This is a genomic window from Arthrobacter antioxidans (genome assembly GCF_023100725.1).
In the GTDB taxonomy this organism is placed as follows: Bacteria; Actinomycetota; Actinomycetes; order Actinomycetales; family Micrococcaceae; genus Arthrobacter_D; species Arthrobacter_D antioxidans.
On record NZ_CP095501.1, the window covers coordinates 169,749 to 224,756 of the forward strand.

The 55,008-nt window shown below is 68.7% G+C and carries 59 protein-coding genes and 2 tRNA genes (2 of these 61 running past the window's edge); 32 read left to right on the forward strand and 29 right to left on the reverse strand.

All coding sequences use genetic code 11. From position 1 onward, the window contains the following. The 3 genes from MWM45_RS00820 to MWM45_RS00830 all read right to left on the reverse strand — a co-directional run. Positions 1–552: the 5' portion of an inorganic phosphate transporter gene (locus tag MWM45_RS00820; RefSeq protein WP_247827713.1), read on the reverse strand. Its footprint begins 459 nt before the window's first position; 552 of the gene's 1,011 nt are visible here — the first part of the coding sequence; the start codon lies at positions 550–552; its stop codon lies beyond the left edge, outside the window. Continuing rightward, a complete protein-coding gene (locus MWM45_RS00825) occupies positions 553–1,170 on the reverse strand; it encodes a DUF47 domain-containing protein (protein ID WP_247827714.1) in 618 nt (205 codons plus the stop codon). A 215-nt stretch (positions 1,171–1,385) separates the two neighbouring features. Then, positions 1,386–2,033: a hypothetical protein gene (locus MWM45_RS00830; protein WP_043442903.1), complete on the reverse strand. Its 648-nt coding sequence runs from the start codon at positions 2,031–2,033 to the stop codon at positions 1,386–1,388. Positions 2,034–2,174: 141 nt separating this feature from the next. Here MWM45_RS00830 and MWM45_RS00835 point away from each other — a divergent pair. The 6 genes from MWM45_RS00835 to MWM45_RS00860 all read left to right on the forward strand — a co-directional run bounded on the left by MWM45_RS00835 (position 2,175) and on the right by MWM45_RS00860 (position 6,582). Beyond that, positions 2,175–2,248: transfer RNA gene (locus MWM45_RS00835), tRNA-Lys, on the forward strand. A 229-nt stretch (positions 2,249–2,477) separates the two neighbouring features. Next, positions 2,478–3,098 carry a hypothetical protein gene (locus tag MWM45_RS00840; protein WP_247827715.1) on the forward strand — a complete coding sequence of 207 codons (621 nt, stop codon included), beginning with the start codon at positions 2,478–2,480 and terminating at the stop codon, positions 3,096–3,098. 121 nt (positions 3,099–3,219) lie between these two features. Further along, positions 3,220–4,494: an endonuclease/exonuclease/phosphatase family protein gene (locus MWM45_RS00845; protein ID WP_418909712.1), complete on the forward strand. Its 1,275-nt coding sequence runs from the start codon at positions 3,220–3,222 to the stop codon at positions 4,492–4,494. A 249-nt stretch (positions 4,495–4,743) separates the two neighbouring features. Beyond that, on the forward strand, positions 4,744–4,977 hold the full coding sequence (locus MWM45_RS00850) for a hypothetical protein (RefSeq protein WP_247827716.1): 234 nt from the start codon (positions 4,744–4,746) through the stop codon (positions 4,975–4,977). Positions 4,978–5,125: 148 nt separating this feature from the next. Beyond that, a complete protein-coding gene (locus MWM45_RS00855; RefSeq protein ID WP_247827717.1) occupies positions 5,126–5,863 on the forward strand; it encodes a helix-turn-helix domain-containing protein in 738 nt (245 codons plus the stop codon). A 5-nt stretch (positions 5,864–5,868) separates the two neighbouring features. Beyond that, positions 5,869–6,582: a hypothetical protein gene (locus MWM45_RS00860; protein ID WP_247827718.1), complete on the forward strand. Its 714-nt coding sequence runs from the start codon at positions 5,869–5,871 to the stop codon at positions 6,580–6,582. 269 nt (positions 6,583–6,851) lie between these two features. On the opposite strand, the gene MWM45_RS00865 is transcribed toward MWM45_RS00860, so the two are convergent. From MWM45_RS00865 to MWM45_RS00885, 5 genes are all read right to left on the reverse strand, one after another. Next, positions 6,852–7,130 (reverse strand): HPr family phosphocarrier protein, encoded by a 279-nt coding sequence (locus MWM45_RS00865; RefSeq protein ID WP_043442914.1) that lies wholly within the window; start codon positions 7,128–7,130, stop codon positions 6,852–6,854. Between the two features lie 52 nt (positions 7,131–7,182). Next, positions 7,183–9,276 carry a PTS fructose transporter subunit IIABC gene (locus MWM45_RS00870; protein ID WP_247827719.1) on the reverse strand — a complete coding sequence of 698 codons (2,094 nt, stop codon included), beginning with the start codon at positions 9,274–9,276 and terminating at the stop codon, positions 7,183–7,185. After that, entirely contained in the window at positions 9,276–10,295 is a 1,020-nt protein-coding gene (locus MWM45_RS00875; RefSeq protein ID WP_247827720.1) for a 1-phosphofructokinase family hexose kinase, read from the reverse strand. The genes MWM45_RS00870 and MWM45_RS00875 overlap by 1 nt, the downstream gene beginning before the upstream one ends. After that, positions 10,292–11,059, reverse strand: a complete 768-nt coding sequence (locus tag MWM45_RS00880) for a DeoR/GlpR family DNA-binding transcription regulator (protein WP_247829290.1) — start codon at positions 11,057–11,059, stop codon at positions 10,292–10,294. The genes MWM45_RS00875 and MWM45_RS00880 overlap by 4 nt, the downstream gene beginning before the upstream one ends. A 193-nt stretch (positions 11,060–11,252) precedes the next feature. Continuing rightward, a complete protein-coding gene (locus MWM45_RS00885; protein ID WP_247827721.1) occupies positions 11,253–11,510 on the reverse strand; it encodes a DUF6458 family protein in 258 nt (85 codons plus the stop codon). Between the two features lie 339 nt (positions 11,511–11,849). Here MWM45_RS00885 and MWM45_RS00890 point away from each other — a divergent pair, with 339 nt between their 5' ends. Both MWM45_RS00890 and MWM45_RS00895 read left to right on the forward strand, forming a co-directional pair. After that, positions 11,850–12,119, forward strand: a complete 270-nt coding sequence (locus MWM45_RS00890) for a GlsB/YeaQ/YmgE family stress response membrane protein (RefSeq protein WP_043442922.1) — start codon at positions 11,850–11,852, stop codon at positions 12,117–12,119. Positions 12,120–12,338: 219 nt separating this feature from the next. After that, positions 12,339–13,094, forward strand: a complete 756-nt coding sequence (locus tag MWM45_RS00895; RefSeq protein WP_247827722.1) for a hypothetical protein — start codon at positions 12,339–12,341, stop codon at positions 13,092–13,094. On the opposite strand, the gene MWM45_RS00900 is transcribed toward MWM45_RS00895, so the two are convergent. After that, a complete protein-coding gene (locus tag MWM45_RS00900; protein WP_247827723.1) occupies positions 13,091–14,338 on the reverse strand; it encodes a DUF445 domain-containing protein in 1,248 nt (415 codons plus the stop codon). The two genes, MWM45_RS00895 and MWM45_RS00900, sit on opposite strands and share 4 nt — an antisense overlap. 130 nt (positions 14,339–14,468) lie before the next feature. Between MWM45_RS00900 and MWM45_RS00905 the strand changes: the two genes are divergently transcribed. Together MWM45_RS00905 and MWM45_RS00910 are read left to right on the forward strand one after the other, a co-directional pair. Further along, positions 14,469–15,335, forward strand: a complete 867-nt coding sequence (locus tag MWM45_RS00905) for a glycerophosphodiester phosphodiesterase (RefSeq protein ID WP_247827724.1) — start codon at positions 14,469–14,471, stop codon at positions 15,333–15,335. 19 nt (positions 15,336–15,354) lie between these two features. After that, a complete protein-coding gene (locus MWM45_RS00910; protein ID WP_269076567.1) occupies positions 15,355–17,187 on the forward strand; it encodes a glycoside hydrolase family 15 protein in 1,833 nt (610 codons plus the stop codon). A gap of 69 nt (positions 17,188–17,256) precedes the next feature. On the opposite strand, the gene MWM45_RS00915 is transcribed toward MWM45_RS00910, so the two are convergent. Beyond that, complete coding sequence (locus MWM45_RS00915; RefSeq protein WP_247827726.1) at positions 17,257–18,447, reverse strand: zinc-dependent alcohol dehydrogenase; 1,191 nt, start codon at positions 18,445–18,447, stop codon at positions 17,257–17,259. 98 nt (positions 18,448–18,545) lie between these two features. On the opposite strand from MWM45_RS00915, the gene MWM45_RS00920 reads away from it, so the two are divergent. Both MWM45_RS00920 and MWM45_RS00925 read left to right on the forward strand, forming a co-directional pair. Continuing rightward, a complete protein-coding gene (locus MWM45_RS00920; protein WP_247827727.1) occupies positions 18,546–19,283 on the forward strand; it encodes an AzlC family ABC transporter permease in 738 nt (245 codons plus the stop codon). After that, complete coding sequence (locus tag MWM45_RS00925; protein ID WP_247827728.1) at positions 19,280–19,591, forward strand: AzlD domain-containing protein; 312 nt, start codon at positions 19,280–19,282, stop codon at positions 19,589–19,591. The genes MWM45_RS00920 and MWM45_RS00925 overlap by 4 nt, the downstream gene beginning before the upstream one ends. 27 nt (positions 19,592–19,618) lie before the next feature. Here MWM45_RS00925 and MWM45_RS00930 read toward each other — a convergent pair whose 3' ends face one another. The 3 genes from MWM45_RS00930 to pta are packed head-to-tail and all read right to left on the reverse strand — an operon-like array spanning position 19,619 to position 23,230. Next, complete coding sequence (locus tag MWM45_RS00930) at positions 19,619–19,957, reverse strand: YnfA family protein (RefSeq protein WP_247827729.1); 339 nt, start codon at positions 19,955–19,957, stop codon at positions 19,619–19,621. A 26-nt stretch (positions 19,958–19,983) separates the two neighbouring features. Next, positions 19,984–21,099 carry an acetate/propionate family kinase gene (locus MWM45_RS00935; protein ID WP_247827730.1) on the reverse strand — a complete coding sequence of 372 codons (1,116 nt, stop codon included), beginning with the start codon at positions 21,097–21,099 and terminating at the stop codon, positions 19,984–19,986. A 49-nt stretch (positions 21,100–21,148) separates the two neighbouring features. Next, positions 21,149–23,230, reverse strand: a complete 2,082-nt coding sequence (gene pta, locus MWM45_RS00940; RefSeq protein ID WP_247827731.1) for a phosphate acetyltransferase — start codon at positions 23,228–23,230, stop codon at positions 21,149–21,151. Positions 23,231–23,346: 116 nt separating this feature from the next. On the opposite strand from pta, the gene MWM45_RS00945 reads away from it, so the two are divergent. Then, positions 23,347–23,694, forward strand: a complete 348-nt coding sequence (locus tag MWM45_RS00945; RefSeq protein WP_247827732.1) for an ArsR/SmtB family transcription factor — start codon at positions 23,347–23,349, stop codon at positions 23,692–23,694. Between the two features lie 12 nt (positions 23,695–23,706). Then, entirely contained in the window at positions 23,707–24,204 is a 498-nt protein-coding gene (locus MWM45_RS00950; RefSeq protein ID WP_247827733.1) for an SRPBCC family protein, read from the forward strand. 84 nt (positions 24,205–24,288) lie between these two features. Here MWM45_RS00950 and MWM45_RS00955 read toward each other — a convergent pair whose 3' ends face one another. Continuing rightward, positions 24,289–25,434: a fatty acid desaturase family protein gene (locus tag MWM45_RS00955; RefSeq protein ID WP_247827734.1), complete on the reverse strand. Its 1,146-nt coding sequence runs from the start codon at positions 25,432–25,434 to the stop codon at positions 24,289–24,291. A gap of 19 nt (positions 25,435–25,453) precedes the next feature. Beyond that, the gene (locus tag MWM45_RS00960; RefSeq protein ID WP_247827735.1) at positions 25,454–26,566 is read right to left on the reverse strand and encodes a ferredoxin reductase; all 1,113 of its coding nucleotides are present in this window, start codon (positions 26,564–26,566) and stop codon (positions 25,454–25,456) included. 97 nt (positions 26,567–26,663) lie between these two features. Here MWM45_RS00960 and MWM45_RS00965 point away from each other — a divergent pair, with 97 nt between their 5' ends. After that, entirely contained in the window at positions 26,664–27,869 is a 1,206-nt protein-coding gene (locus MWM45_RS00965) for a PucR family transcriptional regulator (protein ID WP_247827736.1), read from the forward strand. On the opposite strand, the gene MWM45_RS00970 is transcribed toward MWM45_RS00965, so the two are convergent. Beyond that, positions 27,866–28,729 (reverse strand): DNA-3-methyladenine glycosylase family protein, encoded by an 864-nt coding sequence (locus tag MWM45_RS00970; RefSeq protein ID WP_247827737.1) that lies wholly within the window; start codon positions 28,727–28,729, stop codon positions 27,866–27,868. The two genes, MWM45_RS00965 and MWM45_RS00970, sit on opposite strands and share 4 nt — an antisense overlap. A gap of 146 nt (positions 28,730–28,875) precedes the next feature. Between MWM45_RS00970 and MWM45_RS00975 the strand changes: the two genes are divergently transcribed. From MWM45_RS00975 to MWM45_RS00990, 4 genes are all read left to right on the forward strand, one after another. Beyond that, the gene (locus MWM45_RS00975) at positions 28,876–29,475 is read left to right on the forward strand and encodes an SOUL family heme-binding protein (RefSeq protein ID WP_247827738.1); all 600 of its coding nucleotides are present in this window, start codon (positions 28,876–28,878) and stop codon (positions 29,473–29,475) included. 99 nt (positions 29,476–29,574) lie between these two features. Continuing rightward, a complete protein-coding gene (locus MWM45_RS00980) occupies positions 29,575–29,880 on the forward strand; it encodes a DUF4193 domain-containing protein (protein ID WP_043442948.1) in 306 nt (101 codons plus the stop codon). A 110-nt stretch (positions 29,881–29,990) separates the two neighbouring features. After that, on the forward strand, positions 29,991–30,632 hold the full coding sequence (locus MWM45_RS00985) for an alpha/beta hydrolase (protein ID WP_247827739.1): 642 nt from the start codon (positions 29,991–29,993) through the stop codon (positions 30,630–30,632). Between the two features lie 67 nt (positions 30,633–30,699). Then, positions 30,700–31,626 (forward strand): AEC family transporter, encoded by a 927-nt coding sequence (locus MWM45_RS00990; protein WP_247827740.1) that lies wholly within the window; start codon positions 30,700–30,702, stop codon positions 31,624–31,626. On the opposite strand, the gene MWM45_RS00995 is transcribed toward MWM45_RS00990, so the two are convergent. Next, the gene (locus MWM45_RS00995) at positions 31,616–32,635 is read right to left on the reverse strand and encodes a GlxA family transcriptional regulator (protein ID WP_247827741.1); all 1,020 of its coding nucleotides are present in this window, start codon (positions 32,633–32,635) and stop codon (positions 31,616–31,618) included. The genes MWM45_RS00990 and MWM45_RS00995 overlap by 11 nt on opposite strands. Before the next feature lie 81 nt (positions 32,636–32,716). Here MWM45_RS00995 and MWM45_RS01000 point away from each other — a divergent pair, with 81 nt between their 5' ends. Next, entirely contained in the window at positions 32,717–32,884 is a 168-nt protein-coding gene (locus MWM45_RS01000) for a hypothetical protein (protein WP_247827742.1), read from the forward strand. Positions 32,885–32,920: 36 nt separating this feature from the next. Here MWM45_RS01000 and MWM45_RS01005 read toward each other — a convergent pair whose 3' ends face one another. After that, positions 32,921–34,108, reverse strand: a complete 1,188-nt coding sequence (locus MWM45_RS01005) for a low temperature requirement protein A (RefSeq protein WP_247827743.1) — start codon at positions 34,106–34,108, stop codon at positions 32,921–32,923. A 135-nt stretch (positions 34,109–34,243) separates the two neighbouring features. On the opposite strand from MWM45_RS01005, the gene MWM45_RS01010 reads away from it, so the two are divergent. Continuing rightward, the gene (locus MWM45_RS01010; RefSeq protein ID WP_247827744.1) at positions 34,244–35,119 is read left to right on the forward strand and encodes a YsnF/AvaK domain-containing protein; all 876 of its coding nucleotides are present in this window, start codon (positions 34,244–34,246) and stop codon (positions 35,117–35,119) included. Positions 35,120–35,200: 81 nt separating this feature from the next. On the opposite strand, the gene MWM45_RS01015 is transcribed toward MWM45_RS01010, so the two are convergent. The 6 genes from MWM45_RS01015 to MWM45_RS01040 all read right to left on the reverse strand — a co-directional run bounded on the left by MWM45_RS01015 (position 35,201) and on the right by MWM45_RS01040 (position 41,028). Further along, entirely contained in the window at positions 35,201–35,599 is a 399-nt protein-coding gene (locus tag MWM45_RS01015; RefSeq protein WP_247827745.1) for a VOC family protein, read from the reverse strand. A 73-nt stretch (positions 35,600–35,672) separates the two neighbouring features. Continuing rightward, complete coding sequence (locus MWM45_RS01020; protein ID WP_247827746.1) at positions 35,673–37,766, reverse strand: iron ABC transporter permease; 2,094 nt, start codon at positions 37,764–37,766, stop codon at positions 35,673–35,675. A 5-nt stretch (positions 37,767–37,771) separates the two neighbouring features. Beyond that, positions 37,772–38,764, reverse strand: a complete 993-nt coding sequence (locus tag MWM45_RS01025) for an ABC transporter substrate-binding protein (protein ID WP_247827747.1) — start codon at positions 38,762–38,764, stop codon at positions 37,772–37,774. 48 nt (positions 38,765–38,812) lie between these two features. After that, positions 38,813–39,646 carry an ABC transporter ATP-binding protein gene (locus MWM45_RS01030; protein WP_418909713.1) on the reverse strand — a complete coding sequence of 278 codons (834 nt, stop codon included), beginning with the start codon at positions 39,644–39,646 and terminating at the stop codon, positions 38,813–38,815. Positions 39,647–39,856: 210 nt separating this feature from the next. Further along, positions 39,857–40,093 carry a hypothetical protein gene (locus MWM45_RS01035; RefSeq protein ID WP_247827748.1) on the reverse strand — a complete coding sequence of 79 codons (237 nt, stop codon included), beginning with the start codon at positions 40,091–40,093 and terminating at the stop codon, positions 39,857–39,859. A gap of 95 nt (positions 40,094–40,188) precedes the next feature. Further along, entirely contained in the window at positions 40,189–41,028 is an 840-nt protein-coding gene (locus MWM45_RS01040) for a sigma-70 family RNA polymerase sigma factor (RefSeq protein WP_247827749.1), read from the reverse strand. An 80-nt stretch (positions 41,029–41,108) separates the two neighbouring features. Here MWM45_RS01040 and MWM45_RS01045 point away from each other — a divergent pair, with 80 nt between their 5' ends. The 4 genes from MWM45_RS01045 to MWM45_RS01060 all read left to right on the forward strand — a co-directional run bounded on the left by MWM45_RS01045 (position 41,109) and on the right by MWM45_RS01060 (position 42,573). Beyond that, entirely contained in the window at positions 41,109–41,456 is a 348-nt protein-coding gene (locus MWM45_RS01045) for a cytoplasmic protein (RefSeq protein WP_247827750.1), read from the forward strand. 143 nt (positions 41,457–41,599) lie between these two features. Continuing rightward, positions 41,600–41,758 carry a hypothetical protein gene (locus MWM45_RS01050; protein WP_247827751.1) on the forward strand — a complete coding sequence of 53 codons (159 nt, stop codon included), beginning with the start codon at positions 41,600–41,602 and terminating at the stop codon, positions 41,756–41,758. Between the two features lie 174 nt (positions 41,759–41,932). Further along, a complete protein-coding gene (locus MWM45_RS01055) occupies positions 41,933–42,334 on the forward strand; it encodes a phage holin family protein (protein WP_247827752.1) in 402 nt (133 codons plus the stop codon). A gap of 35 nt (positions 42,335–42,369) precedes the next feature. Beyond that, positions 42,370–42,573 (forward strand): hypothetical protein, encoded by a 204-nt coding sequence (locus tag MWM45_RS01060; protein ID WP_247827753.1) that lies wholly within the window; start codon positions 42,370–42,372, stop codon positions 42,571–42,573. A 158-nt stretch (positions 42,574–42,731) separates the two neighbouring features. On the opposite strand, the gene MWM45_RS01065 is transcribed toward MWM45_RS01060, so the two are convergent. Beyond that, positions 42,732–43,508 (reverse strand): FadR/GntR family transcriptional regulator, encoded by a 777-nt coding sequence (locus MWM45_RS01065; RefSeq protein ID WP_247827754.1) that lies wholly within the window; start codon positions 43,506–43,508, stop codon positions 42,732–42,734. A 104-nt stretch (positions 43,509–43,612) separates the two neighbouring features. On the opposite strand from MWM45_RS01065, the gene MWM45_RS01070 reads away from it, so the two are divergent. The 6 genes from MWM45_RS01070 (at position 43,613) to MWM45_RS01095 (ending at position 51,824) form a co-directional block, all read left to right on the forward strand. Beyond that, positions 43,613–45,121 (forward strand): amidase, encoded by a 1,509-nt coding sequence (locus tag MWM45_RS01070; RefSeq protein ID WP_247827755.1) that lies wholly within the window; start codon positions 43,613–43,615, stop codon positions 45,119–45,121. 135 nt (positions 45,122–45,256) lie between these two features. Continuing rightward, a complete protein-coding gene (gene pxpA, locus MWM45_RS01075) occupies positions 45,257–45,988 on the forward strand; it encodes a 5-oxoprolinase subunit PxpA (protein ID WP_247827756.1) in 732 nt (243 codons plus the stop codon). A gap of 886 nt (positions 45,989–46,874) precedes the next feature. Further along, a complete protein-coding gene (locus MWM45_RS01080) occupies positions 46,875–47,573 on the forward strand; it encodes a hypothetical protein (protein WP_247827757.1) in 699 nt (232 codons plus the stop codon). Between the two features lie 88 nt (positions 47,574–47,661). Next, positions 47,662–48,216 (forward strand): hypothetical protein, encoded by a 555-nt coding sequence (locus tag MWM45_RS01085; protein WP_247827758.1) that lies wholly within the window; start codon positions 47,662–47,664, stop codon positions 48,214–48,216. Between the two features lie 275 nt (positions 48,217–48,491). Beyond that, a tRNA-Met gene (locus tag MWM45_RS01090) sits at positions 48,492–48,565 on the forward strand. 997 nt (positions 48,566–49,562) lie between these two features. Beyond that, the gene (locus MWM45_RS01095) at positions 49,563–51,824 is read left to right on the forward strand and encodes a rhamnogalacturonan lyase (protein WP_418909714.1); all 2,262 of its coding nucleotides are present in this window, start codon (positions 49,563–49,565) and stop codon (positions 51,822–51,824) included. 138 nt (positions 51,825–51,962) lie between these two features. Here the strand turns inward: MWM45_RS01095 and MWM45_RS01100 are convergent, their stop codons facing one another. The 4 genes from MWM45_RS01100 to MWM45_RS01115 all read right to left on the reverse strand — a co-directional run bounded on the left by MWM45_RS01100 (position 51,963) and on the right by MWM45_RS01115 (position 54,443). Further along, positions 51,963–52,298, reverse strand: a complete 336-nt coding sequence (locus MWM45_RS01100) for a GYD domain-containing protein (protein WP_247827760.1) — start codon at positions 52,296–52,298, stop codon at positions 51,963–51,965. A 112-nt stretch (positions 52,299–52,410) separates the two neighbouring features. Continuing rightward, the gene (locus MWM45_RS01105; RefSeq protein WP_247827761.1) at positions 52,411–53,178 is read right to left on the reverse strand and encodes an SCO1664 family protein; all 768 of its coding nucleotides are present in this window, start codon (positions 53,176–53,178) and stop codon (positions 52,411–52,413) included. Next, positions 53,178–53,726 carry a DUF3090 domain-containing protein gene (locus MWM45_RS01110; RefSeq protein WP_247827762.1) on the reverse strand — a complete coding sequence of 183 codons (549 nt, stop codon included), beginning with the start codon at positions 53,724–53,726 and terminating at the stop codon, positions 53,178–53,180. The genes MWM45_RS01105 and MWM45_RS01110 overlap by 1 nt, the downstream gene beginning before the upstream one ends. Positions 53,727–53,735: 9 nt before the next feature. Beyond that, entirely contained in the window at positions 53,736–54,443 is a 708-nt protein-coding gene (locus MWM45_RS01115) for a histidine phosphatase family protein (protein ID WP_247827763.1), read from the reverse strand. Positions 54,444–54,667: 224 nt separating this feature from the next. Between MWM45_RS01115 and MWM45_RS01120 the strand changes: the two genes are divergently transcribed. Continuing rightward, positions 54,668–55,008, forward strand: partial view of a TerC family protein gene (locus MWM45_RS01120; protein WP_247827764.1) — the start only. It continues 742 nt past the right edge of the window; only the first 341 of its 1,083 coding nucleotides appear in the window; the start codon lies at positions 54,668–54,670; its stop codon lies off the right edge, out of view.

Consider the following 55,008-nt stretch of genomic DNA (forward strand, 5'->3'; position numbering starts at 1 on the left):
CAGGACGGACTGCGCCATGCGGTTCCCGTTGTTCACCTTCGCCGGTGACCCGTGGCGCAGCAGCCACGTGGCGGGGAACACCGCCGCGTAGGCGAGGAGGTACGCGACGATCGGTGAGAGCACGAGGGGTATCGCGATCTGCAGCAGCAGTGTCTCGCCCGCACCGCTCATCGCGGGCCCGTTCGTCAGCTGCGACGCGGCTCCCGCGCCGAGGATGCCCCCGAGGAGCGCGTGGGTCGACGACGACGGCATGCCGCGATACCAGGTGATCACGCCCCAGAGGCAGGCCGCGAGCAGCGCCGCCATGAGGATTCCGAGCCCGGTCGGCCCGGAGGGGAGGCCGATGGCGGCTTCCGTGAAGAACAGCGCCAGCGCCGTGCCGAGCAGTGCTCCGACGAAGTTGAAGAGGGCTGCGAGCAGGACGGCGACCGTGGGCGTGAGCGCGCGGGTCCGCACGGCGGCAGCCACCGAGTTGGACACGTCGTGGAAGCCGTTGAGGAAGGCGAATGCGCCTGCAGCGATGACCACCGCGCCGAGGAGGAGCGGCTCCACCTACGATTCCTTGACGAGGATGCTGCCCACCTGGGTTGCCACCCGCCGGATGTCCCGGGTGACGTCGACGAGCTGGTTGGCGACGTCGCGGTGCCGCGCGTAGACGAGCGGCTTGTGGTCGGTGAGGAGCTCGGCGCACCAGCTGCGGTGCGTCCGTTCGGCGCGCCGGGCCAGCCGCAGGATCTCGATCCAGTACTCCTCGAGGTCGTCCATCGAGTTCAGGCGCTGCATGGCCACCGCGGTCAGCTCGGCCTGCCGGTTGATCACCTCGAGCTGGTCGGCGGCCCGGTGGCTGAGCTTGCTCAGCTTGTACAGGGCGATCAGCTCCCCGGCGCCGTCGAGCTTCTCGATGGCCTCGTTGAGCAGGCGGGACAGGGCATACAGGTCCTCGCGCGGCAGCGGGTTGATGAAGGAGGTCCGCATGGAGGTCAGGAGGGCGAAGTGGAGGTCCGTCGAGGCCGATTCGTGCTGGTGGAGCTCCTCGGACAGGCGGTCATACTCCTGGGTCGAGGCGCCGAGGATGGCGGACATGGTCCCCACGCCGAGCACGAGCTGCCGGGCCATGCGGGAGAGGAGTTCAAGCCCAGCGTTCTCCTGCGGGAAGAGGCGTAGTTTCACTAGGTCTTCCTCAAAGGGACACGGGCCGTCAGCAGGCCGACGACGGCCTCGCTGGATGCGGGAGGGCAGAGTAGTGGCGTCGAACCGGGAGCGCCTCTCGGCGGAAGGCCGCTCGAAGCGGCTGAGTGTTGAAGCCCGGGGGTTCCACGGTCCGACGCCGACTTAAGTCTTGCCCCCACCGGAGCCGCTGTCAACATCCCCTCCGGGAAGGGGGTTCAGTCGAGCTCCCCGCGCCGCCAGGACGCCGCGGCGTGCTCGAGATCCTCGGCCGTCTTGATGAGCTGGTGCGAATTGCGGGTGAGCTTCGTGGCGTGGGGGCCGTTGCCGACCTCGGCGTCGTCGGCGTGGTTCGCCTGTCCGAGCGCGACGACGCGGCAGAACGCGGCGAAGCGTTCGAGCGCGACGTCGAACTCCCCCTCGAACGCCCCGGACAGGATGGTGTCGGCCATGGCGGCCATCTCCACCGCACCCGGTGGTTCGGCGACGCCGGCCACGACCTTCGAGACCTGCGCGGCCTCCTTGCCCGAGGCGAAGTACGAGGCCATGCGCTCCGGGTTCTGCTGGGTGGCCGCGCGGAGCGCGTAGAGGCGCCACAGGGCGCCGGGCAGGGACCGCGGCGGACTTGCCGCCCACATCTCCGCGATCGCATCCAGGCCCTGCTGGTCGGCGAGTTCGACGAGCCGGCGCGTCACGTCCGGATCGTCGGAGTCGCGCCCGTGATGCACCAGGGCGTGGGCGGCCATGTGGGCTGCCTCCGAGACCCTCGACGGATCGATTCCCCCCGCGAAAACCTCGAAGTCCGCGGGGGCGAATGGCTTCGGCTTATGGGGCCGCGGGCTGTTGTTCCTGTATTCGCCGTCCATGGAACGAGGATACTCCTGAGCGATTTCAGGCAGGAAGGCGGGAGCCCCGGGGCAGTCCTCGGGGCGGGGACGATTGCGATAAAGTAAGCGGGTCGGCGCCCGACGACGGCATCCATGATGCGACGTCCGGGTGCGTCGCGCGGGCCCTTAGCTCAGTTGGCTAGAGCAACGGACTTTTAATCCGTGGGTCGTGGGTTCGAGCCCCACAGGGCCCACCCGCAGGTGGAGAGGACCCCGGCCCGGCCGGGGTCCTTCTTCATGTCCGGTCCGCGGAGCAACCATCCCTCTCCCCGTGATATCGGCACCCGAGGAGCGGCGCCCCCCGGGGGCATGAAGTCTCCACCCCTTCGGGGATTGACTCGGGGCGCCCGCTCGTTTGAACTGGTAGGAGTTGGTACCGGTGGGTGTGCCGAGAGCCTGCCGAGCCGCAGCGGAGAGGGATTCATGGACGCCGTCGCCCTGATGGGTAGCCTGGCCGCCTGTGCCGCCATGGTGGGTGCCGCCGCGCTGACCGCGTGGCGCGTCGATGCCGTCTCCCGGCGCGGCGGTGAGGCGGACGACCCCTTCTGGCTCGCTTTCGGCGGGGCGGTGGTCATCGCCGGGGCCGGCGTCGTCGCCGCAGCCCTCGGAGCCGCATGGCCGGCGTTCGTGGTGGGCGTCGCCTCCTCCACGGCAGCCGTCGCCTGGACCTGGCGCCGCCATGACCAGCGGCACCGCCGCGCCGAGGAATCGTCGCGGGAGGCAGCCAGGAAGGACCTGCAGCGCCGCCACGACGACGTGCTGCGGCGGTGGGCGGACTACGACGTCGATCCGGGCAAGGCCATCCACTACCCGGGCATGCACGACTCCGGGAACCCTGCCGTACGCCCCGTGGTGCGGGCCGTCCGCGCGGCAGGGTCGGCCCGCGACGCCGTCATGTCCTCGCCTGGCGACGAGGCCGGGGAGGCGAGGTATGCGACGGCGGTAGCCCGGCTGGAGCATGCGTTCGCTGCGGCCGAGCGGGACCTCGGCGCCCTCGAGCCGCGACGCCCGGGACGGCATCGGGCCATCCCGGGCCGACCCTGAATCGTTACCTCCGGGCCTGCCCCCGGACGCTTTCCGCGGCTAGGCTCAAGTTACCCGAGCGAACAGTTTGGGGGAGGGCGAGACCGAGGGGCCACGTCACCCTGCCGACCCGAGGAGGAAAGTGGTGCGACTCCTGGCGCGCTGCGTCACCGGCCTGCTGGCCGTCTCGCTCCTCGTGGCGCCCGCACCCCTCGCCGTCGCGAATCCGGCGGACGATACGCGCACCGTCCTCTCCGGTAGCGGCCGGGGCACCGGGCAGGAGATCCGCTTCGCCACGTACAACGCGAGCCTGAACCGGTCCTCGGCCGGCGAGCTGGTACGGGACCTGGGGACACCCGGCAACGCGCAGGCGAGGGCCATCGCCGAGGTCCTCCAGATCAACCGTCCGGACGTGGTGCTCCTCAACGAGTTCGACTACGTCCCGGGGAACCGGGCCGCCGACCTGTTCGACCAGAACTACCTGTCGGTCGGCCAGAACGGCAAGGCCCCGCTCGACTACCCCTACGTGTACACCGCGCCGTCGAACACCGGCGCTCCCAGCGGGTACGACCTCGACAACGACGGCTCGGTGGGCGGCGCGGACGACGCCCTGGGCTTCGGTGCGTTCGAGGGCCAGTACGGCATGGTCATCTACTCCAGGTACCCGATCCTCACGGAGTCGGTGCGGACCTTCAAGGACTTCCTGTGGAAGGACATGCCCGGTGCGCTGCTTCCCGACAACCCGGCCACGAAAGCCCCGAGGGACTGGTACTCCGCGAGCGAGCTCGCCGTGCTCCCGCTGTCCAGCAAGTCCCACTGGGACGTGCCGGTGAGCGTGGGCGGGAAGACCGTCCACGTCCTGGCGAGCCACCCCACCCCTCCCGTCTTCGACGGTGCGGAGGACCGCAACGGCCGGCGCAACAGCGACGAGATCCGCTTCTGGTCCGACTACATCACCGGCGGGACCGACGCCTCCTACATCTACGACGACGCCGGGACGACCGGGGGCCTCCAGCGCGGTGAACGCTTCGTCGTGATGGGGGACCAGAACAGCGACCCGCTCGACGGCGACTCGCAGGCCGGGTCGATCGACCAGTTGCTCGGCAACGAACTGGTCCGGGATCCGCTGCCGTCGTCGAACGGTGCCATCGAAGCGTCGGCGTTCCAGGGCGGCGCCAATGCCGGCCATGGAAGTGATCCCCGCTTCGACACCGCGGACTTCGAGGATCTCGACGCCGGCAACATCCGGGCCGACTACGTCCTCCCGTCCCGCACACTGCGGGTCGCGGCTGCAGGGGTGTTCTGGCCGCGGGCGGGCATGCCCGGGTCGGAACTGACCGGGATCTTCCCCTTCCCCACGAGTGACCACCGCCTGGTCTTCGTCGACGTCACGCTGCACGGCATCCGCCGGCGCTAGCCAACCGACCGGTGGACGCCTCTTGTCCCGCCGCTTCGGCCGGGTGTACGGTCGTGGACATGAGGACACTTCTTTTCCAGTAGGTGAGCAGGCTTCGGCCGAGCTCCACGCCACTTGTCGATGACACCCTCCAAGGGCGCCCACTGAATCTGTCCGGTCCTCCCAGCACGCGCGCCGCAGGTCTTCCTGCGTCCCGCCCACTGACTGCCCAGACGCGTTCCGCGGGCGTCCGCACCCGAAAGGAACACCATGACCAGCACGCCCCAGAACCACCAGCCCCAGGATGACGCGTCGGCCGACGCCGCCGGCAGCACTCCCATGGCGCCCGGCGCCCGGAAGCTGCAGGACGACCCCCGCGCGCAGCTCGCGTTGGCGAAGAAGAACCACGCCGCCAGTCCCGCCGCCGCGACCGGGGCCGGCCACGCCAAGGCCGCGCACGAGAGCAGCAAGCAGGGGAAGAAGGAGAAGAAGGTCCGCTGGTAGGCCCCGCGGGGCGGCCGAAGCCGTCCAGCCGCGGGCTGCCGCTTAATTGGAGCTGGCTCCGAGTTCTGCGTATGGGGGAATCGCAGAACTCGGAGCCAGCGATCTCAGTATACTTCGACTGGAGACCGGAAAGTCCAATCGAAAGGTGATGATGGCCGTCACAGCCAAGGCGTTCCAGCTGTGGCGTTCCCGAATCGCACCCGAGGACACCGTGACCGATCTCTGCAGGGTCGCGGGCATCAAGCGGTCCACCCTCGCCCAGCAGCTCGTCCGGGGCAAGGTCTCGGTGCCGACCATCGTGGCCATCGCCCGCGCCTACGGGCTCCCGCCCGCGGAGGCACTCGCCGAGTTCGAGGGCTACGGCGACCTCCCGGCCGGCATCCGGACGCCCACCGACGCGGAACTCGTGAGCCAGGTCTCGCACATCGACATCCTTCGACTGCTGGTGGCCCGCAGCGAGGACACGGAGTGCGCGGGGACGGATCTGCAGCTGAACCTCGCACCCTTCCCGCACAGGAACTCGGTGCGGGCCTGGATCGAGGCGATCGATCCGGGTGACATCCGCCAGCAGCTGGCGGCCAGTACCGGTGTGGCCCGCCAGAACCTGTCCGCGCAGCTCACGGCGGGCCGGCTCGCACCCGAGATCGCCATCCAGGCCGCCAGGATCGCCGGCGTCTCCCTCACGAGCGGGCTCGTGGTCACCGGGCTGCTGACACCGCACGAGGGGGGCTGGCCGGAGGACGGGCGTGCCCGCGCCCTCTGCGGGCTGAGCGACCTCGAGCTCGTCTTCCTCGCCCGCGACCGCCTCGACGTCCTCGGCAAGCAGATCCGGCGGGCCGAGCTCGACGACGGCAAGGACCGCGCACTGTGGGAGAACCTCGGATGAATGCGATGACGATTCAGTGGGCCGCACTCGGCCTGTGCTCGGCCGGTGCCGCAGTCCGTATCCCCGGTCTGCGTGAAGGTCGGGGACGCACCATGTTCGTGGCGCTGGCGCTTCTCACCTTCGCCGTCGGCCTGTCGATCGACCCGATCTACGTGGCGGTGGATGCGGCCCTCGGCGGAGTCAACATCGCGAACCTCCTGCTACGGCTGGCCCTGTACGCCGTGTTCCTCCTCTTCGGTATCCGGATGGCAGCGGCATTCGGGTCCACCCGCGCGCGGCGCCTGATCGTGGGACCCTTCGGCCTGTCGATCGTGGCCCTGACCGTCGCCGCGACGCTCTACTTCTTCGTGTCCAGTGAGCTCGAGGGAAGCTCCACCGGCCTGCATGCCTTCGGGGAGCAGGACACCGTGCAGCAGTATGCCGCCGTGGGACGGCTCTATCCGGGGTATGTGGCCGCCTGCCTCGTGATCCCGGCGGCGCTGTCGGCCTTCGATCGGCATGCGCGGATCGTCCACCGCTTCGCGTGCGCCCTCGTAGCCTTCGGTAACGCGCTCGTCGTGGTGTTCGTGCTGCTGAGGCTCACCCCCCTGGACCTGAGGTACTGGGACATCCTCCTGCCGTTCTCGGCCATCCTGCTGACCGTCCTGGGCCTCTGCCTGATCTGGGTCAGCCACACCGTCGGCAGGAAGAGCGCCCGCTCCGCGAACAAGCTCGCGTAGAACCCGTTACCGATCGGCCCCGATTGCACTCCGTGCAGGAAAAGTGACGTGATATGTCCCGCGGGTATTCACGTTTCCATGATCGTGTGAGAAAATTATGATTATGTAACTGCCGCTTTCCGTGGGGGGTCAGCGGATCGTTACCCGGCAGGCGGGCGCTTCCATCAGAACGGATGGACTCACCTGCTGGTCCCATGCTGGGGACGCAAAGAAGGGCACCACCCGCCACGTATGCACGGCGGATGGTGCCCTTTTCGTTGTGGTGCAGGCTATGCGGCGTCGTGGTCGGTCTCGATGATGCGGGCCAGGGCCTCGAGTGCGCTCTCGGCACCGTCACCCTCGGCGCGCAGGACGACGACGTCGCCGTGCGAGGCGCCGAGGCTCATGAGGGAGAGGATGCTCGACGCGTCCATGGCCTCCTCGGCGGGCTCGCCGTCCATCGCGATGGTGACCTCGAGGGGAAGCTCGCCCGCTGCCTCTGCGAAGATCGATGCCGGGCGGGCGTGCAGCCCCACGCGGCTCGCGACGGTTGCCTTGCGTTCTGCCATGATGTGCTCCTTTGTGGTGAATGGGTCCCAGTACAGCCAAGCCGACTGTGGGTCAGGCTGCAACCGGCTCTGCGGCGGGGGTCTCCGTCTTGCGGGTCGCGTAGCGCTTGAGGGCGACCACCGCGAGGGCCGAGATGACCGTGCCGACCGCGATCGCGACCAGGAACATCGCGAAGTTGCCGATCGCGAAGAAGACGAAGAAGCCGCCGTGCGGGGCCTGCGAGGTGACGCCGGTGGCCATGACGATGGCTCCGGTGGCGGCAGACCCGAGCAGGGATGCCGGGATGACGCGCAGCGGGTCGGCTGCCGCGAACGGGATGGCACCCTCGGAGATGAAGCTGGCGCCCAGCAGCCAGGCGGCCTTCCCGTTCTCCCGTTCGGGTGCGGTGAAGCGGTTGCGGTCGATCACGGTGGCCAGGGCCATGGCGAGCGGTGGCACCATGCCGGCGGCCATGACGGCCGCCATGATCTGCAGGGGCGCCACGTTGTCGAGCGACGCGGCACCGAGTCCGGCGACGGCGAAGGAGTAGGCCACCTTGTTCACGGGGCCGCCGAGATCGACGGCCATCATGAGTCCGAGAATCACGCCGAGGCCGATGGCCGCCGTGCCGGTCAGCCCGGACAGCCAAGCATTGAGGCCCGCGGTGAGTGCGGCGATCGGTCCGCCGAGCAGGAGGAACATCAGGCCGGACGCCACGATGGACGCCACGAGCGGGATGATGACCACCGGCATGAGGCTGCGCAGCCAGCGAGGCACGGACAGGCGGCCGATCATCATGGCGGTGTACCCGGCGAGCAGGCCGCCGACGATACCGCCGAGGAAGCCTGCGCCCATGAAGCCTGCCACGGCGCCGGCGACGAAGCCGGGGGCGATGCCGGGGCGGTCCGCCAGGGCGTACGCGATGTAGCCGGCGAGGGCCGGGACGAGGAACCCGAGCGACAACTGGCCGATCTTGAAGGCCACGGCCCCGAGGTACTCGCCGAGGCCTCCGGCCGGCAGGTTCGTGAGGCTGTTCTCGAGGACCACGGCGTCCGCGGTCTCGGTGATCAGGTAGCCGCCCAGGAGGAAACCGAGGGCGATCAGCAGACCGCCACCGGCGACGAACGGGATCATGTAGCTGACACCGGTGAGCAGGGCGCGCTTCAGCGTGCTGCCGACGCTGTCCCGGCCGCCGTCGTCGTCCGACTGCTGGCCGTCGGCCGTGCCGGTGACGCGCCGGGCGTTCGGGTTCCCGGCCGCGGCGAGGGCTTCCTCCACCATCTCGCCGGGCTCGTCGATGCCGCGCTTGACGGGCGAGTTGACGACGGGGAGGCCGGCGAAGCGCTGCTTGTCGCGGACGTCGACGTCGACGGCGAAGATCACGGCGTCGGCTGCGGCGATGACCGCGGGGTCCAGCGGCGTGGCGCCGGAGGAACCCTGGGTCTCGACCTGGAGGTCGATCCCGCGCTCCTTGGCTGCCGCGACGAGGGAGTCGGCGGCCATGTAGGTGTGGGCGATGCCGGTGGGGCAGGCGGTCACGGCCACGAGGCGCCGTACCCGGGTGTCCGTGGCACGCGTGTGGTCGACGGCGGGTCCGGTGGTGTCGGTCCCGGCGGGCGAGGTGCCGAGCGTGGCTGCGGCCTCGCTCGAGCGGGAGCCGGCGGCGGACGCGGCGGGAGCGCCGGTGGAATGGGCTCCGGCGGCCGGCGCGTCACCGAGGCCGAGGGCACCGTTGACGAGGGCGACGACGTCGGCCGGCGACTGCGCGGCGCGCAGCGAGGCGGTGAAGTCCTTCTTGATCAGTGACCGCGCGAGCTTGGACAGCAGTTTCAGGTGCTCCTGGTCCGCGCCGTCGGGCGCAGCGATGAAGAACACGAGGTCCGCCGGGCCGTCCTTGGCCCCGAAGTCCACGGGTGGTGACAGGCGTGCCATGGCGAGGGTCGCCTCCGAGACGGCCGTGGAGCGGCAGTGCGGGATGGCGATGCCGCCGGGTATGCCGGTCGAGGTCTTCTCCTCCCGGGCCAGTGCGTCGGCGTACAGGCCGTCGACCTCCGTGGAGCGGCCCTCGGCGGCGACCCGCTCCGCGAGGTGGCGGATCACCGAGGAACGGTTCTCCCCCAGGTCCTTGTCCAGAGCCACGAGCTCCGGGGTGATGATGTCGGACATCAGAATTCCTCCTGTTGGGGCCCTGCGATGGACCCGATTGCGCTCGGTACGATCACGGCCTGCGTGATCTTCAGGGGTGTGACCGCGACGACGGTCGGCGTCGTCTGGTCGAGGGATGGGACGGTGGACCCGGGAAGGGCAGCGGCCGCCGATCCGTGGGCGACGGCCTGGCGCAGGCAGTTCTCGGGACGTTCTCCTGCAGAGTGCGCCAGCAGGTAGCCGGCAAGCGCGGAATCGCCCGCGCCGACCGTGGAGCGTGCCGTGACCGGCGGGTGCACGGCGTGCCACGCTCCCGCGTCCGTCACGAGCAGGGCGCCCTTGGATCCAAGGGTCGCCAGAACCGCTCCCACCCCCGCGGTGACGAGCACCGCGCAGGCCTTCGCGGCCAGTTCATGGTCCTGCTCGAGCTCGTCGCCCGTACCGATGCCGGTCAGCTCGCTGAGTTCCTCGGCGTTCGGCTTCAGCAGGTCAGGAGCCGGGACGCCGGCAGCGGCCTCGATCAGGGGCTCACCGCTCGAGTCGATCGCGATCAGGGGTGCCGCCGGCCCGTACGCCTTCCGCACCGCAGCGGTGACCGTCGTGTAGAAGGTGGGCGGGACCCCGGGGGGCAGGGACCCGGCGAGGACCAGCCAGTCCGCGCCGTCGCTCTCCGCGACCACGACCGCGAGGAGTTCCTCGAGGCTGCCGGGGGAGAGTTCGGGCCCGGGTTCGTTGATCTTCGTCGTCGTGCCGTCGGGCTCGGTGACCGCCGTGTTGATGCGGAGCCCGGCGCCGATCGGCAGGTTGCGGAAGGGGAGGGAGATGCTGCGCAGGTTCGCGAGGACCGGATCGTCGTCGTCGCCGGGCAGGATGGCGAGGGTGCGGACGCCGGACATCGCGAGGGCGCGGCTCACGTTCACGCCCTTGCCACCCGCCTCCTGCACCACGTGGATGGCGCGCTGGACGGCTCCGCGCACGAGGGGCTCGCTGAGCCCCACGGTGCGATCGATGCTCGGGTTCGCGGTGAGGGTCACGATCACGCGACGATCACCTCCACGTCGGCGTCGGAGAGGGCCTCGACGAGGGGTCCTCGGGGTGTTCGGTCGGTGATGAGGGCATCGATATCCTCCAGGTTGGCGAAGCTGGTCAGGGTCTCTTCGTCGAACTTCGACGAATCCGCCAGGAGCACCACGCGCCGGGCGGAGCGGACGATGGCGGTCTTCACGGCCGCCTCGTCCACGTCGGGCGTGCTGAGGCCGAAGCCGGCCGCGAGCCCGTTGGCGCCGATGAAGGCGATGTCCGCGCGAAGGCGGGAGAAGAAGGCCACGGTGCTGCTGCCGACGGCGGCGCTCGTCAGGGCGCGGACGCGGCCGCCCACGAACTCCACGCTCAGACCGGCACCGGAGATCAGAGCGGCGATAGGGACGGAGTGGGTGACCACGGCCAGACCCGCGTGGCCTTCCTCGACGAGCAGGTCGGCCAGGGCGCCGGTGGTGCTCCCCGCATCGAGCACGACGGCGCCGGTCGCGGGAAGGAGCGCGAGGGCCGCCTGCGCGATGCGCCTCTTCTCCGGGGAGTGCTGCGCCGAGCGGCTGGTCAGGCTCGGTTCGTTCGTCGTCGCGCCGCTCCCGGCGATGGCGCCTCCATGGACGCGGCGCAGGACGCCGTCGTTCTCGAGGAGCGCGAGGTCCCTCCGGACGGTCTCCTTGGTGATACCGAAGCGCGAGGAGAGCCCCGCGACGGTGACGCGACCGTCGGCGGAGACCAGGCTGCTGATCTGGCGATACCGCTCTTCCGCGAACATGGGGACTCCGTCGTCGGTGCCGTCGGTCGGCCGAGGCATGTGGCTTTATCTTTGTTTGAGTGACTCTATCTTTGGTTTGGTGTGACGTCAAGCACTTTCGGCGTGGTGGATGGACTCCGTGCCTGACGGGCGCAGGGAGGCGCAGACAAGGAAGGCCGGGACATCGTCCCGGCCTTCCTGGAGGGGTGTGGGGCTAGAGCCCCGCGTCGCGTGTCTCGTTGCGCGTGATCGTCTCACCCGTGTGGGGATCGACGATGGATCGCGACTCCGAGACCCGGTTCTGGCGGCGCGGGGCCGCGAGGACGAGGGAGGCGATCAGGCCCAGCACGCCCACCGCCATGAGGATGTACCCCACGAGGTTGATGTCGACGATGCTGATGACGTCGGCCTGAATGGCAAAAGCGAGAATTGCACCGAGTGCAATAAGAAAGATCGAAGAACCGATTCGCATTGGTAATACTCCTTCAGTGTGGGCTGGATGGGAGTTTCATTGGAATTCCCCAGCGGTTTCACTTCCAGTGCCACCCACTCCCGGGACGGCCCGCCTGCGGTCATCCTACGGCGTGGTACGGCGCGCCCGTCGGAGGCGAGACGGCATCCGGCGGTGAGGTCCATAACAATCCGGGAAAGATTTACCTACACCCTGCTAAGCAGGGTTAGCAAGGTGGCAGGATTGCACCCTAAGCAGACTGATGAAGTACACTTAAGGCGAGTTGCACCCCGGTGCATCGAACTATCAGGTAGCGCGCTGCCCTGGCGGCGTCGCGAATATCACTCAAGGAGCATTTTTATGGGAATTTTTGGTTGGCTTATTCTGGGCCTTCTCGCCGGTGCGATCGCAAAGCTGATCCTCCCGGGCCGTCAGGGTGGCGGATGGATCATCACGCTCGTCCTCGGCGTCGTCGGAGCCCTTCTGGGCGGATTCATCGGTAGCGCGATCTTCGGTGTCGGAGTCGACAGCTTCTTCGACCTGTCGACCTGGCTGCTGGCCATCGGTGGCGCACTGATCGTGCTCGTCATCTACGGCGCCGTCACGGGCCGCAAGGGCTCGCGCGTCTAGTCAGCAGGACCGGCCGCACCATGGGGGAGCGGTTGTGGAACGGGCGTCATCGGTCACCGGTGGCGCCCGTTCCTGTTCTCCCGCCCCGTCGGAGGCGCTCTGCGCCGGCAGCAGAACCCCGTCCCGGCAGCGCACGCCCCACCTAGAATCATTGCCAGCAGCACACCGATCACCGGCGGAAGGACCACGATGTTTGGCCGTAACAAGGAGAACCCAGCCGTGAAGGCTGCGAACGGGACGCTGTTCGACAAGGACGGCAACCCGAAGCCCGCCATCCTCCGTGGCATCGAACGTGCCCTGGACATCCAGCGGCCCCTGATCATCGCCAACATCGACAGGCTCCGGCGCCGCCACCCGGAGGCCTCCCCCGCAGAGCTGACGCGGCTGCTCGAACGCGACTACCTGCGCGCGACGACGGTCGCCGGAGCCGCCGTCGGCGCGACCGCCGCCGTCCCCGCCGTCGGCACCCTCGCCGCACTCGGGCTGTCCGGTGCCGCGACGATCGGGTTCCTCGAGGCCACGGCGCTCTACGCCGAGTCGGTCGCCGAACTGCACGGCGTCCGCATCCAGGACCCCGAGCGGTCGCGCACCATGGTGATGGCCATCCTCATGGGCGAGGAGGGTACTGCACTCATCCGCTCCATCCTGGGGTCGTCCGCCGGGCAGGGTGCGCCCCAGTACTGGGGTCAGCTGGTCAACAAGTCCGCTCCGGCGTCACTGGTGAAGACCCTCACCGGGTCCATCCAGCGGCGGTTCGTCAAGAAGTTCCTCGCCAAGCAGGGCGGCTTCATGCTCGGGCGTGCCCTGCCGTTCGGGGTGGGCGCCGTGATCGGCGGAACCGGCAACCACCTCATGGGCAAGGCCGTCATCCGCACCACGCGCGAGGCGTTCGGTCCGCTGCCGCAGACCCTTCCGGGCGAGCTGGCGGAAGTGCTGCAGCTCCCCGAGCCGGACGCACGGAAGAAGCGGGCCTAACCGAAGATCGCGTGGGCGGCGGAGAAGATCAGCAGGCCGGCCAGGGAGCCGACCACGGTGCCGTTGATGCGGATGAACTGCAGGTCCTTGCCGACCTGCAGTTCGATCTTCCGTGACGTCTCCTCGGCGTTCCAGCGACCCACCGTCTCGGAGATGACACCGGCGATCTCGCTGCGGTAGGTGCGCACGGCGTAGGAAGCGCCGTCGGCGATCCACGTATTGACCCTGTGGGCGAGGTCGGCATCGCTCGTCAGCCGTGTGCCGAAGTCGCGTACAGCCGCCTTGAACTTCGACGTCAGTTCGCTGTCCGGATCGTTGACGGCCTCGAGGAGGGCGTTCTTGATGGTCGACCAGGTGCGCGCGGTGAGGTCGCGGACCCGCGGGTCGTCGAGCAGCTGACCCTTGATCTCCTCGGCCTTGGCGATCGTCTCGGGCTTGTGCTGCAGGTCCCGCGCCAGGTCCCTGAGGTACTTGTCGATGGCGATCCGGACATCGTGCTGCTGATCGTCCTGGATGGCGCGGATGAACTTCGACAGTTCCGCGTGCACGCGGTCACCCACGACCCCGTCGACGAGGCGGGGGACCCAGGTGGGGGACCGCTGGGCGACGACCCTGGTCACGACGGCATAGTTGGCGTCCACCCAGTCGGCGGCGCGGTCCACCAGCAGGTCCACGAGTCGGTGGTGGTGCCCGTCCGCGAAGACGCGTTCGGCGATGCTGCCGATCGGCGGGCCCCAGGGTGGATCCAGCAGGTGCTTCCGGACCATGGATTCGATCACGGACTGCACGGCGTCGTCGTTCAGGACCGTGAACATGCCGCGGATCAGCGCAGCCCCCTCCGCTGCCACCCGGTCGGCGCTCTCCGGTTTCGCGAGCCAGGCTCCGGCCTTCTGGGCGATGCGCGCCGAGTCCAGCTTGGCCCGCACCACGTCCTCGGAGAGGAAGTTCTCCTCCACGAACTGGCCGAGCGATTCGCCGATCTGGTCCTTCTTGCGCGGGATGATCGCCGTGTGCGGGATGGGGATGCCCATCGGGTGCTTGAAGAGGGCCGTGACGGCGAACCAGTCGGCGAGCGCGCCGACCATCCCGCCCTCGGCCGCCGCGCGGACGTACTGGAGCCAGGGATAGGTGTCCTGCAGCGCGAAGGCCACCACGAAGATCACCGCCATGAGGGCCAGCAGCCCGGTTGCGAGCATCTTCATGCGGCGGAGGGCGGCCGCCCGTTCCGCGTCGGTGTCGGTCATCTGCGCATTCACCCTCCAGAGTCTATCGACGGAGGCCTCCCGCGCACCGCGGGCCGGCTGCCCATGGTGCCCCGATCGGCCGGTCGCGTACGGTGAGGGGGACATCAATCACCATGTGAGGGGATGCCCCGTGCCTCCTGTGATCTTCGCCCATCGCGGCAGCAGCGGCACCTATGCCGAGCACACCCGCGCCGCCTACCTGCAGGCCCTCGCGGACGGCGCCGACGGCGTCGAGTGCGACGTGCACCTGACCCGGGACGAGCAGCTCGTGTGCATCCACGACACCACGCTGGACCGCACCACCAGCGGGTCGGGCCGCGTGGCCGACCACACGCTGGAGGAGCTGCGCGGGCTCGACGTCTGTTCCTGGAAGGGCGCGAGCATCCCCGCCGAGTACGGCAGTCCGTCCGAGCAGTTCCTCACCCTCGCGGACCTGATCCTGCTGCTGCGCCGTGCCGGGCGCCCGGTCCGGCTGGCGATCGAGCTGAAGCACCCGAGCCCCTTCGGCCTGCGGCTGGAGGATGCACTGATCGCCTTCCTCATGGACGAGGGGTGGGACCCGGAGTCCTCGATGCTCGGCAGCATCGAGGTGAGTTTCATGAGCTTCAATCCCGATTCGATGCGGCAGCTCGCCGAGTCGGCGCCGCCCCACATGCTGTGCCAGCTGGTGTCGGACATGAAGCCCAAGGAGGTGCGCGCCGCACTGCGCTTCGGCCCGCTCACCGAGGGCGCGCTGATCACCGTCATGCGACGCGCCCTGAAGGAGGGTGAGCAGCTCGTGAACCGCCACCAGGTGGGCATGGTGGGACCGGGCATGCGGTACACCCGGACCCATCGCGGACGCGTGCGCCGCTGGGTCGGCGACGGCGTGCGGGTCCGGGTATGGACCGTGAACTCGGTCAAGGACGCGCTGTACCTCGCGGAGCTCGGGGTGCAGGAGCTGACGACGGATTACCCGGCGCGGATCCGGGCCGCCTTCGAGAGCGAGCGCGGCTGACCGGGCGGTCGCGCGGAGCGTGTGGTTGAGTTGCAGGATGCAATCCCCGATCGAGGACTACGCACTCCTGTCCGACCTGCACACCGGTGCGCTCGTCTCCCGGAACGGCAGCGTCGACTGGCTCAGCTTCCCCCGGTTCGACTCCGAGTCGGTGTTCGCGGCGATGCTCGGCACGCCGCAGCACGGCCGCTGGCTCCTGGAGCCGTCGTCGGACGCCGAGGTGGTGGAGCGGAGCTACATCGACTCCACCTTCGTCCTCCAGACCCGCTGGAAGACCCTCGAGGGCGAGGTGCTGGTCACCGACTTCATGCCGGTGACGGACCGGCGCGCCAACGTGCTGCGACGCATCCAGGGGCTCCGGGGCACCGTCACCATGCGGCAGGAGCTGCAGATCCGCTTCGGCTACGGCGACATCATGCCGTGGGTCACGCAGGGCACGCACGACGGCGGCCCGGTACTGCTCGCCATCGCCGGACCGGACGCGCTGCTCCTGCGCGGGCCGCGGCTGAAGGCGCGGGACCATCGCCACGAGGGCACGTTCACGGTGGCCGCAGGGGACGTCGTCGACCTGGAACTCGTGTGGTACCCCTCGCACCGTGAGAAGCCGGATGCCCTGGACGTCGACGAGGCGCTCGACAGCACCATCAGCTACTGGCGGGCCTGGGGTGCCAGCTGCAGGATCGGGGGCGGCTACTCCGAGGCCGTGCGGCGCTCCCTGCTCGTCCTGCGCGCCCTCACGCACGAGGACACGGGCGGGATCGTCGCCGCCCCGACGACGTCGCTGCCCGAGCAGTTCGGCGGCTCCCGCAACTGGGACTACCGCTTCTGCTGGCTCCGCGACGCGGCCCTGACCCTCGAGGCCATGATGACGCACGGCTTCTCCGAGGAGGCGCTGGAGTGGCGCAACTGGCTGCTGCGGGCGGTCGCCGGTGATCCCGAGGACCTGCAGATCATGTACGGGCTGGCCGGAGAGCGGCACCTGCCCGAACGCGAGCTCGGGCACCTGCCCGGTTATGCCGGCTCCACGCCCGTGCGCGTGGGCAACGGCGCCGTGGACCAGTACCAGGCCGACGTCGTGGGCGAGGTGATGGTGGCGCTCGAGAAGCTGCGCGTCCACGGTGTCACCGAGGACAGTTTCTCGTGGCCGCTCCAGCGGGCCCTCCTGGGCTTCGCGGAGAAGCACCTCCATGACCGGGACCACGGGATCTGGGAGATGCGCGGGGACCCCCAGCACTTCACCCATTCGCGGGTGATGATGTGGGCGGCGTTCGACTGCGCGGTCCGCGCGGTGCGGGATCACGGCCTGCCCGGCCCGGAGCAGCGCTGGACGGAGATCCGGGACGGCCTGCGCGAGGAGATCATGGAGCGCGGCTTCAACGCCGATCTGGGCTCGTTCACCCAGGTGTACGGCGGGACCGAGGTGGATGCCTCCCTGCTCCAATTGCCGCACGTCGGCTTCCTCGACTTCGACGACCCGCTGATGCTGGGCACCGTGGAGCGGATCGAACAGGACCTTTTGGACGCCCACGGACTGCTGCTGCGCTACCGCACCGGCAACTCGGACGACGGCCTCGAACCCGGTGAGCACCCCTTCCTGGCGTGCTCGTTCTGGCTCGTGGAGCAATATGCGCACGGCGGCAGGCCCGACGACGCCGCACGGCTCATGGATCAGCTGGTGGGCTACTCGAACGAACTCGGCCTGCTGGCCGAGGAGTACGACCCCGTCCGGGGGCGCATGGCGGGCAACTTCCCGCAGGCGTTCTCGCACCTCGCCCTGGTGCGTGCCGCGGACGCGCTGCACACGGCACACCGGAAGGCCGGGCCCTACGACATGATGGACGAGGTGCAGTAGACGGCAACGGCGGGAGCCCGGCCGCCAGGGCCGGGCTCCCGCCGTCGTACCGTTGCCGCTCCGCGCTTGCTAGAGCGTGACGCCCTGCGGCTTCAGGACCACCTTGATGGTGCCGTCCGTCTTCTTCTGGAAGTTCTCGTAGGCGGCAGGCGCCTCGTCGATCGAGACCTCGTGGGTCATGAGGTCCATGACGCCCAGCGGGTCCGAGGGATCCTCGACGATCGGGAGGAGCTCGTCCGTCCAGCTCCGCACGTTGCACTGGCCCATGCGGAACTGGATCTGCTTGTCGAACATGGTCATCAGCGGCATGGGGCTCGCCGTGCCGCCGTACACGCCGCTGAGGGACACGGTCCCGCCGCGGCGGACGGCGTCGACGGCCGAGTGGAGGACGCTCATGCGGTCGCTGCCGCCGGTCTCCATGACCTTCTGCGCGAGCTTGTCCGGCAGGATGCCCACGGCGTTCTGCGCGAAGGCACCGGCGGGGGAGCCGTGGGCCTCCATGCCGACGGCGTCCACGATCGCGTCCGGGCCGCGGCCGTCCGTCATGCTGCGCAGTTCCTCGGCGGTGTCCTTCGTGAAGTCGATGGTCTCGATGCCGTGGCGCTTGGCCATCTCACGGCGTTCGGGGACCGGCTCGACGCCGATGACGCGGTGGCCCAGGTGCCGGCCGATGCGTGCCGCGAACTGTCCGACCGGCCCGAGGCCGTACACCGTGAGGACGCCGTCCTCGGGTACGTCCGCGTACTGCACGCCCTGCCAGGCGGTGGGAAGGATGTCCGAGAGGTAGAGGTAGCGCTCGTCGGGCAGTTCCGCGCCGACCTTGACCGCACCGTAGTCGGCGAAGGGGACGCGCAGGAACTCCGCCTGGCCGCCGGGCACGGAGCCGTACAGCTCGGAGAAGCCGAACAGCGACGCGCCGGAGCCCTTCGCGTGCACCTGGGTGGTCTCGCACTGCGACTGCAGGCCGCGTGTGCACATGTAGCAGTAGCCGCAGGAGATGTTGAAGGGGATGACCACGCGGTCGCCGACCTTCAGGTTGGTGATGCCCGCGCCCACCGCCTCGACGATGCCCATCGGCTCGTGGCCGAGGATGTCACCCTTGTGCATGTACGGGCCCAGGACCTCGTAGAGGTGCAGGTCCGAGCCGCAGATGGCGGTCGAGGTGATACGGACGATCGCGTCCGTGGGTTCCTGGATCGTGGGATCGGGTACGTTCTCCACGCTGACCTTGCGCTTGCCCTGCCATGTCACTGCCTTCATGTGGTGCTCCTCCGGGTAGTAAGTAGGCTTCGCTTCCCACTATTCACCCCTTCGCCGCGAATGGGAAGTCGGACGTCGCCGTCGCCTAGCCTTGTCAGGTGGTACTTCTCCAATCCCCGGCGGTCCGTGTGGCCCTGTCCGTCGCGATCGCGACCGGCCTGTACGGACTGTCCTTCGGCGCCCTGTCCGTGGCTGCCGGGCTGACCCTCCTCCAGACCATGGCCCTCAGCCTCCTGCTGTTCAGCGGCGGTTCGCAGTTCGCCTTCATCGGCGTCATCGCCGGCGGGGGGAGCGGGGTCTCGGCGATGTCCGCCGCGGCCCTGCTGGGCATCCGCAACGGCGTGTACGGCATGCAGGTCAACGTGCTGCTCCGGCCCTCCCGCTGGCGGAAGCTGCCGGCCGCACACCTCACGATCGACGAGTCCGTGGCCACGGCGACGGGCCAGGCCGATCCTGACGAGCAGCGCCGCGGATTCTGGGCCGCCGGGATCGGCGTCTTCGTGCTGTGGAACCTCTTCACGCTCGTGGGTGCGCTCGCGGGCAACGCCATGGGCGATCCCGCCCGCTGGGGGCTCGACGGCGCCGCCGTCGCCGCGTTCCTCGGTCTGCTGTGGCCGCGCATCCGCTCGCGCGAGCCAGCGGCGATCGCCGTCGTCTGCGCCGTCGTCACGATCATCGCCGTGCCGCTCGTGCCGCCGGGCGTGCCGATCCTCCTCGCCGCCGTGGTGGCGGCCGGTCTCGGCCTCTCGGGCCTGGGTCCGGCGACGGAAGGCCTCGAGCCCGACGTCGAGCCCTACCCCTCCGGCCCCGCCGGTTCGGCGCGGGGGGACGCATGAGTCTCTGGGGCTGGGTCCTCCTCGCGTGCGCGGTGTCGATCGCCACGAAGTTCCTCGGCTTCCTCGTGCCCGCGAAGCTGCTCGACAACCCGCGGATGCTGCGCGTCGCCGGGTCGCTGACCATCGGCCTGCTCGCCGCCCTGACGGCGACGAACACGGTCGCGTCCGGTCAGGCGCTCGTCGTCGATGCGCGGGTCGTGGCGCTGCTGGCGGCCGCCGTCGCGCTCTGGCTGCGGGCGCCGTTCCTCGTCGTCGTCGCGGTGGGTGCGCTCGCTGCGGGACTCGCGCGGCTGCTGGGGGCGGCGTAGGGCGGACCCTGCGGTGTGCGGCCCCGGCTACGCCGTCGAGCGCGGCATGAACATGATCAGCGCCACGCCGACCAGGCAGACCGCGGAGCCGAGGAGGTCCCAGCGGTCGGGCCGGAAGCCGTCCACGAGCACTCCCCACGCGAGCGACCCGGCCACGAACACGCCGCCGTACGCCGCGAGGATCCGCCCGAAGTTCGCGTCCGGCTGCAGGGTGGCCACGAAGCCGTAGGCCCCGAGTGCCATGATGCCGAGCCCGGCCCACCACCAGGGCCTGCCCTCGCGGACCGCCTGCCAGATGAGCCACGCCCCGCCGATCTCCGCGACGGCGGCCAGCACGAACAGGAGGGTGATGCGCAGGGTCGTCATGGTGCCAGTCTGCCTCGCGCTGCGGGTCAGGAGGCGTCGACGACGGCGGCCGTCGCCTCCGCGATCGCCGCCTCCTCGTCGGTCGGCACCACGAGCACGGGGAACGCCGACGCCTCGGTGCTGATGATGCGCGCCTCCTTGCTGCGCTCGCCGTTCTTCTCCTCGTCGAGGTCGAGTCCGAGCGCACCCAGCTTGGTGACGACGGCGGTGCGGAACGCGGACGCGTTCTCGCCGATGCCCGCGGTGAACACGAGTGCCTGCGCCCCGCCGACGGCCACGTGGTACCCGCCCACGTACTTCGCGAGCCGGTAGGAGGCCACCTCGATCGCGCGCCTCGCCCGGTGGTCGCCGGCGTCGGCGGCCTCCGTTACGGAGCGCATGTCGTTCGTGCCCGCGAGGCCCTTGAGCCCGCTGTCGCGGTTCAGGAGGGTGTCGAGGTCCTGTTCGGTGTACCCCTCGCGCAGGAGGAACAGCAGGATGGACGGGTCGATGTCACCCGACCGCGTGCCCATCACCAGACCCTCGAGGGGCGTGAACCCCATCGACGTGTCGACGCTCTCGCCGTCGCGCACGGCCGTGACGGAGGCGCCGTTGCCGAGGTGCGCGATCACGCCCGTGAACGTGTCCGCGCCGAGCAGTTCCGCGGCGCCGCGCGCCACGAAGGCGTGCGAGGTGCCGTGGAAGCCGTACCGCCGGATACCGAATCTCCGGTACAGCTCGTCCGGCACCGCGTAGCGCCAGGCGTGCTCCGGGAGCGTGCGGTGGAAGGCGGTGTCGAACACCGCGACCTGCGGCATGTCCGGCCACTTGTCGGCGATGGCGCGGATGCCGGTGACGGCCGCCGGGTTGTGCAGGGGTGCCAGCGGGTTGAGGCGCTCGATGGCGCGGGTGATCTCGTTGTCGATGAGCACCGGCTCGCTGAAGCGCTCGCCGCCGTGGACCACGCGGTGCCCGACGGCGTCGATCCCGCGGTCGCCGAGGGCCGCGGACACCTCACCGTCCACGCGGTCGAGCGCCGCCGCGTGATCGGGCACTTCGGCCTCGCCGATCCGTTCGACGAGGCCTTCGGCCAGGACGTCCTCGCCCTCCCGGACCTGGTACTTGAGCGAGGATGAGCCGGAGTTGATGACGAGGATGATCATGGGGTCCTGTCCTGGGGAGGGGTGCAGACGGAGGGCGTCGGAAAGGGGGTCAGGAGGCGGCGGGCTGCTGGGCCTGCACCGCGGTGATGGCCACGGTGTTGACGATGTCCTCCACGGTGCAGCCGCGGGAGAGATCGTTGACCGGCTTGCGCAGGCCCTGCAGGACGGGCCCGACGGCGACGGCGCCCGCCGACTGCTGCACGGCCTTGTAGGTGTTGTTGCCGGTGTTCAGGTCCGGGAAGATGAACACCGTCGCCTGGCCGGCCACCGAGGACTCGGGGAGCTTGGAGGCCGCGACGGAGACGTCGACGGCGGCGTCGTACTGGATGGGCCCCTCGACCGCGAGGTCGGGGCGCTGCTTCCGGACGAGCTCCGTGGCGCGCCGCACCTCGTCCACCGCGCCGCCGTGTCCGGACTCGCCCGTCGAGTAGGAGAGCATCGCGACCCGCGGTTCCACGCCGAACTGCTCGGCCGTCTCCGCCGAGGCCACGGCGATGTCCGCGAGCTGCTCCTCGTTGGGCTCCGGGTTGACCGCGCAGTCGCCGTACACGAGCACGCGGTCCTGCAGCAGCATGAGGAACACCGAGGAGACGATCTTCACGCCGTCCTTGGTCTTCACGAACTCGAGCGCCGGCCGGATGGTGTTCGCCGTGGTGTGGGCCGCTCCGGACACCATGCCGTCCACCGTGCCGAGCTGCACCATCATGGTCCCGAAGTATGCGCCTTCGAGCATGCGCTCGCGGGCCTCCTTCATCGAGACGTTCTTGTGCGCGCGGAGTTTCACGTACTCGGCGGCGAACTCCTCCCGCAGGTCCGACGTCGCCGGGTCGATGAGCGTGAGGCCGCTGAGGTCGATGCCCTGGCCGGCGGCGAGCTCGCGGACCCGCGCCTCGGGGCCGAGGATGGTGAGGTCGCAGACGTCGCGGCGGCGCAGGATCTCGGCGGCCTTCAGGACGCGGAGGTCCTCGCCCTCGGGGAGGACGATGCGCTTGCGCTCCGCCCGGGCGCGCTGGATCAGTTCGTGCAGGAAGCGCAGCGGCGTCATGCTGACGGGGCGGGGGAGTTCGAGGCGTTCCAGCAGCTCGCTCTCGTCCACCTGCCGCGACCAGGCGCCCAGCGCGGCCGCGGCCTTGCGGCGCAGTCCGCTCGCGATCTCCCCGCGCACCTCGCTGACGTGGCGGGCCACGGTGTAGGTGTCGTCGTCGAGCGCGAAGACGGGGAACGGTGCCTGCGCGAGGAGGGCCAGGATGTTGGGGTCGGGGGCGAGCCCGCCGGTCAGGAACAGCGCCGACGGCACCGGGAACTCGGGGGAGAACGACGACGCGAGGGTCGCCACGAGGACGTCCGCGCGGTCCCCCGGCACGATCACCAGGGCGCCGTCCGTGAGCAGGTGCAGGAAGTTGCCGACGTTCATCGCGGCGACGCGGACGCTGGTGACGTCCCGCTCGAGGTTCGAGTTCCCGGCGATCTGGCGGGCCCCGAGGTCCGTGGCCACCTCGGAGACGGTGGGCTGGGAGATCTCGGACAGCTCCGGGATCACGTAGACCGGCCGGCCCGAGCGGCCGGGCCGGACGTGCTCGCTGATCGCGGTGACGGCGTCGTCGGCCGCGCGGTTGACCATCATCGCGAGGAGGGACACCTTCGCGGCGTCGAGTTCGCGGCGGGCGACGTCCACGGCGTCGGCCGCCTCCTCGACGGACATGTCCTTGGCGCTGACCACGGCGAGGACCATGGCGCCGAGATTGTTGGCCAGGCGCGCGTTGAGGTCGAACTCGACGGCGGCGTCGTTCCCGGAGAGGTCGGTACCCTCGACGATCACGACGTCGCACTCCGCGGCGATCTCGCTGTAGATGGCGACGCAGCGGGCGTCGATCTCCGCGCGGTCCCCGGTGACGAGCAGGGCACGGGCCTCGGCGCGGGTGAGGCCGCCGCGGGCGCGGCTCTCGGGGAGGTCGAACGAGCGCTGCATGAGGCGGACCATGGGATCCGTGGTGGGGTCGTCGCCCTCGACGATGGGCCGGAAGAAGCCCACGCGGTCGGCGTGCCGGTGCAGCATGTCGGCCAGGCCCAGGGAGATCAGGGACTTGCCGGAGCCGTTGGTCATGGCGCTCACATAGATTCCGCGGGTCATGGGCCCAGTCTTACAGGGTGGCGGGGGGCCCGCCATAATCGGTGTCACGTCCCCGACGGCTGCTGCGGGTGCCCTACCCTTGACCGGGCCGACCCGGAGGACTAACGTACAACCACATGGTTGTACAAACGTTGAGGCAGGACGAGGTGGACCGCCTGTTCCAGGCGCTCGCCGACGCGACACGGAGGGACATCGTGGCGCGCGTCCTGGTCGCCGAGTATTCGGTATCCGGCCTGGCCGAGCAGTACGACATGAGCTTCGCGGCAGTCCAGAAGCACGTGGCGGTGCTCCAGAGGGCCTCGCTCGTCTCCAAGGAGAAGCGTGGGCGGGAGCAGATCGTGCGCGGAGAGGTGGACGGCGTGCAGAGGGCACGGCGCCTGCTTGACGACTACGAGAGGATCTGGCGGCAACGCGTCGACCGGATCACGGACCTCCTCGGCGAGGACGCCGGGGATGACGACTAGGAAGGCATCATCATGACGGTCATCAGTACGGAGAAGGACACGGAAGCTCTCCACTTCAGGCTGGTCGCGGAGTTCGACGCCGGCGTCGAACGCGTCTGGCGGATCTGGGCGGACGCACAGCAGCTCCAGCGCTGGTGGGGCCCACCCACCTGGCCGGCGACCTTCGAGACCTACGAGTTCGAGGAGGGTGGCCGCGCGGCCTACTACATGACCGGGCCCGACGGCGAGAAGGCGCGGGGCTGGTGGCGGATCACCGCCGTCGAGCCTCCCCGCCTGCTGACCTTCGTGGACGGCTTCGCGGACGAGAACGGCGACCCGGTGCCGGATATGGGGGAGACAGCCGCGACCGTCACGCTCGAGGACCTCGGCGGACGCACGCGGATGACCATGACCACGGCCTTCCAGTCCATCGAGCAGCTCGAACAGATGGTGGAGATGGGCATGGAGGAGGGCATCCGCGCGGCACTCGGCCAGGTCGATGCGCTCCTCGCCGAGGACGCCTCCGTCTGAGGTCCCGGTCGGCGACGAACTCCGGACACGCGAAGGCGCCGTCGTCCCCGGGATGAACCGGGGCCGACGGCGCCTGCGTGAGCCTTACGCCGTGGCGGTCGTGGCCTTGCGCGGCGGCAGGGCGAGCTTGAAGATCTTCGCCCAGGTGGAGCCGACCTGCTTGGGCAGGGGGCCCGTGGTGTAGGGGAGCTTGTACCGGGTGCAGATCTCGCGGACCTTGACGGCCACCTCGGCGTACCGGTTGGACGGCAGGTCGGGGAAGCAGTGGTGCTCGATCTGGTGGGACAGGTTGCCCGTCATGAAGTGCATGAGCTTCGAGCCGGAGATGTTCGCCGAGCCGATCATCTGGCGGACGTACCAGTCGCCGCGGGTCTCGCCGTCCACCTCCTCCTCCGTGAACGTGTCCGTGCCGTCGGGGAAGTGGCCGCAGAAGATGACCGCGTGCGCCCAGAAGTTACGGATGGCATTGGCGGCGAGCGTGCCGTAGAGGGCCTGCTTGCCGGAGCCGGTCAGCATGGCGACGGCGGGGGTGGCGGCGTAGTCCTTGGAGAACTGCTTGAGCACCTTGACACCCACGGCCTTGAGGTCGCGGTTCATGGCCTCCTTGGACTTCAGGCCCTCCTTGTACTCCGGGATCTCGAGGTCGTACAGGGCGATGCCCCACTCGAAGACCGGAGCCAGGATGGCGTTGTACAGCGGGTTGCCCAGGTTGAACGGCTTCCACGGCTGGTCGGGGTCCATGCGGAGCAGGTTGTATCCGATGTCCCGGTCCTTGCCGATGACATTCGTCCAGCGGTGGTGCAGGTCGTTGTGGGTGTGCTGCCAGGAGCGCGCCGGGGTGACGAAGTCCCACTCCCAGGTGGTGGAGTGGATGTCCGGATCGCGCATCCAGTCCCACTGACCGTGCAGCACGTTGTGCCCGATCTCCATGTTTTCCATGATCTTGGCGAGGCTCAGCATGGCCGTGCCGGCGAACCAGGCGGGCTTGTACTTGCTGAACAGGAGGGTGCCGCGGCCGGCGAACTCGAGGGAACGCTGGATCTTGATGACCCGGCGGATGTACGCGGCGTCGGAGGCCCCGCGCTTGGCGAGGATCTCGTCGCGGACGGCGTCGAGTTCGCGGCCGAGCTCCTCGACCTGCTCATCGGTGAGGTGCTTGGCGGCATCGGGGCGGACCAGGGGGTGGCCGGACGCCGCGAGGGCGCCCGGGCGGGTCGCTGTGGTGGTCATGAGGACTCCTCCGTTGGGGTTACAGGTCGAGGTTCACGGGCCCGGCGGCTGCCGAGACACAGGTCTGGATGAGCTGGCCGGGAGTGTTGTGCAGCTCGCCGGTGCGCAGGTCGCGCACCTGGCCGGCGCGGAGCGGGATGAGGCAGCTGTGGCAGATGCCCATGCGGCAGCCGCTCGGCATGAGGACGCCGGCGTCCTCGCCGATGTCGAGCAGCGGGGTGTCGCCGTCGGCCTCCACCTCGCGGTCGGACTGCTCGAAGGTGACGAGGCCGCCGTCGTGCCCGGCGCCCGCCGTGAGGTCGGTGCTGAACCGCTCGATCGTCAGCGTGCCGGTCCGCACGCCCTGCGTCCCGGCTCCGGTGGTGACGTCAGGGACGGTCCGTGACTGCTCGAGGGCCGCCTCCCGTTCCCAGAGCTCCTCGGCGTCGTCGAGGAACCCCTCGGGGCCGCAGGCATAGGCGGCACGTGAGCGCCAGTCCGGGCAGAGGTCCGCGATGGTCTGGGCGGTGAACTGCAGGCGGCCACGCGCGCTGGTGAACCAGTGGCGGACCGTGAGGTTGGGGAACTGGTCCGCCAGTTCGTCCAGCTCCTCGCGGAACACGCTCTTCTCGGGGGTGCTGTTGGAGTTGATGAGCACCACGTTGGCGTCCGGCCGGCGCGGGATGAGCGTGCGGATCATCGACATGACCGGCGTGATACCGCTGCCCGCCGTGAGCATGAGCAGGGAGCGCGGGTGCTCGGGGAGCACGAAGTCGCCCTGGGGCGGCGCCAGGAACAGGACATCGCCCGGCTTGGTGTCGCGCACCAGGACGTGCGACACCGAACCGGCATCCTTGACGGTGATGGCGGGATCGTGTCCTGCGGCATTGCTCAGGGAGTAGGAGCGCCACTGGCGGACCCCGTTGAGCTCGACGCCGATGCGCGCCCACTGTCCGGCCTGATGCGCGTGCCAGCCATGCCCGGGGCGGAAATAGATGGTGGCGGAGTCGTCGGTCTCGTGCACCACACGCGTCACGACGCCACGGAGCTGGCGCGAGGAGTACACGGGGTTGAAGAGCGCCAGGAAGTCTTCCGCCGTGAGTGGGGTGGTCAGCGCAGCCGTTGCACGCGCCAACTTTCGAAACCGAATCATTGAACCAACAATATAGCCTCTCCCGCTAAAGTTCTGCACCGGTGACGTAGAGTTGAAGGGAGAAAATTGTCTTGACGAAACAGATCGGAGTTGTTCCTTGAGTTCTGGCACGCTGGAGATCGCTCCGCCGGAGCCGCCCTGGCTCAGCCTTCCTCCGGAGGTCAGCGACCGGTTGAGGCCTCTCACGCCGGATCTCGTAGAAGCCATCATCCAGGCGGTCCCGCAGTTGGTCCCGGCCTACGCCCGGCCCATCGAGGGGAACTTCGGCCGCGGCCTGCGCCGGGGCGTGGCCGCGGCGCTCGAGCGGTTCCTCGAGCTGCCGGGCACCGGCCTGCCTGCGCTGTCCGATCAGAGCCGCCAGCTGGTGGCGGGCCTGGGCCGCGGTGAGTTCCGGCAGGGTCGCAGCATGGATGCGCTGCTCGGCGCCTACCGGATGGGCGCCCGCGTCACGTTCCGTGAGATGTCGCGCCGCTCCATGGAGGAGGGCCTCGGCCCAGCCGTGGTCGTGGATCTCGGGGAATCGATCATGGCGTACATCGACGAGCTCTCCGCCGTGAGCGCCGAGGCCTACGCCTTCGAGCAGTCGGAGCGTGCCGGGGCCGTGGACCGCCGTCGTGCCGAACTGCTGGAGCTGCTGCTGCTCGGGCAGGCGGACGAGACCGCGCTCCGGCAGGCGGCGTCCCTCGCGGACTGGGCCGTCCCCGCGCAGGTGGCCGTGGTGACGCTGCCGCTGGACCGTGCCCGGGGGATCCGGCAGCGGCTCGGGACGGGGGCGATCGTCGTCGAACGCGAGACCGATGCCGTCGCCCTGGTGCCCGAACGGGGGCCGTGGCAGCGGGCGGAACTCGACCGCGTGCTCACCGGGCGGAGCGCGGCCATCGGGCCCGCGGGCGGCCTCGACCAGGTGGCGCAGTCGCTGCGGCTGGCCGTGCTGGCGGCCTCCATGCTGCCTCCGCGCGAGGGTGCGGAGGAGCCGCCGGTCTGGGCGGACGAGCACATGACCGAGGTGGTCCTCGCGGCCGAACCCTCGGCCATCGGGGAGCTGGCCCGACGGAGGCTCGCGCCGCTCGCCGTGCTGCCGGACATCCAGCGCGTCAAGCTCGAGGAGACCCTGCTGGCGTGGCTGCGGCACTGGGGGCAGCGTGCGCCGATCGCCGAGGAGCTCGGCATCCACGGCCAGACGGTCGGGTACCGCGTCCAGCAGCTGCGCGAACTGTTCGGCGACGACCTGCGGGACCCGAAGATCCGCTTCGAACTGGAGATCGCGCTGCGCAGCGACTGGAGGGCGCCGGCCCGGTCCTAGGGTCCGTCGTAGGTGGCGGCCGTCCAGAGATGGAACAGGGCGTAGGCGCGATAGGGGCGCCAGGCCTGCGACAGCCTCTCGGCGTCCCGGATGCTCGGGTTCCCCATGGCGCGGCGTGCCACGAGATCGCCCGGCGTGAACGCATCGGGATCGCGCAGGACCCGCACCGCCAGATAGTCGGCGGACCACGGGCCGATCCCGGGGATAGCGAGCAGCTCCCTGCGCACCCGCGGGTGATCGGCCTCCGGGTCCAGCGTCAGGCCATCGACGACGGCGCGGGCCACGTTCTGCACGGTCGCGGCCCGCGTGCGGGTCACGCCCACCGCGGCGCGCAGCTCCTCGTGCGGTGCGTCGGCGACGGATCGCGGCGTCGGGAACAGCGTCAGGCCCCACGACGACGGCTCCCCGTACGCCGCGGCGAGCCTGCCGCCGAAGGTGCCGCCCGCGGCGACGGAGACCTGCTGGCCGAGGACGGTCATGACGGCGGCCTCGAAGGCGTCGGGGTAGCCGACGGCGCGCAGCCCGGGGCGCCGCCGGACCAACGGGCCGAGCAGCGGGTCGGCGTCGAACGCGCGCTCGACGGCGGTCGTGTCCGTGTCCAGGTCCAGCCAGCGGCGCGTGGTGCGCGCGAGATGCGCGAACTCGTCGTCGTCGTCCGTGTCCGCGGTGAGTTCGACGTCGTCGGGCCGGATGGTGACCGTGATGCGGCGCGGGCCGCCCGGCGTGGGGAGGAGCCTGGTGTGCGAGCGGCCCTCGCGCTCGGCGATCTCGCACCCCGGGATGGCGTGGTTCGCGAGGATCGCCGCCATGGGACCCGCCGCGAGGGCGCCGTTCGGGGCGAGGATCGCGGTGCGGCTCACGGGAGGACGGCGTCCACGGGCCCGGCGCCCACCACGCCAATCGGGTCGGGTGCCGATGCCATGGACGCTCCTGGAGGATTCGGGAAGAGGGCTGCGTCCCACCCTACGACGGCCGACGGTCAGGATCGCGGCGTACCATCCCCGGCATGACGGAACAGCAGCCCTACACCCTCATCGACACCTATCCGGGGTTCGAACTGCGGGCCTACCCGGCGCATGTCGTGGCCGAGCTGGATGTCGACACGGCGTTCGACAGCGCCGGCAATGCCGCCTTCCGGACGCTCGCCTCGTACATCTTCGGTGCGAACACGTCGCGGCGGAAACTCGCCATGACGGCACCCGTGACGCAGCAGGCGTCCACCCCGGCCGGGGAGGGGGGATCGGAGCAGCTGGCGATGACGGCCCCGGTGACCCAGCAGCGGGCACCGACCGGGCACACCGTGGCATTCGTGCTGCCCGTCGATGTGTCCTTCGCCACTGCGCCGGTCCCCGACGACCCCCGCATCCGCGTGGTACAGAAGCCCGCGGCCACCACCGCCGTCGTGTCCTTCTCCGGCCGCGGAGGCCGTGCATCCTTCGAGCGGCACCTCCAGGGACTGCTGGCGGCAGTAGGGAAGGCAGCCTTCGTGCCGCGGGGCGAACCCCGGTACGCGCGCTTCGATCCGCCTATCACGCCCGGGGTCTTCCGTCACAACGAAGTTCAGATCGACGTGGTGGGGATGCATGGAGAAAAGTCCCATCCGTAACCGGTATATTGCAGCCGGTATATGGAATACTTCCGCCTCTGCCGAGGTTGAGAGTGGCATCTGGGCGTCATTCCCGCCCATAGAAGGAGATCAACCGTAATGGCAACCGACTACGACGAGCCGCGCGTTCGTCCGGAAGACCAGCCGGCCAACGAGTCGTTGGAGGCAATTCAGGCTCAGCGCAGCGCAACCACGCAGACCGCGCTGATCGACGTCGAGGACGGTGAGACCGCCGAAGGCATCGACCTTCCGGGCGCCGACCTCTCGCATGAGGAACTCCTGATCCAGGTCATCCCCCAGCAGGAGGACGAGTTCACCTGCATGTCCTGTTTCCTGGTGCACCACCGCAGCCAGCTTGCGCGCGAGAAGAACGGCGACAAGTACTGCGCCGAGTGTGAGGGCTGACCGCTCCTTCGGGTTCGCGTCGAGCCCCTGGCCCCATGGCCGGGGGCTTTCTTCATTAACCGGTTAGGTACCGTGCCCGCGCCACCGGCCCCGGCCAGTACGGTAAGGGCATGAGGCCTTCCCACGTCATCGTGCTGCCCGGTGGCGGCTACACCATGCTGTCCGACAACGAGGGCGAGGTGGTCGCCGAGCGGCTCCGCTCCTTCGGCCTGTCCGCCGGCGTCTTCGACTATCCCGTGAGGACCCGCCACCCCGGGCCGCTCGACGCCGTCCGCGCGGAGATCCGCCGGGTCCGCGCCACCGGCGTCGACCGTGTGGCGCTGCTCGGCTTCTCGGCCGGCGGCCATCTCGCCGGACACGCGGCGCTCGCTCCGAGCGCGCGCGACGACGAACGCGTGGACGCCGTGGTGCTCGGCTACCCGGTGGTGTCCATGGAACTCGCGACGCACCGCGGATCGCAGGACGAACTGCTCGGGCCCGACGCCGGGGGGACGGTCCGTGCCGCGACCTCGCTCGACCGGCTGGTCACCCGGGACGCGCCGCCATTCTTCCTCTGGCATACAGCAGCGGACGAGGACGTCCCCGTGGAGCACGCCTACCGGCTCGGGCTGGCGCTCGTGGCCCACGCCGTGCCGCACGCCCTGCACGTCTTCGAGGAGGGCGAGCACGGGCTGGGCCTCGCGGAGGGACAGGGCGCCGCCGAGCAGTGGGGCCCCCTGGCCGCCGCATGGCTCCAGGCGCGGGGCTGGTGACCACCCCGCCCCTGCCTGCCCGGCTGTCGCGCGCCCGGCGTCCTTCGGCAGCGGTCCTGCCGGCCCGGTGATCACCCAGACCCTCGTTGCGCTCGGCCCGGTGATCGGCCTGATCGCCCTCGGCTACGGCCTCCGGGCGCGCAGTTTCCTGGCGCCGGCCTTCTGGCCACCCGCCGAACGTCTCTGCTACTTCGTCCTGCTGCCCGCACTGTTCATCAGCGGCACCGCGACGGCCGATCTCGCCGGACTGCCGATCGCCCTCATGGCGCCGGTTCTCGCCGGGTCGGTGCTCCTCACGGTGCTCGGACTCGTCCTCGCGCAGCGCCGCCTCGACCTCGACGGCCCCGCCTTCACCTCCGTGCTCCAGGGCAGCATCCGGTTCAACAACTACCTCGGGCTCTCCATCGCCCTCGCCCTGTTCGGGTCCGACGGCGTGGCGCTCGCCGCCATCGCCAACACCATCCTCGTGCCGCTCGTGAACATCCTCTGCACGCTCGCCTTCGCGCGCTACGGCGCCGAGCGGCTGACCGTCGGCGGCGCCGTCCGCAGCATCGCCACGAACCCGTTGATCCTCGGCTGCCTGATCGGGATCCTGCTGAACGTCACCGGTGTCGGCCTGCCGCCCGGCGTCGACGGCTTCGTGCGGACCCTCGGGACGGCGTCCCTGCCGCTCGGCCTGCTTTGCGTGGGCGCGGCGCTCGAGCTCCGCAGCATGGGCAGGAACCTCGGCGCCGTGGCGCTGGCCACCTCGGTCAAGTTCGTGGTGCTGCCCGGCCTCGGCGTCGCCGGGTGCCTGCTGCTCGGGCTCACGGGGGCGCCGGCCGCCACGGTGATCCTCTTCCTGTCCCTGCCCACGGCGTCCTCGGCCTACGTGATGGCGCGGGCCCTCGGCGGGGACTCGCGCCTCATGGCCTCGACGATCACCCTGCAGACCGTCGCCGCCGTGGCCTACCTGCCGCTCGTGTTCCTCGTCATCGGGGGCGTCACCGGCTGAGGGCCCGCCCGCCGAACTGTTCCTCCAGCTCGTGCAGGTCGAGGTCGCAGCCCTTGTCGGATCCCCGGAAGGTGCGGCGGTACGCGGCGGGGCTGACGCCGAGGGCTTTCTGGAAGTGGTGGCGCAGCAGCACCGCCTGCCCGAAACCTGCCGCACGGGCGACGGCGTCGATGGTCAGGCGCGTCTCCTCCAGCAGCGACTGGGCGCGCAGCAGGCGCTGCCCGGTGAGCCAGGCGGCCGGCGTCGTACCCGTCTCCGCGCGGAAGCGCCGGGCGAAGGTCCGCTCGCTCATGTGCAGGCGTCGGGCGAGGGTCGCCACGGAGATGTCCTGGTCCAGGTGGTCCTCGAGCCACACGAGCAGTTCCTCCATGGAGGCGCCGCACTCCGTGGGGATGGGCCGCTCGATGAACTGCGCCTGGCCGCCGTCGCGGTGCGGGGGCACCACCATGCCGCGGGCGATCGCCGTCGCTGCCTTCGGGCCGAACTCCTGCCGGATGAGGTGCAGGCTCGCGTCGATCCCCGACGCCGTGCCGGCGCTCGTGAGGATGCTGCCGTCCTCGACGTAGAGCACGTTCTCGTCGACGCGGGTGCCCGGGTAGGCCTCGGCCAGGCTCCGGGTGTACTTCCAGTGCGTCGTCGCCGAGCGGCCGTCCAGGAGCCCGGCCTCGGCGAGGGCGAACGCCCCCGAGCAGACCGAGAAGATGCGTGCGCCCCGGCGGTCCGCGGCCCGGAGGGCGTCCAGGACGGCGCCGGGCACCGCCGTGCCGTCCGGGAAGGGAGCCATGATCACGAGGTCGGCGTCGTCGGCGCCCGTGAGGTCGTCGTCGACCTGCAGGGACACGCCCGACGCCGTCCGGACCATCCCGGGGACGGGAGTGCAGACGCGGAGGTCGAAGGCGGGGAGCCCGACGCCGAGGGCCGAGCGGTCCACGCCGAACACCTCGCAGACCACGCCGAACTCGAAGACGGCGAGGCCTGGCAGGACGATCACGGCGACCCTGGAGAGCATGCCTCAAGTTTGGCAGCTTTTGAGCGTTAGGGGTCGATTCCGCCACTCTTTTTCTTCCGACCGGGGGATCAGTATCGATGCATGAACATTTTGCTGATTCTCCTGGTCATCGTCCTCGCCGCGCTCCTGGTGCGGCATCTCCTGCGGGCCGTCGGTGCTGATGTGCCGGCGGACCATCCGGCGTCCCACGCCGACTGGAGCGTCGACTCCCTGCCGAGCTCCGCGTATGCCCTCCGGCACGACGTCTAGCGGCGCAACCCCGGCGCGCTCCCGGCCGTTCGCCTGTTATTCCCGGATCGATACCCTCGCCTCGGCATCCAGCATGCTCTCCGCCACCACCAGCACGGCGGTCATCACGGACGCCAGGGCGAGGGCCGCCAGTGGTGCCAGTGGTGCGGCGACGGGGATGAGCAGGAGCAGGACGGCGGCGCCGACGAGCCGCAGCTTCTTCCAGGAACCGGACATGCGGCGCCAGAAGGCCGAGCTGCCGAGGAGGAACAGGGCGGCCCCGCCGAAGAGCGCGAACGAGCCGAGCAGGCCGAAGTCCTCCGTGTCGTAGACGTGCGCCAGGACGTCCTCCACCCCGAACGCGGAGAGGATGATCCCTGCCACGAGGGGCAGGTGCAGGTAGCTGTAGGCGTCGACGGCGGCCGAGATGCGTTCGTGACCCCGCAGCGCCGCGAACCTGTGCTCGGCAGCGATCGCCGTGACGTCGAAGTGCAGCCACCACAGGCAGACGGACAGGGCTATCCCGAACACCGCGCCGAGGAGGATCGGGACGCTCACCGGTTCACGGGACGCGCCGACGCCGATGGCGACGATCGATTCGCCGAGCGCGAGGATGACCACCAGGCCGTGGCGTTCGGTCCAGTGCGCCGCCGAGGGGAGGCGCCAGTCCCCGCCGGAGACGAGGTAGGTCAGGGCGATGTCCACGACGAGCCCCGCCAGCCAGAACCAGGTCTGCGCCGTCCCGCCGATCACGGCGCCCACGATGAGGAGGGCGCAGCCCGAGAACATCGCCCCGGACAGCTTGAGGACCTGGCGCTGCAGCGGTTTGTCCCCCACAGCCGCGTACAGGTAGAGCGCCAGGTGCATCAGGCGGACCACGAAGTACGCCAGCGCGAGGACGAGCGGTCCGCTGAGGCCACCCTCGAGATCGTCGAAGGCTTCCGGGATGGCAAGGGCCGCGATGAACATGGCGACCATGACGACCGACAGCCCGAGACGCATGATGCCCTCGTCCACGTGCGTCTGGTTGCCTAGCCAGGAGAAGGCCACCCAGGACCACCAGAGCAGGCCCAGGATGATCATGCCCTGCAGCACTCCGGGGAACGAGTGCTCATGGGCCATGAAGCCGGTGACCTGCGTGAACGCGAACACGAACACCAGGTCGAAGAAGAGCTCGAAGGTGGTGACGCGATGCGACTCGTCGGAGACGCGCGCCGCCCGAAGGGTTCTCCGTCGGAGCTGCATGCGGCACAGTCTAGGACCGCCTGGGCCGGTGGCCGAGGGGTCGGCGAATTATGAAGTGCACCCGGAGTGATAAGCATGCTTGCTATCGCTCCGGACGGGCCCTACGGTGAAGGGAAGCAACCCCTCGAAAGGATCATGATGATCACGCTTGAACAGATGAAGGATGCCATGAATGCCGGCGCGAACGTGCTGAGCGAGGATGGAGCCGTCCTCGGCCCCATGGGCCAGCTCTACGTCGACGACGCGACCGGTGACCCCAGCTGGGTCACCGTGGCGACCCACACGGCCGGCAACCCGGAATCCTTCGCGCCCCTCCGCGACGCCACCCTCGACGGTCAGGACGTGCGCCTCCCGTACCCGCACGGCACGGTCTACGAGTCCCCCAAGATGTCGCAAGACGGGCACCTCAGCCCCGAGGAGGAGCAGCACCTGCTCCGCTACTACGGCCTGATCGCCGCGACGGACGACGACGGCCCGGCAGCCGCGCCGACCGGTGACCGCTCCTCGCGCGCCGACGCCTTCGCCGGTCGCTCCGACCGCTCCGATTCCGTCGAGGGACGCCCCGACGGCTTCGCGGGAGGCTCGGCCGATGACGACGAGGTGTCCATGACGCGCTCCGAGGAGCAGCTCCGCGTGGGCACCGAACTCCGGGAGACGGAGCGCGTGCGCCTCGTCAAGCGCGTGGTCACGGAGGACGTCACCATGACCGTCCAGATCCGTCGCGAGGAGCTCGTCGTGGAGCGCGTGCCGGTCCAGGACGGCGCGCCGCTGTACGACGACGGCGCAGGCACGTTCAGCAAGGCCGAGCGTGAGCGCCTGTACTCGGCCGTGGAGACCGCCTTCAATGGCGACGTGGTCGAGATGGTCCTCTACGAGGAGAAGCCGCGCATCGAGGTGGATGTGGTGCCCATCGAGCGCGTCCGCATCAGCCGCGAGGCACGTACGCACGACGAGGTGGTCTCCGGGCAGGTGCGCAAGGAAGTCATCGAGACGGAGCGCATCGAGCTGTAGGGTCCACCCGCCCTCCCGAATACCGGAAATGACCGCCGAACTGAGCTTTCGGCGGTCATTTCTGCCCTCTCGGCGTTCGTCCTAGTGCTCCCGTGAGGACAGCACGCAGAACTCGTTGCCGTCCGGGTCCGCCAGGACCTCCCACGTGACATCGGGCCCCTGCCCGATGTCGATGCGGTGCGCCCCGAGGGTGATCAGACGCTCGATCTCGGCGTCGCGGTCCTCGCCGGCACGGGGCGCGAAGTCGAGGTGCAGGCGGTTCTTCCCCTGCTTCTCATGCTTCACCGGGACGAACACGAGGCCGGGAGGGACCTGCTCGAAGGCCAGCGTGGGCTCGAGCTCGCGGGCCCACGGTGGTACCACCGCGGCCTCGTCGTCGTCCTCGAAGATCACCTCCCAGCCCAGTGCGGCGGACCACCAGTGCGCCAGGGCACGATGGTCGGTGGATTCGATGACGGTGGAGTACCAGCGAAGAGTCATGCGCTGATTGTGCCGCGATGACAAGGCGTATGCGCCCAAAGCCGGACAGTTCCGGTCCGCATTGCTGTCCGGGTCAGCGGCTGAGGCGGCTCCGGAACAGCAGGTGGACGAAGTAGGGCGCGCCGAGCAGCGCCGTGAGCAGTCCCGCCGGCAACTGCGCCGGGGCGATCGCCGCCCGGCCCACGAGGTCGCCGAGGCAGACGAGGAGTGCCCCCAAGAGCATGGCGGCGGGCAGGATGAGCCGGTGCGACGCACCCACCAGGGCCCGCGCGGCGTGGGGGGCCACGAGACCCACGAAACCGATGACGCCGATGCCCGCGACGGAGGATGCCGTGAGCAGGACCGCGGCCGAGAGCAGCACCAGCCGTGCCCGCGGGACCCGGATGCCGAGCAGGCGCGGCGTGTCCTCGTCGAGGGCCAGGAGGTCCTGCGTCCTGTGGAGCGCCGCGATGACCGGCACGGCCACGAGCAGGGCGACGGCCATGGGCACGAGGTGCTGCAGCGACCGGCCGTAGGTCGAGCCGGACAGCCAGGTCAGGGCCTTGGACTCGTTCCACGGATCGGTGGCGACGATCAGCAGCGTGATGACGGCGGTGGCCGCGGCGGAGACGCCGATGCCGATCAGCACCAGCCGGTCCGTCTGCATCCCGCCGCGGAAGGACAGCCCGAACACGATGAGCGAGACGACCGCGGCACCCACCCCGGCCGCCGCGCTGACACTCCAGAAACCGGCGAGCGGCACGGCCGTGATGACGACGACCGCTCCGACGCCCGCTCCACCGGAGACCCCGAGGATCGCGGGTTCGGCGAGGGGATTCCGCGTGACGGCCTGGATCGCGGTCCCGGCCAGGGCCAGCGACGCGCCGGCGAGCAGGGCCGCGCCGACGCGCGGCGCCCGGGTGTCCAGCACGCTCGAGACCACCGGCCCGGCCTGGCCGGACACCCAGTTGGCGACATCGCCGAGGAGGAGCTTCGCGTCGCCGAGCAGCAGGCCGGCGACGGTCGCCGCGGCGAGCAGCAGCGTCAGGGCCACGAGCACGGTGGTGCTCCGGGCGGCGCCGACGGTGCGCAGCGAGACGGGCGCGGCGTCCCGGGTGGGGCCGTCCGAGCGCATCCGGTGGGCGAGCGCCACGAGGAAGACGGCGCCGAACACCGTCGTGACGACGCCCGTCGGTACCTCGACCGCGCTCTCCGCTCCGATCGCCGCCCGCAGCAGCACGTCCGCGCCGAGCACGAGGAACACGCCCATCAGCGCTGCGGCGGGGATCAGCGCGAGGTGCCGGTGCAAGCCGGCGATGCGGGGCGCGGCGAGGCGCACGACGGCGGGCGCGGCGAGCCCGACGAAACCGATGGGCCCGGCGACGGTGACGGCCGCGGCGGAGAGGAGCACGGCGAGCACGATGGCGAGGACCTGCGTCCCGCGAACGTCGATCCCGAGGACGCGCGCCTGGTCGTCGCCGAGCGTCAGCAGGTCCAGGGACCGTGACTTCACGAGCAGGAGGAGCAGGCTCGCGCCGACCAGCGGGGCGAGCAGCATGACCTTCTCCAGTCCGCTCTGCCCGAGGGAACCGGACCCCCACGCGAACAGGCCGCGGGTCTCCTGCGAGAACAGCAGCAGGAGCGCGCTGGTGAGGGCGCCGAACGCCAGGGCGATGGCCGAACCGGCGAGAACCAGGCGCACGCTCGAGGCCTGTCCGGCTCCGGAGAGCGCAAGGACGAGGGCTGCCGCGGCGAGGCCGCCGATGAACGCCACCCCCACCGCGCCGAGCAGCGGCACCTGCAGGCCGAGCGCCGCGACGGCGACGACGGCGAGGTGGGCGCCCGCGTTCACCGCGAGGGTGTCGGGGGAGGCGAGGGCGTTCCGTGACACGGACTGCATCACTGCGCCGGCCGCGCCCAGGGCAGCGCCGACGAGGATGCCGGCGGCCAGCCGGGGGATGCGGCTCGCGGCGACGACGGCGCCCGTGGTGCCGTCGTCGTTCCCGGCCAGCAGGCCGAGGATGTCCGCGGCGTCGACGCTGGAGGTGCCCTGCGTGAGGTGGACGAGGGCGAGGACCGCGGTGGCCACCGCGAGGAGGCCGCCGGCAAGGGCGAGCCGCGCTCCCGGACGCGGGGCGGGGACCCCGGCGCGTGCGGGAGCGGGCCGGGTGAGGGTTGCCGGCGGCACCGCCGCTACTGTCCGGCCTGCGCGGCCTCGACGGCCGCGTCCACGATCTGTCCCATGGAGCTGGGTCCCCCGAACGTCCACAGGGCGTCGGGGAAGCGCGTCACGTCGCCGGATTCGACGAACGGCAGTCCCTCCCACACGGCGTTGCCCTCGAGCTCGTCCTGGTACGGATCACCGAAGGCGTCGTTGGCCATGTACCAGAACAGGGTGTCCCCGGGCAGGGCGGTGAGGCCCTCGACGTCGGTCTGGCCGAGGCCGTAGGAGGGGTCGCCCTCGACGTCCCAGGCGTCGGTGAGGCCCAGCCGGGCGAAGACGTTCCCGACGAGCGATCCTTCGGTGAACGGGCGGATCGACACGCTGCCGGCGTCGACGTAGGCGTCGGAGAACGCGACCGGGGCGCCCGCGGCGCCCGCCGCCTCGATGGCTGCCTTGCCGTCGGTGATCTTCGCCTCGAGGCCGGACCGGAGGTCCGCGGCCTGGTCCTCGGTGCCCGTGAGCGTGGCGATCAGGTCGAGGTTCTCGTACATCTGGCCGAGGTTGTCGGTCGCGTCACCACCGGGGACGACGACGACGGGCACGGTCTGCTCGATCTGCTCGATCGCACCCTCGACGAGCTGGTCGGTGACGATGACGACGTCGGGCGTGAGGGACACGAGGGTGTCGATGCTGGGCTCGCCCCGCACGCCGACGTCGGTGACGGAACCGTCGAGCGGCTCGGCGCTGACCCACTGGGCGTAGCCCTCCACGTCCGCGGCGCCCACCGGCATCACGCCGAGGGCCACGAGGTTCTCGACGGCGTTCCACTCGGTGGCCACCACGCGGTCGGCGGGTCCGTCCAGGGTGACCTCCTGGCCGCGGGCGTCGGTGACGGTGATGCGCTCGCCGGCCGCAGTTTCTTCGGGCGAGGAGCTGCCGGCGGCTTCCTCCGTGGTGCCGCACGCGGTCAGGGAGAGCAGGGCCACCGCGGCGAGGGCAGCGAGGATCTTCGGGTGTGTCATCGGCTTCGTTTCTGTTCGTGCGCGGACGGCGCGGGGGGATGGAGCGGATCAGGGGGTGGGGACGGCCGCGCGGGGTGCGTTGTGGCGCCCGACGGCGCGGGTGTGGACGGTGCCGTCCGTGACGGTCACGTCGACGCGGACGCCGTAGGCGCGGGACAGGTTCTCGGCGGTCAGGACCTCCAGGGGGGCGCCCTGGGCCATGATGGTGCCGTCCTCCAGCAGGACCACGTGGTCGGCGATGGCGGCGGCCTGGTCGAGGTCGTGCAGGACCACGCCGACGGTCACGCTGTGGTGAGTGGCGAGGTCGCGGACGACGTCGAGGATCTCCACCTGGTAGCGGAGGTCGAGGTAGGTGGTGGGTTCGTCGAGCAGCAGCACGCCGGTGTTCTGCGCCAGGCAGCCGGCGAGCCAGACGCGCTGCACCTGTCCGCCGGAGAGCGCGGCGACCGGCCGATCGGCGAGGTCGGTGGTGCGCGTGAGTTCCAGGGCGCGGTCGACGGCGGCAGGGCCCTCCGCGTCCTGGCCCGTCCAACGGCTGCGGTGCGGGTGGCGGCCGAACGTGACGACCTCGCGGACGGTGAGGCCGCCGGGGACCGGCCGGCTCTGCGCCAGGAGGGTGATCGCACGGGCGAAGTCCCTGGGGGAGAGGCCGAGGACGTCCGCGCCGTCGTCGAGCGTGACCGATCCGGTGTCGGGTGCGTGGAGGCGGGCGATGCTGCGCAGGAGGGTGGACTTGCCGCTGCCGTTGGGGCCGATGAGCGCGGTGACCGTGCCCGGCGCGAGGCCGAAGGAGACGGACCCGATGACCCGCCGGCTGCCGTAGGAGACGCCCAGGCCCGCGACGGTGAGCGTTGGCGGGACGGGGGAGTCGTTGAGGGGCACGAGCTTAGGTTAGGTTGTCCTAATGTGAAAGCGCAAGAAATAACGTCACATTGGCGTGTCCTAATGCTCGAGTTGCCCACTCCGGTGAAAGGTGGCCGGCGCTCGCCGAGAGTTCCGGGTCCGCGTTCCCGCCCGAGACGGCGGAAATGACCGCCGGAACGCGCTTCCAGCGGTCATTTCTGCCGTCCCGGCGCCAGGGAGTCGGCCGGATCAGCCCTCGGGCAGCGCGGCGAAGGCCTTCTTGGTGTCGTTGTACCAGCCCATGCCCTTGACCGGATTCTTCCAACGGCCCTTCATCGCGTCGTGGGCCGCCTGATGCTCCGTGTCACCGGCCGTGGTGGCGTCCTTCAGGTGCTGGTCCTGGGCCTTGATGACGTCGTCCGCGGAGTCGCCGTGGAGCGCCAGGTCGCAGGGGCCGCCGAGCTGTTTGCAGGTCATGGTCTTCATGGGAGTTCCCTTCCGCTGGTGCGGTGTGTGCAGGGCCGGCGTCTGCCGCCCCTGTACTGATGACGAGTCGGGCGCCGGAAATGTGACCGACGAACCTACTTCCGTTCCGAGGTGACGCGCCGGACGAGGGAGCCCAGGACATCCGGCCGGGCCCGGAACGTGATCGCGCTGACCACGCCGTCGGTGATCGTGAAGTCGAACGCCACCCGAGGCTCGCCGCGGAGGAACCACGCCGCGCCCGGTCGTCCGTCGACGAACACCGGGAAGGCGGTGGTGGCGGCCCCGTCGAACATGGCCGCCACCGTCTCGCGGCCCTCCAGCCTTGTCGGGGTGCCTGCGGCGATCGCCTCGGTATCGGCGCTGACGACGACGTCGGGCGCGAGCAGGTGCACCAGGCGGGCGAAGCTACCGCCCCGGGACGCAGCGAGGAACGCGTCCACGACCTCCCAGTCGGCCGGTGTGCCGTCCGGGGCGAGGGTCGAGACCCGGGACCGGGCCCTCGACGCCAGCTTGCGGGCGGCCTCCGGTGAGACCGTGAGGACGGTGGCGATGGTGCGGAAGTCCACACCGAAGGTGTCGTGCAGGATGAACGCCACCCGCTCGGACGGTGACAGGCGTTGCAGCACCACCTGGAGGGCGACGCCCACGCCGGCGGCCTCGATCAGTTGCTCGGCCGGATCGGTGACCGCATCTGTCGCAGGGTCGGGCATGGCGTCCGTGGGCTCCGGCACCCTGGAGCGCAGGCGGTCGAGGCAGAGGCGCGTCGTCACGACCGTCAGCCACGCCGGAACGTTCTCGATCTCGGTGTCGGTGGCGTTCAGGCGCAGCCAGGCCTGCTGCACCATGTCCTCACCCTCGGCCCGGTCATCGAGGACACCTGCCGCGATGCGCACCAGGCGCGGGCGTTCGGCTTCGAACTCTTCCGTCAGGTCCATGCGGACACCCTAGGACGGTCCTGTGCGGGGGCGGTAGGAGGACTCTGGTCGACCGTGGCCCGCGGGCGTACAGTCCGCCCATGGCACTTGATCCGGTTCAGACCAATCCCGAGCATTACCGCGTGATTTTCGAGAACGATCGCGTTCGCGTCCTCGAGTACACGGACGAGCCCGGCGATATCAGCACAGAGCATCACCATCCCGACAGTGTCATGATCACGGCCGGTTCGTTCCGGCGGCGGCTGCATGCCCACGGGAGGAGCATCGATGTGGAGCTCCCGGACGAGGCGGTCCGCTGGCTGCCCGCCCAGGACCACTACGGCGAGAACACGGGCACGACGCCGTCGCACGCCTTCTTCATCGAACTGAAGGAAGCGGATCCGAACCCCGTCACCGGTGGCCCGCATCTGGGTCCGGTCAAGCTCTGACCTACCCTGCGCCGATAGATACCAAGCAGGCTGATGATACGCGTAGGCTGGATGGACGACGTCGAACACCCCACCGTGGCGGTCCTACCCCGCACCCTTGCAGCGCGTCGCACGGCCAGCAGGATCCCATCGGAAGGACTCCCATGAGCACCCAGAACCACCAGCCCCAGCACGACGAGTCTGCCGATGAAGAGCTGTCGGAGTCCCTCGAAGGGCACGAGGATCTGTCGAAGGACGGCGACGACGACGAATCGCCCCTCGAGGAGATCGAGGACAGCCCGGTCCGCACCAAGAACAGCTAATCCGCTAGCCCGAATCACGGGGCGTCCGCTGCTGCGGGCGCCCCGTTTTGCTTCGCCCTTCGCGCTCGTGGCCGACCGGTCCTCGCCCGATCAGATTCACCCGGAGTGGGCGACGCGTCATCGCTCGAGAGTGGAGAGTCTGGGACGAAAAGATCGACGAGATCGGACCTCGGAATGATTCGTTTCTTGATACACATTCTGATCAATCTCGCGACGGCAGCGATCGGGCTGCTCCTCGCGGGCTGGATCGTTTCCGGTGTGGTGCTGCAGCCGACCGGTTTCGTTGTTGCTGTGATCGTCTTCGCCCTCGCCCAGGGTGTGCTCGGGCCGTTCGTGTTCAACGTCGCCCGGCAGTATGCGTCGGCCATCCTTGGAGGAATCGGGTTGGTCACCACGCTGATCGCTCTGGTGATCGCGTCATGGTTCGATGGCGGGCTCGAGATCAGTGGCTTCATGGCGTGGGTGGGCGCCACCCTCCTGGTCTGGATTGTGACTGCTCTTGGCGGGTGGATTCTGGGGTGGCTGTTCATCACCCGCCGTCTCGGAAAAGGAAAAGAAAGCAAGGTCGCCCAATAGCCAACCCGCACTACTGGCGTCCTCATGTTCTGGCGGTGCAGCGCGTCATCCGCGCCGTCGATCGACAGATCGCCCGGGACCCGGCGTGGTTCGATGCGTGTTGGGTGATCCGTGACCAGCGCGGGTGGCCGGCGGACAAGAAGCACCGCCGGCGGACCCGGGAACAGGCGTCGTGGGAGCACTACGCCGGTGTCCTCACCCTAGACAGGACCGAAGCCCTCGGCGCGCTGGGGGAGTAGGTGGGAACGCGGACGCGCTGTGGGCGCGGCGCCTCGAAGACGTGCGACAGTTCAAGGCCGACACCGGCCGGTTCCCGATCTACGACCGCGACCGGTACCCGGAGGAGACGGTCCTTGCCGGTTCGATGATGCTGGGCGGTCGTGAGGTGAACCGGTTGTTACCTGGTTTCGCGGATGTCGGGGAGCGAGGCGACGGTGATGGATGAAGGGCTTCGGTCGTTGAGCGCTGTCAGGCGCACGTGCGCCAGATAGTCGACGTGAGCGGTGAAGGCTTGTGCTGCTGCATCTGGGTCGCCGGCCTCGATGGCCTGATACAGCGCGTAGTGCTGTTCAGTGACGGTTGACCGGTCGAGTTGATCGACGAAGACACTATTCGTTGCCGGGCGGCTCAAGTGGACGGCGGTCATGGCGAGCTCGAGGATCTTGTTCTTGGCTGCACGACAGATGGCCGTGTGAAATTCGAGATCCAGGTCGAGCCAGTCCGCGATGTCCATCGAATAGTCGCGGGATCGCTCGACGGGCCGCAGGATCGCCTCGAGGTCCTCTGTCGTCCGTCTGCGGGCAGCCAGATCCACGCACTGGAGTTCGAGGATCGCGCGCGCCTCGTCGACGTCCTGCACGGTAACGTTTCCTGCCCTGAACCACAGCCGGATCGCATCTCCGAGTTGTATGGCCACCTCGTCCGCGTCCGGAAGGGAGACGAACGTGCCGCCGTTACTGCCTCGGGCGGTTGTCACCATGCCGGTGGCTGATAGAAGTTTCAAGCCTTCCCGGGCCGTTGACCTGGCCACATCGAAGGCCGCGGCGAGTTCCTGTTCGCTGGGAAGTCGCTCCCCGGGACTCCACGTTCCCAGGGAAATCGCTTCTCTGAGTTGACGCGCGATCTGACCGGACGCGTCCCGACGTTCAAGCGGGGTCGGCGCAAAATCACTCACAATGTTCTCCATCCAAAGTCTTCCGGCCAGCATACCCACCGTGTAATACTTCCAATGTCAGACATTAGTTCTTGGCTGCTTGTTCCTCGTCAAAGGAGACACTCATGGAGACCATCGACAGCAAGCTCGACCTCACGATCGAGAGTGCGAGTATCGCCGAGTTACAGGCCGCCATGCGGGCTGGGAAGCTCACCGCAGTGCAGCTCGTGGATTTCTATCTGGACCGCGTGGCGCGTTTCGACACCGCGGGTCCGGCGCTGAATTCCATTGTCACGCTCGCCTCCGATGCCCGCGACCAGGCTGCCGAACGGGATGCGCAGCGCACCAGTAACCCCGATGGTGTCGGGCCGCTGCATGGCATCCCGATCCTGGTGAAGGACTGCCTGGAGACGGCGGATATGCCCACCTCCTTCGGATCCGAAGTCTTCGCCGACTACCAGCCCAGCGAAGACGCCACCGTCATTCGCAAACTGCGCGAAGCCGGCGCGATCATCCTGGGCAAGACCACGCTGCCCGACTGGGCAACATCCTGGTTCACCTATTCCTCGCGCAGCGGTCTCACCAAGAACCCCTACGATCTCAGCCGTGACCCCGGTGGATCCTCCGCCGGGACGGGGGCGTCGATCGCGGCGGCACTGGCAACGATCGGACTCGGCACGGACTGCGGAGGATCGGTGCGCGTTCCCTCGTCCTTCTGCAACCTCGTCGGTGTCCGTTCCACCCCAGGGCTCATCAGCCGCAAGGGGTGCAACCCGCTCGTGAGCGTGCAGGACACGATCGGGCCGATGGGTCGAAGTGTCGCCGACGTCGCCCGCGTCTTCGACGTCATCACCGGATTCGACCCTGACGACGAGCTCACCTACGCCGCCGAGATCACCCCCGCCCAGCAGTCGTACCTTTCGGCGCTGGTACCCGATGCGATTGTCGGCGCACGCATCGGCGTCGTCCGGAACGCCTTCGGTTCCGATGACGACAAGTACGCGGCCCCGGTCAACGAGGTCATGCGGGCCGCGCTGGACCAACTGACTGCGGCGGGTGCGATCCTGGTGGACGTCGAGATTCCGGACCTGCAGGACTGGAATGCCCGAACCTCGATGTACACGATCAAGTCGAAGTTCGACATCGACAAGTTCCTTGCCGCCATGCCGGATGCTCCCATGCACTCCGTGTCCGAGATCATCGAATCGAAGCGGTACCACCCGAAGCTCGACCTCCTCGAGGCTCTCAGCGAGGGCCCGGACGATCCCTTCTCGGATCTGTCGTTCTACGCGGCGTACCTGGCACGCGAGGCGTACATGAAGACGGTGGTGAACCTGATGGGAGCGAGCGATCTCCTCGCGCTGGTGTACCCCACCGTGCAGGTCGTGCCACCGACCCGGGAAGAGTGCGATTCGTCGCAGTGGAACACCCTGAACTTCCCGACGAACACGTTGATCGGTTCGCAGACGTGGATGCCGTCGATGACGATCCCCGCGGGACTCACCGAGACAGGATTGCCGGTCGGGATGGAGATCCTGGCGCGACCCTACAACGAGCGCACCCTGTTCCAGGTTGGATACGGCTTCGAGCAGGTCGCCAGTCACCGGCATCTCCCGGACTCCGTCGCGCACTAGCCACACCACGCGACACCATGAGCGCGCGTCGCGGGACCGGGCCCCCACCGGTCCCGCGGCGCGACCCCGGACACCACGGGCGCGCCGAGACGCAAACGCGGGCCACGCCGCATCGAAGCAGCGAATGGACCCTTGATGATCACGCTCAACGCCGACATGGGCGAAGCCCTGGGTATTCACTCCTTCGGCAATGATCCGGCGTTGCTGCCGCTGGTCGACACCATCAACGTGGCCTGCGGGTTTCACTCCGGGGACCCATCCACCATGCGGCAGACCATTGAAGCCGCTCTCGAGCACGGTGTCACGGTCGGCGCTCACCCTGGCCTGCCTGACCTCGTTGGCTTCGGCCGCCGCGAGATGAAGCTCGACAAGAGTGAGGTCCGGGACCTGGTGCGGTACCAGGTCGGCGCGCTGGTCGGGTTCCTCGACGCGGCCGGTGCACCACTGAACCACATCAAACCCCACGGCGCCCTCTACGGGATGCTGGCCCGTGACGAGGACCTGATGGACGCCCTCTGCGACGTGGCACTCCACTACGGCGTCCCAGTCCTGGGACTGCCAGGGACAGCGCACGAGCGAACAGCCAACCGCCGCAACGTGCCATTTGTTGCCGAGTTCTACGCGGACCTCAGGTACGGGGACGACGGGATAGTCGTCGTGGAACGCCACGGCAAGCAACGCACCCCGGCCGAACTCGCCGAGAGGCTTCGTGCCGCCATCACCACAGGATCTGTTACGACAACAACGGGCAACGAAGTGCCGGCCCGCGTGGAGTCAGTGTGCATCCACTCCGACCTGCCCGCCGCACCCTCCAACGCCCGTATTGCCCGCGACGTCATCAACGAAAACCCACACGCTCGGCCATAGGGCTGCCGTATCACCTACGGGTACAAAGACTGCGTGTTTGCTTCCGGTGCCACTGTTGAGATGCGCACGCGCACAGCAGCCTCCGTGCGGACTGCTCAACGTAGATCGGGGTGGCCTTGATTGTGTCCCGCAGGTTGACGCATACGGGTGACGTAGACCAATCGAGGAGAGACCTCCCAAGAACTGGCTGCCCGCACTTGATTGTGTAGCCCTAGTAGGCGGTATATGGCACATGAAAGATGCTCTGTCCGTCAAACTGACGGCATAGTGCCTTTGAAGCCCTTGCTGCTCAAAGACACATCCCCCGGTGCCTCCACCGGTGAAATTGATGCCGCTGCGGTGGTGATGGGCTTGACCGTGTGACGGAAGTTGCTTCAAAGTCAGGGTCAGAGCGGACAAGCATGATTGGTGCTGCCGAGCTGGCCGTCCTTGATTGTGTCTACGAGGTTGGTATTTCTGTCAGTAGGACTTCCTTGTTCCGTCGAATACCGCGGAGCCTTTATGGGACTCTTTCTGCCTCTTCTGGCCTCGGGTCGACTGGGTGTGCTCGAGGGGCTTGCTCGTGTAACGGAGGTTCACGAGAATTGATTCCTAAGGGGCTGAAGGGGATGTTCCATTGCTTGACGGACCAGCGGTGTCCTCGTTTGCCTGGTCGTTCTGGAGGCGGATTGGCTTGTGTCCGGGAAGTTGGCGGATAATTGATTCATCGGCAGCATTCGCTGTCTAGGGCGACTACCTTTGCCTCGATCGGCGCAGGGGCCCGTCGCTCTTGATTGTGTCCCGCTAGTAGGGCGCATATATTCCTTAGAACGTGCGTAGCCTGTCAGATACCGCAGGGCCCCTTCGGGGGTCCTTTTTTTGTACCCAAAATCAGGAAGGAACCATCATGACCATCGTCCTCACCTCCACCACCAGCCGTGCGCCCCGCAGGATCACGACCTCCCCCGCGCCAGGACATGGGACCAGTGCCCGCTACAGGCGGCCGTGGGAGATCGCCATGGACACGGTGGCAGCACTACTGTCTGACCCCCGGGCGCGATTGTCCTCACCGCAGGCCATCACCGTTCTGCGGCAGCAGATCCACCGGGTCGAAGGCACGGTGGATGTCTCGGATGTCCGCTCCTGCCTCACGGATACCTGGCAGGCCCTGCTCGTGTTGGCTGAGGCGGGGGAGAGGGACGATGAGCTGCTGATCGCCGGGCGGCGGCTGGTTGTGGTGCTGGCGGAAATGCTATGCAGCCCCATCCAGATGCCCCTTCGTCACCGGCAGTGCTACTGGGAGCTCCTGCAGGGTCACCTGCGGATGCTCAGCCGCACGACCGACCACGAGGCGTCGCTGCAGCGCATCGACCGCCGGTTCCCACGGTGGATGGACAGCCTCAACACGGTCGTGTGGTGCGGAAGGATCCGCCCGGTGGCCGCTCCATCGAGGCTTCTGAGCCGTAACGTGCGCCGCAGCGCCGACGAGGAACTCAACCACGCCGGGCGCCGCGCCACCTCGAGCGCCTCCTGCTCGGCTCCCAACGAGGCACAGTACCTCGGGAACGCCGGGGACCACTGGCGGATGCACACCTCCCACCGGTAACAACCACCACCCCAGCACAACCCCAGCGTCCCGCCTCATCGAAGGTGAGGGGCGCTCTTTTGTCTACGCTCCGGAAAGGAAAAACACTATGCATCAACCAGCATCGCCTCCCTCGGACCCTGCCCTGTTCCTCTGGGCAGCGCACATCGGACGCACCACCCACACCACGGGTTTCTCCCGGTTCCATCGCTGGCTCGCCGACGTCGGCCCTCTGATCGAGCAGTACATACACGGTGGCTACAGGAGCGGCGAGGTCCTGCCTGCGATGACCGTGCTCGGGATCCTGGAGCTTTCCCTGACCGCGGGATCAGCGCTGTCCCCTTCGGACGGGCGCAGGGCGTTGCTGACAGTGTGGGCGAGCCTCGGTGACCTGTACGGGGTCCGCCACCACCCGCGGGCGGTCGTGGTGTCCCGGGCTGCGATGATTCTCGCCCTCAACGCCCTGCTGTTGGCCGACGAGCCGCCGCCTGGCGTGGAAATGTACGTTCCAGTCCTCGACGCGGAGCTGGCTGTCCTGGACTGGGGGCTCCTCGGACAGGTATCCCCTGAGCGTGCCCTGCAGATCGAGCAGATCGAAGAAGACTGGCGCGCCTGCGAGGCAGAGGAGACCGACGAACCGATCAGTAGTACATCGGAGGACTAGCTGTCGTGAGGGAGGCAACCCATGAGCGCTGGTCGGCTCAGCTGAAGCCTCGCTGCACCGCACGTCCTTTCGAAGACCAGACTCACGAGGATCACGGTTTGACCGGTACCAATGGGGACGACCAGGCCTGAGCGAAATACCGACAGCTTGTCGGGCGGGCATACCTCGCCGTCTCTGAACCCAACGCGCTCCGCGGGGAACAGCCCGAACGCTCCAAGCCCAGAGTGCCCCTAATTGGTGTACTCACCCTGCGGCCAGTAAGGTCGTTTATGCGCCGCGGGGTGGAGCAGTTCGGTAGCTCGCTGGGCTCATAACCCAGAGGTCACAGGTTCAAATCCTGTCCCCGCAACAAAAGAGCACTTCTACCGACTCCTTTGTCAAGTAGGTGCTTGAAATTAGCCACGTCGGCTTCAAGACGACACGCGATCCGTACTCTCTGCTCCCCGCGCGGCCGCGTTAGGTCCTCCTCGATTCACCGCTGATAACAGCGATTACGTCCTTTGCCAGCGCTCACATCCCATGGAGGAGCCTGCTGAATTCGTGACGCCTGTAGCGCGGAGAGCAGCAGGGCGGGTGTTGCGTCAACGGTGGGGTTGCGGGGACGAGGCCGGAAACCAATCAAAAGAGGAGCGGCATGAGCATAGGGCGGTGGTTCAAGCGATCCTTCGGGCGGAAGGACGCGCGGACACTGGATGGTCGGCCGAACGCTCAAGGCAGCTCCTCGGTGAACGTGTCACTTCACCTCGAGACGGACCCTTGCGTTGAGGTGGCGGGAACGACGACCTTCGCCAAGTATGCAGTCACGGCGTTAGCCCGTCGACGAGGGCTGCCTGAGCGCGGATTCCTCGAGACCGGAGCGCTACTCCAGCGTGAACCGAACAACCCCGTTGACCCTCACGCCGTTGCCGTCATCGTGGAAGGGGAAAAATCGGCAATCGGCAGGCGAGAAGTAACCACCGACCATGCGAAGGTCGAGCGCGCCCGAGATCTCGAAGCATAGCGGTCCTCACCAGCAGGCATCGGCAAAATCATCGGCGCCAGTCGTACCACCGTCTACCGCTATTTCAGCATTGGGAATCAAGAGCATCCGCGGGCTCGCAGGGAAGAACGGGCAAGTTCGTAGTGACGGGGGATCGACCCACGCAGGGATGAATGGGGTCACGTTCATCGTTCACGCGCTGCTCCGCATGCCGGTCAACTTTGTGACGCGTTGAAGTTGGCACGCCTTCATTTCGTCTGTTGCTCTTGACAACTGATCCGATGCGAAAGCACCATGAAGCCGTTAGGAAAGCGGTTTCCCGTAGTGGAATCTACTGATTTGCTTCTTCGTCACGACATCAAGGGAGATGGTTATGGTCTCGTTCGTTCATCCACGAATGCCACGACGAGCACTGGGAGCGGCGGCAGCGGCAGCCGTCGCTGCAGCAACGCTTGTGGTCATGCCGGCAGCTGCGGCACCCGAGAACACACCGATTCGGCAGGTGGAATACCTCGACCGCGCCCCGGTTGCCGTCACGACCGAGGGGGGAGTCTACGTTGGCTGGCGCATGCTCGGCCTCGACGCCGATTCGATCGGCTTCCACGTCTACCGTGACGGTGTTCGCATCACTGACACCCCGATCACCGGCAGCACGAACTTGCTCGACGCGGAGGGGACTGGTGCTTCGGTCTACCGTGTGACCGCGCTGATGGACCAGCGTGAAGTGACTGTCACTGACGAGTTCCTTCCGTGGGGTGATCAGTCCCTGGACATTCCGCTTCAGCGTCCGGTAGGCGGCACGACTCCGACGGGTGAGGCATACGAATACGAAGCCAACGATGCGTCCGTAGGTGACCTCGACGGTGACGGAGAGTACGAGATTGTTCTCAAGTGGAATCCGACGAACGCGAAAGACAACTCACGCTCGGGCTACACCGGGAACGTCTACCTCGACGCCTACAAGCTTGACGGTACCCGGCTGTGGCAGATTGACCTTGGCCGCAATATCCGCGCGGGAGCGCATTACACGCAGTTCCAGGTGTTCGATTACGACGGTGATGGCCGAGCCGAAGTTGCGATGAAGACCGCTGACGCCACGGTCGACGGTGCCGGAACGGTTATCGGCGATGCGGCGGCGGATCACCGCAACACGAGCGGCTACGTCCTGACCGGACCCGAGTACCTGACTGTCTTCGAGGGCGCGACAGGTACGGCTCTCGACAGTGTCGACTACGTACCGGCGCGGGGAACGCTGTCGTCGTGGGGTGACACCTACGGAAATCGGATGGACCGATTCCTCGCCGGCACCGCCTACCTCGACGGCGAGAATCCCAGCATGATTTTCAGCCGTGGGTACTACACGAAGACCTATATCGCCGCGTTCGACTTCGTCGACGGCAAGATCGAAGAACGCTGGTTGTTCGACTCGACCGCTGCCGGCAGCCAGTTCTCCGGGCAGGGCAACCACAACCTTTCCATAGCGGATGTCGACTCCGATGGCGCCGACGAGATCGTCTTCGGGTCGATGACGATCGATGATGACGGTACGCCGCTCCACACCACCGGCCTCGGTCACGGTGACGCCATGCACGTCACCGATCACGTTCCCTCCCGTGACGGGCTCGAGGTCTTCGCAGTGCACGAGAGCATGCCGAGCAGCGGCCAGCGAGCGGCTACGATGCGCGACGCGGCGACGGGTGAGATCCTCTGGTCCATCCCCGGTGCACGTGACACCGGCCGTGGCGCTGCAGGCGATATCGATCCGACGCACGAAGGCAACGAGGCATGGGCGATCGGAGGCACCTACAAGTACAACTCGAAAGTCGGATCGCTCCGCGCGGCAGACGGCGCTGACCTCGGCACGAGCATCCCTGCGGCGAACTTCCTGACCTGGTGGGACGGGGACCTGCTGCGCGAGATAACCGACCACGACTACACCGATCCGGCCGAGCTGGCCACCGGTGCGACGCCGACCATCTCGAAGTGGAACTGGGAGTCGAAGACGGAAGAACGGCTGCTCACGCTCGACGGCACGCTTACCGGCAACGGCACGAAGGGCAACCCGGCACTTCAGGCCGACCTGTTCGGCGATTGGCGCGAGGAACTCGTCTACCGCAGCGCCGACCACTCGTCGCTGAAGATCTTCACCACAACCGATGTCACTGAGCACCGGATCCGCACTCTGATGCACGATCCGGTGTACCGGCTCGGCGTAGCGTGGCAAAACACCGCCTATAACCAGCCTCCGCACACGGGCTTCTTCCTCGGCGAGGGAATGGAGACGCCGCCCGCTCCGAACATCGCCTATGTGAACGCCCCGGTACTCGACGAGACAGCACCAGTCGTGACGGGGATCAAGGACACCAAGGTAGGTGCGAAGCGCGGTCTTGTGGTCGACGTTCGAGCACAGGATGCTGAGTCGGGTGTCCGCTCGCTCACCGTCAGCTTCAACGGACGAGAGCTCACCGGGGTGAACGGCCGGTACGAGCTCCCCATCGAAGGCCTCAAGGGCAGCTTCGAACTCAGCGCGACCGCGGTGAACCACGCCGGTATCGAAACCACAGCGACAGCCGAGATCACCGTGCGACCAGGTAACGGCAAGCCCCAGGATCACGACAAGGAGAGCTGAGCGGGAAAGACCGGGGACGGGCGGCGGGGCCGGTGCCTCGCCGCCCGTCCTGGTGATCCTGGTCAGCCCTGGTCGTGATCGCCGGTGTGGGTCGCTGGCCACGCAGCGACCACGGAGGCAGTCGTCGTGCGGGTTCAGTCAAGAGTGTTGGGTTCCGGGAGGCCGGTACTTGATCTGCTCGGCCTTGCGCATGGCTTCCATCGCCTCGTCGACGGTCAGGAGCACTGTCGTCTCGAGCGAGCTCAGTGCGCCGCCTCCGCTGATCGCCAGTGCAACCGACGCCATGGAGACGTTGTCGGGAGCCTCCCATAGGTTGTAGCCGTCGTGGGCGCCGAAGGCGTACCAGAATCCGTGGAGCTTCCCTCCGACGGACTCGATGTACGCTCGGGCGGCTTTCTCGCGGTCCTCGGGAGCGTTGATCAGCCTCGCCCAGGTCTCCGGTGTGTAGCTGAACTTCGACAGGTAGAGCGGCATCGTCTCGTCCCTTCATTCACTGCCGGACGTGCGGATCCACCAAGAATGGCAGCTTGCACCGAGGCCAGCAATGGGTACGGGTACAGCCTCATCCGGGGCCGCGATCGTCCCCTCAGAACAGAGGCCAAGGCACGGCGGACATCTCACCTCTCGGACCAGGAAACCGCCCGGTCGCGCGTAAGGCGGCACAGCGTGCGGCGAGCGACGAGACCTCCTCGGCGGTGAGCAGCTCCGCCAAGTGTCGACCCAGGACACCCCGCAGTCCTTCGCTGACACGACCGACGCCCTCGAGTTCGTCGGCCGTCAGCTCATCGCCGATCCACCCCCACAGCACCGTCCGCAGCTTGTGGTCGCGGTGGAACGTGAGCCCATGGTCCACGCCGTAGCGGTGCCTGTCCGCGACGGCGAGGATGTGGTCGCCCTTGCGGTCGGCATTGTTGACGACGGCGTCGAACACAGCCATGCGCCTCAGTACCGGGGTGTCCTCATGGACCAGGGCGACCATCCGCCCCGTCTCGTCCTGGCCTTCGAGGACCTGCTTCCAGCCGGCCTCCGGCACGTCGTCCGCCGCGACGAGGTCCACGGCGCTCTGGTCGGCATCCGTTTCCTGCCAGAGCTGCACCATGCCCTCGCCGAACGGACCGTCGCGCAGCCAGGTGCGCGGCACGATGTTCCAGCCGAGGACCTCCGACACCTGATAGGCAGCGACCTCCCGGTGCGCCAGGAAGCCGTCGGGGAAATCCCACAGCGGCTTCTCGCCCCGGATCGGCTTGTACACGACCGCCGTCTCGCCGATGCTGCCCAGGAAGGTGGCGTTCGACGCCGTCGTGATGCGGCCGGTGAGCGTCAGCTCGGCGGTCACGAGGTCGGGCGCCGGCATCAGACCTCGGGGATGGCGCAGATGTGCCCGTCGGCATCGATGGGCTGCCCGCAGATCACGCAGATCGGACGGCCCGCTCCCACGATCTCCCGGGTGCGCTTGGTGAAGGCACGGGCGGTCCCCACCGGCATGCGCACCAGCAGCATCTCGGACGCATCGGCCTCATCGTCGTCGAGCAACGCGGCGTCGTCGTCGGTCTCGGGTAGCGGGTAGGCCTCGATGACCACCTGAGCCGTCGCCGGATCCCACCCCAGGCTCATCGCGCCGGTGCGGAACTGCTCCTCGACGGTCTCGAGTTGGTCGTTGTCGACCAGTTCGATGGGCGTGCTCGTGGGAACGCTGAAGGGATTGCCGTCCAGGGTGCTGAGCTCGTCGAGGATCTCGTCGATCTTCTCGGCGAGCAGCGCCGACTGCTGCTTCTCCAGCGCGATACTCACGAGCTGGGACCCCGAGCGCACCTGCAGGTAGAACGTACGCGCCCCCGGGAGGCCGATGGTGCCGACGACAACGCGGTCAGGCCAGGCGAACTCGTGAACAGTTGTAGGCATAGAAGTATTTTAGGCCGACGAGGTGCGTGTCGCCGTCGGCCCTGCGCCGCCGCCCACCGGCGCATCGCCGGACACGGTGCCCTTCGCCAGCCACGACAGGTCCCCGGCGTCGGTGTTGGTCGCGTGCACGCTCGGCCGGCTGGAGCCGTACTGCACGATCGACACCGAGGCGGGGCCCACGCTGATGCGCTGGAACAGGTCGAGGTGCATGCCGTAGGCGTCCGCCAGGACCGACTTGATGATGTCGCCGTGGCTCACCGCCACCCACACGGCGCCGGGCCCGAATTCGGCTTCGAAGGCTGCATCGTGGCGTCGGATGGCCGCCACCGACCGCGCCTGCATCGCGGCCATGGATTCGCCGCCGGGAAAGGTGACGGCGGACGGCTGCGACTGCACCACCGGCCACAGGGGTTCCGTGGCGAGATCACTGAGCAGGCGGCCCTGCCACTGGCCGTAGTCGCACTCGGTGAGATCGGGATCGATCGGCGCATGCGGGGTGCCGGTCTGGCGATCGAGGATGAACCGGGCGGTCTGCTGGCACCGCTCGAGGGGGCTGGACACCACGCCGACCACGGGCACGGCGGCGAGCCGGTCACCGGTCACGGCGGCCTGGTCGCGCCCCGTCTCGTCCAGGCCGACGCCGACGGTCCTGCCGGCCAGCAGGCCGGTGGCATTCGCTGTGGTGCGGCCGTGCCGCACGAGGATCACTGTCGCCATCCACCCAGCCTAGCCACCCGCCCCACGGCAGTGGCCGCTCGCGCCCCGGGAATGCGCACGGCCAGGCGTACGCTAGGCTTTTCATATCAAGGGGAGTACTCCCGTCTGTGATCGGCCCGTCAATACGGATGCACTGAAGCATCCCGGGCCCATCGGTTCCGGTTCCGTCCGGGCGGAGGAGACCTTGGCGCCTATGTCCGACGCCTACCCTTTGGAGTACCCACATGCAGGTGACCCCCACGATCTGGCTGATCACGATCGCCGTGACGATCCTCTTCTTCGTCTACGAGTTCTTCGCGCACGTGCGCACACCCCACGAACCGACCATCGGTGAATCGGCCCGCTGGTCCGCGTTCTACATCGGCCTCGCCCTGCTCTTCGGCGTGGGCATCGGCATGGTGTCCGGCTGGGACTTCGGCGGCGAGTACTTCGCCGGCTACCTCACGGAGAAGGCCCTGTCGATCGACAACCTCTTCGTGTTCCTGATCGTGATGACCGGCTTCGCGGTCCCGAAGAAGTACCAGCAGAAGGTGCTGATGGTCGGCATCATCATCGCGCTCATCCT

Bases quoted from the DNA above. Each gene is read 5' to 3' on its own strand.
- MWM45_RS00830 (WP_043442903.1), bottom strand. From the start codon at position 2,033: ATGGACGGCGAATACAGGAACAACAGCCCGCGGCCCCATAAGCCGAAG.
- MWM45_RS00840 (WP_247827715.1), top strand. From the start codon at position 2,478: ATGGACGCCGTCGCCCTGATGGGTAGCCTGGCCGCCTGTGCCGCCATG.
- MWM45_RS00850 (WP_247827716.1), top strand. From the start codon at position 4,744: ATGACCAGCACGCCCCAGAACCACCAGCCCCAGGATGACGCGTCGGCC.
- MWM45_RS00855 (WP_247827717.1), top strand. From the start codon at position 5,126: ATGATGGCCGTCACAGCCAAGGCGTTCCAGCTGTGGCGTTCCCGAATC.
- MWM45_RS00860 (WP_247827718.1), top strand. From the start codon at position 5,869: ATGACGATTCAGTGGGCCGCACTCGGCCTGTGCTCGGCCGGTGCCGCA.
- MWM45_RS00865 (WP_043442914.1), bottom strand. From the start codon at position 7,130: ATGGCAGAACGCAAGGCAACCGTCGCGAGCCGCGTGGGGCTGCACGCC.
- MWM45_RS00870 (WP_247827719.1), bottom strand. From the start codon at position 9,276: ATGTCCGACATCATCACCCCGGAGCTCGTGGCTCTGGACAAGGACCTG.
- MWM45_RS00880 (WP_247829290.1), bottom strand. From the start codon at position 11,059: ATGTTCGCGGAAGAGCGGTATCGCCAGATCAGCAGCCTGGTCTCCGCC.
- MWM45_RS00885 (WP_247827721.1), bottom strand. From the start codon at position 11,510: ATGCGAATCGGTTCTTCGATCTTTCTTATTGCACTCGGTGCAATTCTC.
- MWM45_RS00890 (WP_043442922.1), top strand. From the start codon at position 11,850: ATGGGAATTTTTGGTTGGCTTATTCTGGGCCTTCTCGCCGGTGCGATC.
- MWM45_RS00900 (WP_247827723.1), bottom strand. From the start codon at position 14,338: ATGACCGACACCGACGCGGAACGGGCGGCCGCCCTCCGCCGCATGAAG.
- MWM45_RS00915 (WP_247827726.1), bottom strand. From the start codon at position 18,447: ATGAAGGCAGTGACATGGCAGGGCAAGCGCAAGGTCAGCGTGGAGAAC.
- MWM45_RS00925 (WP_247827728.1), top strand. From the start codon at position 19,280: ATGAGTCTCTGGGGCTGGGTCCTCCTCGCGTGCGCGGTGTCGATCGCC.
- MWM45_RS00930 (WP_247827729.1), bottom strand. From the start codon at position 19,957: ATGACGACCCTGCGCATCACCCTCCTGTTCGTGCTGGCCGCCGTCGCG.
- MWM45_RS00935 (WP_247827730.1), bottom strand. From the start codon at position 21,099: ATGATCATCCTCGTCATCAACTCCGGCTCATCCTCGCTCAAGTACCAG.
- pta (WP_247827731.1), bottom strand. From the start codon at position 23,230: ATGACCCGCGGAATCTATGTGAGCGCCATGACCAACGGCTCCGGCAAG.
- MWM45_RS00945 (WP_247827732.1), top strand. From the start codon at position 23,347: ATGGTTGTACAAACGTTGAGGCAGGACGAGGTGGACCGCCTGTTCCAG.
- MWM45_RS00950 (WP_247827733.1), top strand. From the start codon at position 23,707: ATGACGGTCATCAGTACGGAGAAGGACACGGAAGCTCTCCACTTCAGG.
- MWM45_RS00955 (WP_247827734.1), bottom strand. From the start codon at position 25,434: ATGACCACCACAGCGACCCGCCCGGGCGCCCTCGCGGCGTCCGGCCAC.
- MWM45_RS00960 (WP_247827735.1), bottom strand. From the start codon at position 26,566: ATGATTCGGTTTCGAAAGTTGGCGCGTGCAACGGCTGCGCTGACCACC.
- MWM45_RS00975 (WP_247827738.1), top strand. From the start codon at position 28,876: ATGACGGAACAGCAGCCCTACACCCTCATCGACACCTATCCGGGGTTC.
- MWM45_RS00980 (WP_043442948.1), top strand. From the start codon at position 29,575: ATGGCAACCGACTACGACGAGCCGCGCGTTCGTCCGGAAGACCAGCCG.
- MWM45_RS00985 (WP_247827739.1), top strand. From the start codon at position 29,991: ATGAGGCCTTCCCACGTCATCGTGCTGCCCGGTGGCGGCTACACCATG.
- MWM45_RS00995 (WP_247827741.1), bottom strand. From the start codon at position 32,635: ATGCTCTCCAGGGTCGCCGTGATCGTCCTGCCAGGCCTCGCCGTCTTC.
- MWM45_RS01000 (WP_247827742.1), top strand. From the start codon at position 32,717: ATGAACATTTTGCTGATTCTCCTGGTCATCGTCCTCGCCGCGCTCCTG.
- MWM45_RS01005 (WP_247827743.1), bottom strand. From the start codon at position 34,108: ATGCAGCTCCGACGGAGAACCCTTCGGGCGGCGCGCGTCTCCGACGAG.
- MWM45_RS01010 (WP_247827744.1), top strand. From the start codon at position 34,244: ATGATGATCACGCTTGAACAGATGAAGGATGCCATGAATGCCGGCGCG.
- MWM45_RS01015 (WP_247827745.1), bottom strand. From the start codon at position 35,599: ATGACTCTTCGCTGGTACTCCACCGTCATCGAATCCACCGACCATCGT.
- MWM45_RS01025 (WP_247827747.1), bottom strand. From the start codon at position 38,764: ATGACACACCCGAAGATCCTCGCTGCCCTCGCCGCGGTGGCCCTGCTC.
- MWM45_RS01035 (WP_247827748.1), bottom strand. From the start codon at position 40,093: ATGAAGACCATGACCTGCAAACAGCTCGGCGGCCCCTGCGACCTGGCG.
- MWM45_RS01040 (WP_247827749.1), bottom strand. From the start codon at position 41,028: ATGGACCTGACGGAAGAGTTCGAAGCCGAACGCCCGCGCCTGGTGCGC.
- MWM45_RS01045 (WP_247827750.1), top strand. From the start codon at position 41,109: ATGGCACTTGATCCGGTTCAGACCAATCCCGAGCATTACCGCGTGATT.
- MWM45_RS01050 (WP_247827751.1), top strand. From the start codon at position 41,600: ATGAGCACCCAGAACCACCAGCCCCAGCACGACGAGTCTGCCGATGAA.
- MWM45_RS01055 (WP_247827752.1), top strand. From the start codon at position 41,933: ATGATTCGTTTCTTGATACACATTCTGATCAATCTCGCGACGGCAGCG.
- MWM45_RS01070 (WP_247827755.1), top strand. From the start codon at position 43,613: ATGGAGACCATCGACAGCAAGCTCGACCTCACGATCGAGAGTGCGAGT.
- pxpA (WP_247827756.1), top strand. From the start codon at position 45,257: ATGATCACGCTCAACGCCGACATGGGCGAAGCCCTGGGTATTCACTCC.
- MWM45_RS01080 (WP_247827757.1), top strand. From the start codon at position 46,875: ATGACCATCGTCCTCACCTCCACCACCAGCCGTGCGCCCCGCAGGATC.
- MWM45_RS01085 (WP_247827758.1), top strand. From the start codon at position 47,662: ATGCATCAACCAGCATCGCCTCCCTCGGACCCTGCCCTGTTCCTCTGG.
- MWM45_RS01095 (WP_418909714.1), top strand. From the start codon at position 49,563: ATGGTTATGGTCTCGTTCGTTCATCCACGAATGCCACGACGAGCACTG.
- MWM45_RS01100 (WP_247827760.1), bottom strand. From the start codon at position 52,298: ATGCCGCTCTACCTGTCGAAGTTCAGCTACACACCGGAGACCTGGGCG.
- MWM45_RS01105 (WP_247827761.1), bottom strand. From the start codon at position 53,178: ATGCCGGCGCCCGACCTCGTGACCGCCGAGCTGACGCTCACCGGCCGC.
- MWM45_RS01110 (WP_247827762.1), bottom strand. From the start codon at position 53,726: ATGCCTACAACTGTTCACGAGTTCGCCTGGCCTGACCGCGTTGTCGTC.
- MWM45_RS01115 (WP_247827763.1), bottom strand. From the start codon at position 54,443: ATGGCGACAGTGATCCTCGTGCGGCACGGCCGCACCACAGCGAATGCC.